Origin of the sequence: Microbacterium sp. NPDC087591 (genome assembly GCF_044743625.1) — a bacterium.
GTDB lineage: Bacteria > Actinomycetota > Actinomycetes > Actinomycetales > Microbacteriaceae > Microbacterium.
This window is the reverse complement of record NZ_JBIUWU010000002.1, coordinates 337873-393782: the sequence shown is the minus strand read 5'-3', so window position 1 is coordinate 393782 and position 55910 is coordinate 337873. Positions and strand designations below refer to the sequence as shown.

Genomic DNA, 55910 nt, shown 5'->3' with positions numbered 1-55910 from the left:
TTGTCCCCGCGTTGCTCGCACTCGGGGGTGTGCTGTCGATCATCGTCTTCCGGGTCGCCCGCCGGGTAGTCACCCCCGCGCGTCGCGCACCGGATGCGGAGATCATCGCGGTCGATACGGGTGCCCAGACCATCGAGCTGCGGCGAACGCTCGACACCGAGCTCCCTGGACGGTACGGCCTGTTCACCTCCGGTACCTACGGATACGTGAAGCTGGGCGCCGTGCTCAGCGCCGACACCAGCAGTGTGCGGCGCAAGCTGCTGACGCAGATCGAGCCGGGCGCACAGGTCGATCGAGACGCGCGGTTCAGCGGCTGGTACTACTCGTCCCCGAGCGAGCTCCACCTGCCGAGCCAGAACGTGCTGATCGGCTCCCCGGCGGGGCCCTGCCCTGCCTGGTTCTTCCCCGGCGAATCCCGCACCTGGGTCATCCAGGTGCACGGACGCGGTGCCATGCGCGCCGAGTGCCTGCGCGCGGTGCCGGTGCTGCATGCCGCGGGGATGCCCACTCTCGTGGTCTCGTACCGCAACGACGGGGAGGCACCCCGCAGCCGTGGCGGTGCGTATGCGCTGGGGGCGTCCGAATGGCGCGACGTGGATGCCGCGATCGCCTATGCGCTGCGGCACGGCGCCGATCGCGTGATCCTCATGGGGTGGTCGATGGGTGGCGCGGTGGCGCTGCAGACCGCGGTGAGTTCGGGGAACCGTGACCGGATCGCCGGTCTCATCCTGGATTCCCCCGTGGTCGATTGGCGCACGGTGCTGCGTTTCCAAGCCCATGCGGCCGGTATGCACGCGCCGCTGCCCGATCTTGCGATGGGTGCGTTGTCGATGCCGATCACCGCGCGGCTGAGCGGTGCCGAGGACGCGATCCCGTTCGACCGACTCGACATGGTGGCCCGCGCGCAGGAGCTCACGGTGCCGATCCTGATCCTGCATAGCGAAGACGACGGCTTCGTGCCGGTGGATGCCTCGCATGCGCTCCGCGATGCGCGTCCTGACCTCGTGACCATGCCGCGATTCACCGTGGCCCGCCACACCAAGCTCTGGAACTACGACCAGACGGGGTGGAACGCGGCGATCACCGAGTGGCTGCAGGCACAGGGCTTCAGCGCTTCTGTCTGACCTGCTTCTTCGCCCGCATCAGCATCCCGGTCATCCCGCCGATGCGCAGTGGTGACACGGCTTTGGTGAGTCCGATCGACTGCGGATAGTCGTCGGGGATCGCCAGCACCTCGTCGGGGGTGAGACCGGTGATGCCCTGGACCAGGATGCTCGCGAAGCCGCGGGTGGTCGGAGCCTCCGGCGGCGCTGTGGCGTGCATGGTGACGATCCCGTCGACGACCTCGACGTAGATGTAGACGGGGGACTGGCACTCCGCCACGCGCTCGCACATCTCCGGGTGGTTCGCCACCTCGTCGGACACCGGGGGGAGATCGTCGGCGAACTCCAGCAGGAGCAGCAGACGATCCGCCTCCGGGGTCTCGAGGAAGTCGTCTCGGATCTCGGCGAGGATGTCAGGGACGTCGGTGGTGCTCATCCCTGAATTCTCACACGCTCAGAGGGAACCGGGCTCGCTGCCGGTGACGATCGGCACGCGCACCGCGCTGCCCCACTCGGTCCACGAACCGTCGTAGTTGCGCACGTTCTCGAATCCGAGCAGGTGCTTGAGCACGAACCAGGTGTGGCTCGAGCGCTCACCGATGCGGCAGTAGGCCACGACCTCGTCGCCGTCCGCCAGACCGGCGCCGTCGCGGTAGATGGCGTCGAGCTCGGCGCGGGACTTGAATCCCCCGTCCTCCGCGACCGCCTTCGCCCACGGCACGCTCTGCGCGGTGGGGATGTGGCCGGCGCGCAGGGTTCCCTCCTCCGGGTAAGCGGGGGCCGTCGTGCGCTCACCGCTGTACTCCTCGGGCGAGCGGACGTCGATGAGGGGCTTGCCGATGTGGGAGAGGACGTCCTCCTTGTAGGCGCGGATGACGGAGTCGTCGCGCTCCACGATCGGGTACTCGGTCGCGGGGCGAACCGTCGCCTCTCGGGTCAGCTCGCGACCCTCCGCGATCCAGCGGTCGCGGCCGCCGTCGAGGAGGCGCACGTCTTCGTGGCCGAACAGGGAGAAGACCCAGAGCGCGTAAGCGGCCCACCAGTTGTTCTTGTCGCCGTAGATCACGACGGTGTCGTCGCGGGCGATGCCCTTGCGGCTCAGCAGTTCGGCGAAGCCTTCGCCGTCGACGTAGTCGCGCACGACCGGGTCGTTGAGCTCGGTGTGCCAGTCGACCTTCACGGCGCCAGGGATGTGCCCGGTCTCATAGAGCAGCACGTCCTCGTCGGACTCCACGACCACCAGCCCGGGAGCGTCGAGACGTGCAGCGAGCCACTCGGTCGTCACCAGTCGCCCGGGCTCGGAGTACTCGGCGAACTTGGGGGAGGAGGAATCGAACTCGATGGCCATAGGGATCTCCAAAGCGGTGAGCGGACGATGTGTCTGTGCAGACGGCGTAATGTTGACCCGTCCCCTACGACGATAGATCCCCGCTGTGCGCCCTGCGCCGGAATCGTAAGACTTCGACACAGGCCAGCACCGACACAGGACCGTGATGACCGATACGACGAGCCGCACCGGCATCGTGCACCTCACCGAGCGCCAGCCCACCGTCAGCGGCCCCGAGATGCTGGCGAGCCTCGTGCCGCCCCCGCAGTTCGACACCGCGACCTTCGAGAGCTACCGTGCGGATGCCGCGTACCCCTCGCAGGAAGAGGCGAAGGAGACGCTGATGCGCTTCGCCGGCCGGGGCGCTCCCCTCAAGCGCGGAGGATTCTTCAGCCGCGCGAAGAAGGAGCCCGAGCTGAAGCCGGGCGTCTATCTCGACGGCGGCTTCGGCGTCGGCAAGACGCACCTGTTGGCGTCGATCTACCACGCCATGTCCGCCCGTCGGAAGTACTTCGGCTCGTTCATCGAGTACACCGCCCTGGTCGGCGCCCTCGGCTACAAGAACACCGTGGATCTGCTCAAGGGCGCTGATCTCCTCTGCATCGACGAGTTCGAACTCGACGATCCGGGCGACACCATGGTGATGACCCGTCTCCTCGGTGAACTGGTTCCGACCGGCACCCGCCTGGCTGCCACGTCCAACACGCCGCCGAACGCTCTGGGCGAGGGGCGCTTCGCGGCTCAGGACTTCCTCCGTGAGATCCATGCGATGTCCGACAGCTTCCAGACGCTGCGCATCGACGGAGTCGACTTCCGCCAGCGTGCACTCGACGGTCACGCTGTGGTGCTCGACGACGCGCAGTACGGTGAGGCGCTCGAGGCCGCCGGTGCCACGAAGCGCGCCTCCGATGACTCGTTCGACGAGCTGATCCGGCATCTCGCGCAGGTGCACCCCTCTCGGTACATACGTCTGCTGACCGGAATCGATCTGGTGGGCCTGCGTGGCGTCCACCAGCTGGTCGATCAGTCCGAGGCGCTGCGGCTGGTCGCCTTCGTCGATCGGGTGTACGACGCCCAGATCCCGGTTATCGCCACCGGGGCCGGTCTGGATGGCGTGTTCTCCGACGAGATGCTGTCGGGTGGATACCGCAAGAAGTATCTCCGCGCCATCTCTCGACTCAACGCGCTCACGCATTCTGCGTAACCACGAAGACCCCTGTAACGCGATGTTCACACCCAGGGGCAGGCTGTAACAGGGAAGAAACAAACTTCACGCATTGACGAAACCGCGTGTGGTCACACTGAAGCTCTCAATTACTTCGGATGTGAGGTTTTCCTATGGATGCTCCCGGCAACATCTCGTGGGCGATCACCGCGACAGCGCTGGTTCTGCTCATGACGCCCGGCGTCGCCTTCTTCTACGGCGGTCTCGTCAAGGCGAAGAGCGTCGTCAGCATGATGATGATGAGCTTCGGCTCGATCGGCCTTGTCGCCGTGCTGTGGATTCTCTTCGGGTACTCGATGAGTGCCGTCGACAGCCCGACCGCCTTCGCCGGCAACCCGTTCGCCGACTTCGGACTGGCGAACCTCGCCGCCGGTGAGGGCTCCAACGTGGCGCTGCTCGGCGTCGCGTACGGTGCGACCTTCGCCATCATCACCGTCGCGCTGATCTCCGGTGCCATCGCCGACCGTGCGAAGTTCGGCAGCTGGCTGATCTTCGCGGGTGTCTTCGCCACGGTCGGCTACTTCCCGGTCGCGGCCTGGGTCTGGGGTGGCGGTTGGATCATGAACCTCGGCACCACGCTCTTCGGTGAGGACAGCGGAATCGGCGTCATCGACTATGCCGGTGGTACCGCGGTGCACATCAACGCGGGTGCAGCAGCTCTCGCCCTGGCACTCGTCCTCGGCAAGCGCATCGGATTCCAGAAGGGCATCCTCAAGCCGCACAACGTGCCGCTGACGCTCCTCGGCGCCGCGCTGCTGTGGTTCGGCTGGTTCGGCTTCAACGCCGGTGCCGAGTGGCTCGCGGAGGACATGGGCGGTGTCGGACTCATCGGCCTGAACACCCTCGGCGCCACGGCTGCCGCGATCCTCGGCTGGATCCTCATCGAGCGCATCAAGGATGGCAAGGCCACGTCGGTCGGCGCCGCTTCCGGTGCGGTCGCCGGTCTGGTCGCCATCACCCCCGCCTGCGCCAACCTGACGCCGGGCTGGTCGCTGCTGCTCGGTGCCGTCGCCGGTGTCGTCTGCGCTCTCGCCGTGGAGCTGAAGTTCCGCCTCGGCTTCGACGACTCGCTCGACGTGGTCGGCATCCACCTCGTCGGTGGTCTGATCGGAACGCTCTACCTCGGCTTCTTCGCCACCGGCACCGGCCTGTTCGTGGGCGGCGACGCCCGCCAGCTCGCCGTCCAGGTGATCGCCGCGCTCGGTGTGCTGATCTACTCCTTCGTCGTCGCCTTCATCATCGGCTTCGCGATCGAGAAGACGATCGGCTTCCGCATCACGAACGAGGACGAGATCGCCGGTGTCGACCAGGTCGTCCACGGTGAAGAGGGATACGCACTCGCAGATGCATGAGGGGCGGTTAGGGTGACCGTGTGAGTTCTTCCAACGGCATCCTCTCCACTCTCGCGGAGATCCTGCGCACAGCACTCGGATCGAATCGGGCGTCTCGGACATCAGCTCCGAGGCGCCCGACTGCGCGTCTGCGCACAGAACCGCATATCAGCGCGGCGTCATCGCAGGACGATGCCGGTCGTGGTGCGGGAACCGCCACGCGACGGATCGACCCCGACCGCATCGGGGCGCTGCAGATCGAGTACTCACCGGATCGCGACGGCGCCCCGGATGCCGGCGAGATCATCTGGACCTGGGTGCCCTACGAGGAGAACGACGGGCGCGGCAAGGACCGGCCGGTGCTCGTGATCGGTCGCGAGTCCGCCGATCGCGTCTACGCGGTGCGGATGACGAGCAAGCCGCATGACGGCGACCGGGACTACCTCTCGATCGGCACCGGGGCGTGGGACTCTCAGGGGCGCGAGTCCTGGGTCGACGTGGAGCAGTTGTACAGCGTGCACGAGCGCGGCATGCGGCGCGAGGCCGCCGTCCTGGCTCGCGTACGCTACGACCGCGTGGCGGCGGCTCTCACGCGGCGTTACGGCTGGCGGGCTGCGGGCTGAGGGCAGGGAACGCCCGCAGCACCATGTCGACGAGGTCGGAGAGCGGCCGCGTCAGTGGATCCGTGGCCGGGAGTCCGGTGCTCAGCTCGATCTCATCGATCGCGTCCGACAGCTGTGCCGCGCTGAGATTCTCGTGGTTGACCGTGACCCCGATGACCTGAGTGTCGGCGAACGCTTCGATCAGCGCGATCTCGCTCGTGACGGTCGGCATGTCGACCATCGGGAAGTCTCCGAGCACCCTGCGTCCGGGTGCGTGCTGCACGATCACAGCGGCCGGCTGACTTCCGCGGAGGATATGTGCCGAGGTGATGTACGCGGGATGGCTGAGCGCGCCCTGGCCCTCGACGATGATCACGTCGGGATCCTCGCCCTCGAAGGCGGCGACGACCTGGTTCTCGACTTCGCCGGAGCAGAACTGCGGCACAAGGGCGTCGAGAGCCACTCCGTACTTGCCACCCTGGATGATCGTGGTCTGCCCCGTGCCCACCATGACGGCATGGATGCCCCGCTCGTTGAGCGCGCGGACGAGCAGAGTCGCTGTGGTGCGTTTGCCGATCGCGCCGTCGGTGCCCAGCACCGTGATGCGCGGGCAGGTGACGTCGAAGATGCGCCCGGAGAACAGGTGCAGATCCTTCTTCTCCTTGGGACGGCGGATGTCGGTGATCGTGACGCCGGCGAGGAGGCTCGCGGCGACGAACTCGACATCATCCGTGAGGAACTCATGGAGGCCGTTGATGATGTGCATCCCTCGCGAGATGCCGTCGAGCAGCACGGTGCGCTGGTCCTCGGAGAGCAGCCCGTCTGCGGGAGCGACGCCGCAGATCAGGTAGTCCGGAACATGTCCCGCGTGCGCGATGGCCGCGGCGAGACTGTCGAGGATCGGGATTCCCTTGGCGGTGCCGTCCAGCAGCATCCCGGCATCCGCGCCGGCGTGCGTGGTGTCGATGACGCTGAGGATCTCGTACTTCTCGGAGTGCCGGACGAGACCGTTGGCGGTCTTGCCGTCCTGTTCGCCGAACTGGCCTTCGCAATACACGATGGCCGAGGTGCCGAAGGGGAGAGCGATCGGCGCGGCCCACTCGCGCGCGGCAGGATCGATCGAACGGGGTAGGGATGACACGGGCAGGACGCTCCTCGCACTCGCACAGAGGAGGCGACGGAGAACGAAATGGCCGAGAGGCCCGTTGGTCGACAAGAAGTCTTCCCTGACGCCGGCAAGATGCCGACGAGCTCACCGTAGCAGTGCCACCTGGGACCGGGCCGCGAGCGTGCGACCACGTTCCCTTCTCCGCGTTCGCGCGAGTTCCGGCAATCCGTTCCGGGGCGGGTGCCGAACCATCGTTGAGCCGCAACCGCGGCGAAGCACAAGGAGGAATCATGCGTTTCATCCCCACCAAGGTCCACGGTGCACTCGACTACATCGTGGGTATCGCGCTCATCGCCGCACCGTGGCTGTTCGGCTTCGCCGGCATGGGCGGTCCCGCTGTCGTCATCCCGATCGTCCTGGGTGTCGGACTCATCGTGTACAGCCTGTTCACGAAGTACGAATGGGGCCCCTTCGGCTTCATCCCGATGCCCGTCCACCTCGTGTTCGACATCGTCGCGAGCCTCTTCCTGGCGCTGTCGCCGTGGATCTTCGGCTTCTCCGGCGAAGCCCTGAACGTCTGGCTGCCCCACGTCGTGGTCGGCGCCGCCGTGATCGTCGTCGTGCTGTTCTCGCAGCCTCAGCCGGCACCGTCGCGCACCAGGGCCGCCACCGCGTGAGCCGTACCCCGGGAGGTCACGCTGTCTCGTGAGACTCCTCAGATCCTGTGATGACATGAGTCGGGCCGCTGTTCTCCTCGGGAGCAGCGGCCCGACTCATGTCGACTGCAGCAGGATCAGGCGAACACGCCGTCGCCGACGTTGCCGACGTATTGCACGTCGAGGCCGGCAGGCGACGAGGTCACCGTGTACGTGCTGCCGGTCGGGAAGTCTCCCGTTATCGAGAAGGCACCCATGTCACCGGTCTCGGTGGGGGTGAGAGCGATGCCGTTCGCGATGGTCACGACGTTGCCGTTCTCGGTGACGAGCCATCCGCCCGGCGCGGAGACGACGAAGTCCACCCCTTCCGGCAACACGAAGGTGATCGTGACGTCGCCGGGCTCGTAGTCTCCCGAGGCGCCGAATCCGTTGTAGTTGGAACCGTTCAGGAAGATGCCCGCGCCACCGAAGGCATTGCCGGTGACGAACAGAGTTCCTCCTCCTGTGCTCGCGGCGGCGAGCGGGACGCCCAGCGCGATGGCGACGACAGGGACCGACCAGACGCCGGCCGTGAGGATGGTGCGTCGTGCGATTCCGGTTTGCTCTTCCACCTGGCCTGGTCCTTTCGATCGGTGGCGGGTCATGAGAGAACCCTACGAGATGCCTCGAGGTGCGGGATAGGCGCGCCGTGAGGCGCAGTCTGTGAGCCGCCGTCTGTGAGGCGCGGTCTCAGGGCCGCAACGCCTCGCAGAGCCACCGCGCGTAGTGGTTCCACGGGAGGTCAGCGCTCTGAAGGGACGTGATGTGCTCCGCGAGCGGGGTCGCGAGCGTGAACCACTCGCCGCCCTCGCGAAGAGAGGCGAACTCCTGGTGGCGCCGGCGCTCCAGGGTCCTGTCCCCGCGTTCGAACGCGAGCAGTTCGTCGTGCCGGATGGCCTTGAGCCGCTGTCGTGGCCTGTGGCTCGTGCCGATCTTGACCCGTCGATCGAACCGGAGGTAATAGACGACATCCACCCGGGGGAGTGGAAGGCCATCATCTGGCACATCTCCGTAGCGCCATCCGCATACGGCGCACACCCATGCCTGGTCCACGCGCGTCCCGGTCAGGCTCGCACAGAGGAGGCACGGGCCGGGGAGGGCGTCGGTCGAGTCCATGGCGCGAATCTACGCGCCGCCACAGACAGGAGAAGAAAGAAGCCCCCGACGTATCGAGAGCTTCTGAATGGTGGGCGATACCGGACTCGAACCGATGACCTCTTCCGTGTGAAGGAAGCGCGCTACCAACTGCGCCAATCGCCCATGAGCTGTGAGGCTCGACAACCGATACTACCCGACCCGACGCGGCCCCGATGACCATCCGGCGAGACACGCGCGAGATTCGCTTCGGGTTTTGACACCGGCCGATCATCGGCTAATGTTTCATGAGTGCCCGGGACAACCGGGAACGAAATGCGGATGTAGCGCAGTTGGTAGCGCACAACCTTGCCAAGGTTGGGGTCGCGAGTTCGAGTCTCGTCATCCGCTCGAGTGTAGAGGGTCTTCTTCGGAAGGCTCTTTACGCGTGGGGTCAATCCACACGGTGGCGTGGCCGAGCGGCTAGGCACCGGCCTGCAAAGCCGTTTACACGGGTTCGAATCCCGTCGCCACCTCGCACACAACTGAACAGCCTTTCATAGGCGCGATTGGCGCAGCGGTAGCGCGCTTCCCTGACACGGAAGAGGTCACTGGTTCGATCCCAGTATCGCGCACAGACAAACCCCCGGTTCTCCGGGGGTTTTTTCGTGTTCGGGGGACATACGCAAGACTGGTCGCATGTCGCTTTCGCCAGCCCGCCGGCTCGGTATCTGGAGCCTCAGGCTCGATGCCGCCTACTGTCTGATCCTCGGGGTGCTCGTCGCTGCGGCGGCACCGCAGATCGCGACCGTCATGCGCGTGCCGCTGCCGCTCCTGTTCGCAGCGGGAATCATCGTCGTTGTCTGGGCATGCGCGGTGCTGTGGATGGTTTCCCGCCTGCGCCTGGCGCCGGCGCTCCGACTCGTGCTGGGAGTGAACATCGTGGCGACGGCCTTGATCGGCGCCGCCTCCGTCGTCGCTGAAACGCCGGTCATCGCCATCGTGGTTCTCGCTGTCGCGCTGGAAGTCGCTCTCTTCGCGGTGAGTCAGGCGATCGCCGTGCGTGGGCTCGCCCGGGGCCGCACCGCTTGAGTCGAGCGGGTCTGTCGACGGTGGTCACGTGCGGCGAGGCGACGGCGTGGGCGTGAGATCGCTCGCAGTCGCGACGTCCGCACCCACCGCGTGGGCCATCAGGTCCAGCGGGTCGAACCCGGTGCCGAGGAGCAACCGCACGCGCCAGAAGGATTCGGCCCCCAGCGCGGGAAGGCCGGTCAGCTGGAAGAGTTCGACGAGCGTGCACAGGGCGAGGGCGGACGCCCCGATGGCGACAGCGCTCGACCTGGGGAGCAGGAACGCGACGACGAGGTAGATCATGACGGCGTTGAGGGCATCACCGAGCAGACCGGGCGCGCGCGTGTGGGGATGCCGTGCAGGGCTGCTACGACATCTGGTCGATCAGGAGCTCTCCGTGGGCGTTGAGGCTCTCCATCATCCGCGCGATCCTCGCCGCGTCGATCTTCGCGACCTTCGGCTCGTCGAACGCCAGGACGAGCGGGATGCTCGGATGCACCCACGCGGTGAGCCGGCCCACAGGGTTCTTGCCGTCGGGCAGCCAGGTCATCATGAAGCTCTCCTGCCGGCGGAGCTTCGTGGCGATGACGATCTTCAGGTGCGCCAGAGTCACGTCGTCGATCTCGATCGGAGGACGTGAGCTGTTGTACTCGAGGGTTCCCATGCGAGCACGGTACGTCGGGCTCGGCGCGGCGGGCAGGGGCTTGACGAAGCGGGCCGGCCTGTCTAGGACGCGGGGTGATCCTCCGGCAGGTCGATGACCTCGTCCACGAGCAGGATTCCGCCTGTCGAATTCGCCGAGTGCATCAGCTCCTCGACCCACTTCACGTTGATCGAGGGCGCCTCGGGGTCGTCGAAGGTGAAACGCAGCGGGATCGAGGGGTGCAGCCAGATGGTGGAACGACCGGGAGCATCATTCTCCGAGTGCATCCAGGAGAGGGTGAAGCTCTCGTTGCGGCGCAGCTTGGTCGCGACCACCATCTTCAGATGCGCCAGAGCGCGATCCTCGATGTGGATGGGCTCTGAGCCGACGCCGTAATTCAATGTGCCCATACTCGTAACAATAGTGTCCTCGTCATGCTCCGAATGACCGCCATCCCGGCCCTAGAGTGGCTACGTGAGCCGGCTCCCTGACACCCGACCGTCCGGTTGTGTCGAGGCACGCATCTCCGACTCCGGCGCACTGCTGCTCATCAGCCTCGGAGCGAGCGCGCTCATGATGTGGCGCTTTCGTCCGTGGCGGTGGCTGACGCTCGCGGTTGGCGCACTCGTCCTGCTCGAGTTCGGCTTCTTCGCGCTCATCGGCGCCCTCGATCTCGTCGCGCTGCTCGTCGGCACCATCGGCCTCCTGCTCGTCGCATCGGTCGTCGTGCTGATCGTCCACAACGCCTGGCGGGTGCTCGACCCCGGGCGCCTCGTGTTCCTCTCACCCGATCGTCGCGCATGCCTCGACATCATCTACCGTGCCGACGGCCGTGTCACGCCGGCCAACCATTGCCGCGCGATCGGTGCCCGGAGCGCGCCGGCGCTCAGAGCGGCGGTGGGGTCATGGCTGCGTCAGACCGCGCCGAGAGACCTCGACATCCGCGCGCAGAACCTGCAGGTGGCCGCGCACTACAGGGGGCAGTTCCCCGAGCTCCAGATCATCGGACGGGACTGGATGGGCCATGTCCGATTGGGCATGGTCGTGAGCGCGGACGCTCCTCGCTCGGGCCGCTGAGCGGGCCGGTCGTTCTCACTCCTGGCCGCGCGGCGTCCTCTTGACGACGTCATAGGCGGCGAGAGCAGCCTTGCGCGTCTCGCCGAGGTCGACGATCGGTTCTTGCGCGAGCGTGTCCCCGGTCCACTGCGTCACGTACAGCCCTTGCGGGTCGAACTTCTTGGCCTGCAGCTCGGGGTTGAAGATGCGGAAATAGGGGGCAGCGTCCGCACCGGAGCCCGCGACCCACTGCCAGTTGAACGGATTGCTCGCCCCATCGGCGTCGACGAGCGTGTCCCAGAACCATTCCTCACCACGGCGCCAGTCGATCATCAGGTTCTTGATAAGGAACGACGCGGTGACCATCCGCACGCGGTTGTGCATGAAGCCGGTACGCCAGAGCTCCCGCATCCCCGCATCCACGAGTCGCACGCCGGTGTCTCCGCGCTGCCACGCCTCCAGGTGGCTCGGCTTCAGGCGCGGCCAGGGGAAGGCGTCGAATTCTCGTCGCAGGTTCTTCGTCGCGAGGTCGGGGAAGTGGAAGAGCGTGTGCCACGCGAACTCCCGCCACCCGATCTCCGACAGGAATCCGCCGGCGCCCTCGGTGTCCACGGACTCGGCCCACACCGTGAAGGGGCTGAGCTCGCCCCAGCGGAGTCGCGGCGAGAGCAGCGAGGTCGCCCCGGCCGCCGGCTCGTCGCGCGCGCGGTCGTATGCCGGGAGATCCTCGTCGAGGAAGGCTCTCAGCCGGCGACGGGCCGCGGGCTCTCCGGGCTCCCACGTCTCCCGCAGTCCGGCTGCCCAGTCCGGTCGTGTCGGCAGCAAGCCCCAGTCGTCGAGGTCGTCGGATGCCGTCGCAGCGCCGAATCCGTCGATCGTCCGCGGCTCCGGCAGCGGCGAGCGCGGGGCCGGCAGCGCGAGGCAGGCCCGCCAGAACGGCGTGAAGACCGAGTAGTGCGTGCCGCTGCCGGTGGTGACGGTCCAGGGCTCGTGCAGCAGCGAGCCCGCGAACGAGGTGACGTCGAGCCCGTCTGCACGCAGCGCGGTCTTCAGCTCCGCATCGATCTTGCGCTCGGGGCCACCGTAGCGACGGTTCCAGACCACCGCGCCGGCTCCGCTCTCCTGTGCGATCTCGTGTACGACCCTGCCGGCGGGGCCGCGGCGCAGCACGAGCGTCGCGCCTCGTTCGCGCATTCGCTCGCTCAGCGATGCGAGGGAGTGATGCAGCCACCAGCGCGCAGCTCCGCCGTGCGGGCGGATCCCTGGCGACTCCTCATCGAGCACGAACAGTGCGATGACGGGTTCCCCTCGATCGATCGCCGCCCTCAGCGCCGGATTGTCGGCGAGGCGGAGGTCGTCGCGGAACCAGACGATCGTAGGGGAGGACATGGCACCATTCTCGCGGAGGCGGACGACATCGTGCCGTTCACCGGCCGCGACGAGTGGAGCGTCGCGCCGGCTCGCCGGTGGCCCAGAGAGCCCAGATGACCAGCACGGGCTGCAGGAACAGGCGTCCGAAGCGTCGGGCGTCGGTGTCGAGCCCGGGCGTCGAGCGCCGCGTGCGCCACTGGTGGATGTTGCCGGGCAGCACGGCGACGAAGAACGCCGCGGTCGCCCATCCGACGCGTCGACGTTCCCGCGGAAGAGCGATGAGTCCTGCGGCGAGCGCGATCTCGGCCGCCCCCGAGGCGATCACGATGTCGTTCTTGTCCAGGCGGGTGATCCGGGTCGCCCAGTCCGGCACGACCACCCGGAACCCGCGTGTGCCGACGAAGTGAAGCACGCCGATCGCGCCGAGAGCGAGGGCGAGGACCCACCGTGCGATTGCTCTGCTCATCCGCTCACGCTACCTCGCCCGACCGTCGACTACTCGTTCGCCGTCGCGCGCGTCTGCTCCCAGGTGCGCAGTCCGTCGGCGATCTCGGGGGAGTGGGTGTGGTGCAGATAGTGCTCGCCATCGATCGGGATGACTGTGCCGTCGTTGACGGTGGCGGCCTGGCGCTCGTGCAGCGACAGCCACTCCGGGGTGACGGCGTTGTGCGCCACGACGAACAGCAACAAGGGCAGATCCGTGGGGAAGCGTGCATCCTTCGCATCCGCGAAGTTCGTGCGGATGCGGTCCATCTCATCGAGGATGGTGGGCGTGAGCGCGTTGCGATTGCTGATCAGCGTGATCTGCTCGCGGGCGTCGTCCGAGTATGCCGGCTCGTCGTAGCCGACCCCGTCGATCGCCTTGACCACTCGGATGAGGCCGAGGTTCTTCGCGGCGGACAGGAGACCGATCGGGAACACGATGTCCATGTTCGGCTGTCCCGGCACGCTGGTGTCGATCCCGACGAACGCGGACACCTCGTCGCGGTAGCGGTTCGTGTACTCGATGCCGTAGATCCCGGCGATGGAGTGCCCCGCCAGGATGTACCGGTCGATATCGAGCTCCTGCAGCGCGGCGTGCACCTCGGTCACGATGTTCTCGGTGGTGCGAGGGCGGTCGGTGCTGTCACTCAGGCCGTAGCCGAACGGTTCGACGACGACCACGCGGTGATCCTGCGCCAGATCGTCGACGAGCGGTGCGAAGTCGAGAACGGGTGACGCGGTGCCGTAGCCCGGGAGGAGCACGATCGTCGACGGACCGCTCCCCGTCACCAGCACGTTCATCTCACGGCCGTCCACCGTCACGGGCTGCCCGTACGGCTCTATCTGATCCGCCTCGGCACCGCTCGCCACGACGTTGACGAGCGTCGTCGTCGCCAGCCCGACCGCCAGGACGCCGGCGATCCCGGACAGGACGAACACTGCTCTCTTCGCGAACTTCTTCACAGGAACCTCTCTTGCAGCGCGCGGTGCGCTCCTGTCCTCCAGCGTTCCCGGTCCGGTGGGCCGCCGCGTCGCTCCAGCGCAGACAGTCATCTACCGCGTTCGCGGTACACGGATTCACCCCAGCGGGGGATCCGCCGAGACGGTCGCCGCGGAATACTGGAGTGATGTTGTCCCCACGCGACCCGGAGATCGCGCGCCGCGTGCGAGATGTGATCGTCATCGCGATGGTCGTGGCGTTCGCGGTCCTGCCGATCCCGGATGATCTCTATCGAGCGCGGGGACTGCTCATGATCCCGGCGCTGGTCCCTGCCGCCGCGATGCTGGTTCGCCGCAGGCGGCCGCTGGTCGTACTCGCGGTGAGCCTGCTGTGCGCGATCCTCGTCGCCACGGCCGGCATCATCGCCCCGAGTGCACTCGTGGCGGCTGCGGTGGCCGCATTCACGGTCGTCGATCAGCGCGGCCGACTCATCGGAGTGATCGCGGTGGTGAGCGCGGCCCTCATCGCCTACCTCTCGAACGGACTCGCGCTGGGCGGCGATCTGTTCGACTCCACGGCGTTCCAGTTCGTGGTGCTCATCCTCCTCGGCGGCGCCCTCGGTGACGCCACGCGGTCTCGACGGGAGGTGCTCGCCGGCATCACCGAGCGCGCGGAACGTGCGGAGCACGGGCGCGACGAGGAAGCACGTCGGCGCGTCGCCGAGGAGCGGGTACGCATCGCCCGCGATCTGCACGATGTCGTCGCGCACCAGATCTCGGTGATCAGTCTGAACGCCGGCGTCGCCTCGTCGGCGCTGGAGACGAGACCCGAGCGCGCGCGCGAGGCCCTGACGACGATCCGCAGCGCGTCCCGCACGGTTCTCACAGACATCGGCGGGCTCATGGCGTTGCTCCGCTCTGATGACACGGACGACGCGCGATCGCTTCATCCGCAGAGCGGTCTCGGCGAACGGGACGCACTCATCGCGCGCTTCACCGCGGTCGGCCTGCACGTCGACGTGGATCGAGATCACATCGCCGCCACCCTCTCCCCGGCAAGCGATCATGTCGCCTACCTCGCCCTCCAGGAGGGGCTGACGAACGCCCACAAGCATGGCGTGGGCGGGGAGGTCACGGTGTCGATCCACACGGATGCCGATGCTCTCGTGCTCACGCTCGTCAACGCCCGGAGCACGTCGTCCACGGCGCGGACCGTGAGCGGCCATGGCCTTCGGGGCCTCCGTGAACGGGTCACCGCGGTACGAGGACAGGTCGACACCGATGACACGGACGGGCGGTTCGTCCTCTCGGTGCGGATCCCCGCAGAGAGCGGCAGCGCATGAGCATCTCCGTCATCGTCGTCGACGACCAGCCCCTCGTGCGCCAAGCCGTGCGCGACATCCTGACCGACGGCGGACTCCGGGTGGTCGGCGAAGCGGCGAACGGACGGCAGGCCGTGGCCCTGGTCGCCGATCACGAGCCCGATGTCGTACTGATGGACATCCGGATGCCCGAGATGGACGGCATCGCCGCGACCGAGTCGATCTGCGCGGAACGACGCGGCAGCCTGGCGCGGGTGCTGATCCTCACCACCTTCGAAGAGGACGAGTACGTGGTGGCGGCGCTGCGCGCGGGCGCGAGCGGCTTCATCGGCAAGGGCGCGGAGCCCGACGAGATCGTGCACGCCGTCCGGACGATCCACGCGGGGGAGTCGCTTCTGTCGTCGGCCGCGACGCGCGCGCTCATCGAGCGATCACTGCGGCGCGCGGCCCCGACGATGTCCCGCGCTCAGGGGGAGATGCTCGCGCGACTCACTGCCCGTGAGCGGGAGGTGCTCCTCCTCGTCGCAGGAGGGCGGACGAATCAGGAGATCGCCGGGGAGCTCACGATCTCGCCGCACACGGCGAAGACGCATGTGCACCGGATCATGGCGAAGCTCGATGCGCGAGATCGGGCACAGCTCGTGATCCTCGCCTACGAATCCGGTCTCGTGATCGCCGGCGCCTGAGGGCTCGCGTTCATCGACGATCGAATCGTGCGCGGGAACCCCGCCACAGCGGTCAGGACGCCCCGGGCATGCGAGTAGCCTAGATCCAGACCCAGATGGAGTGATCAGTGCCTGAAAACGCCCAGCCGACAGACGGCTTCGCCCTGTTCTCTGACCGATCCGTCGTCGCCATGCGCGTCAACGGCATCCTCAAGGACCTCGCGACCACAGTGACCGACGCCGACGAGGTCGAGGCGGTCACGATCGACAGCCCCGACGGGCTGAACATCCTGCGCCACTCGACGGCGCACGTGCTGGCGCAGGCGGTGCAGCGGATCAACCCGCAGGCGAACCTCGGCATCGGCCCGCCCATCACCGACGGCTTCTACTACGACTTCGGCGTCGACTCGCCGTTCACGCCGGAGGACCTCAAGGCGATCACCAAGGAGATGCAGCGGATCGTCCGCGAGGGTCAGCGCTTCGTACGCCGCGTCGTCACGGACGACGAGGCCCGCGCCGAACTCGCCGACGAGCCGTTCAAGCTCGAGCTGATCGGCCTGAAAGGCGGGAAGGAAGCCGCCGAGGGCGCTTCGGTCGAGGTCGGCGAGGGCGAGCTGACGATCTACGACAACACCACGCGCGACGGCGAGGTCGTCTGGAAGGACCTCTGCCGCGGACCGCACCTGCCCAACACGCGCATGATCGGCAACGGCTGGGACCTCACCCGCATCGCCGCCGCCTACTGGCGCGGGAGTGAGAAGAACCCGCAGCTGCAGCGCATCTACGGGACGGCCTGGCCCACCAAGGACGAGCTGCGCGCCTATCAGCACCGGCTCGAAGAGGCGGCCAAGCGCGATCACCGTCGCCTGGGTAAGGAACTCGACCTGTTCTCGTTCCCCGAGGAGATCGGTTCGGGACTGTCGGTATGGCACCCGCGCGGCGGCATGATCCGCGGCGAGATGGAGCAGCACGCACGCAAGCGCCACATCGAGGGCGGCTACACGTACGTGTATACGCCGCACATCTCGAAGGAGGACCTCTTCCTCACCTCGAACCACCTCGTCACCTACAAGGACGGCATGTTCCCGCCGATCGTCATGGACGAGGAGCGCGACGACGAGGGCCACATCACCAAGCAGGGCCAGGACTACTACCTGAAGCCCATGAACTGCCCGATGCACATCCTGATCTACAAGGAGCGTGCACGCAGCTACCGCGACCTGCCGCTGCGCTTCGCCGAGAACGGCACGGTGTACCGGAACGAGCTCTCCGGTGCGCTGCACGGACTGACCCGTGTGCGCGGCTTCACTCAGGACGACTCGCACCTGTTCGTCACGCCCGACCAGCTCGAGGGCGAGGTGGCGAAGGTCCTCGATTTCATCCTCTCGATGCTCCGCGACTTCGGCCTCACCGATTTCGAGCTCGAGTTGTCGATGAAGGACGATGAGAAGTCGAAGTGGATCGGCTCCGACGAGTTCTGGGAGTCGTCGACCGACGCGCTCCGCCGCGTCGCCGTCGCCTCCGGGCTGAAGCTCACCGAGGTGCCGGGCGAGGCCGCGTTCTACGGACCCAAGATCGACCTGAAGACACGCGATGCGATCGGCCGCACGTGGCAGCTGTCGACCGTGCAGGTCGATCCCAACCTGCCAGAGCGCTTCGACCTCGAGTTCATGGACAAGGACGGGCAGAAGAAGCGTCCGATCATGATCCACCGCGCACTGTTCGGCTCGATCGAGCGCTTCTTCGCGATCCTGCTCGAGCACTACGCCGGTGACTTCCCGGTGTGGCTGTCGCCGGTGCAGGTGGTCGGCATCCCCGTCGCCGACGACTTCGCCGACTACCTCGGCGACGTCATCCACACGCTGCGGGACTCCGGCGTCCGCGCCGAGCTCGACACGTCGGATGACCGGATGCAGAAGAAGATCCGCACGCACACGACCGGCAAGGTTCCGCTGCTGCTGATCGCCGGGGAGAAGGATCGCGACGCCGGTACCGTCTCGTTCCGCTACCGCGACGGCACGCAGGAGAACGGTGTGCCGATCGCGGACGCCGTGGCCCGCATCCGCGCGGCGATCGACACGCATGCGCTCGTGCAGACGGCAGGGGATCTGGTGTGACCCTTCGACTCGCTCCGCTCGCTCACGGACCCGCCGGTGTCTGAGATGGTCGAGGACGCCGGCCATCTCGCCGGTGTGCCCGACGAGTTCCAGCGGCTGTGGACCCCGCATCGGATGGCGTACATCCAGGCGGGGCCGGAGCCGCTGCGTGAGGAGTGCCCGTTCTGCGAGGCTCCGAAGCACCCGGACGCCGAGCGTCTGATCGTCGCGCGTGGCGAGACGGCGTACGTGCTGCTGAACCTGTTCCCGTACAACTCGGGCCACCTGCTGGTGTGCCCGTATCGCCACATCGCCACGTACGACCAGGCGTCCGCGGAGGAGGTCGCCGAGATCGGCGCTCTCACCCAGATCGGCATGCGGGTGCTGCGCGAGGTGTCACACTGCGACGGCTTCAACCTGGGCATGAACCAGGGAGCCGTCGCCGGCGCTGGCGTCGACGGGCACCTGCACCAGCACATCGTGCCGCGGTGGACGTCGGATGCGAACTTCTTCCCGATCATCGCCAAGACCAAGGCGCTCCCGCAGCTCCTCGGCGAGGTGCGGGAGGCCGTGGCGAACGCGTGGCCTAGCGGACCTGACGCGCGGTGAACTGCATGCGCGGATTCGCGTAGAACTCCTGCGCCTCGACCAGGAGGAGCTCGCGCTCTCCTGATTCGAGCGTCGCCTTGAGCAGGTCGTACACGCTGGACGCGGTGCGCTCGAGCGCGGTCTTCGCGCTGCCGGTCTCGACGTAGTGCGCGGTGAACAGCGCGGCGGTGACGTCACCTGATCCGTTCGCCTTCATCGGCAGATGCGGGGTCTGCACGATCCAGGCGCCGTGCTCGTCCGCGGCCAGCATCTCGATCGTTCCCTCTTCGCGATCGGGTCGTTCGACGCTGGTCACCAGGACGGTGCGCGGCCCCATCGCGTGGGCGAGGTCGACGGAGGCGAGCGTGGACTCCAGCGTGTCGGGTTCGGTGTTGGTGAGGAACCCCAGCTCGAACTGGTTCGGCGTGATGATGTCGGCCACCGGCACGACCTTCTCGCGCAGCAGGACAGGGATGGCGGGAGCGACGAAGCACCCGGACTTGGCGTTGCCCATGACGGGATCGCAGGCGTAGATCGCGGCGGGGTTCGCCGCCTTCACCCTGGCGACCGCGTCGATGATCACATCGCCGATGCCCTCGCCGCCCTGGTAGCCGCTGAGGATCGCGTCGATCTGTCCGAAGACCCCGCGCTCCTCGATGCCGGTGATGACCTCGCGCACGTCGTCGGGAGCGATCAGCGGACCTCGCCAGGCGCCGTAGCCGGTGTGGTTGGAGAAGTTCACGGTGTAGACCGGGAGCACCTCCACGCCGATGCGCTGCAGCGGGAAGACCGCTGCCGAGTTCCCGACGTGACCGTATGCGACGGCGGACTGGATGGAGAGGATCTTCATCTCCCGATCCTTTCATTCAGGGCGCACTGCTGTGCGCGTCGAGGGATCATCGCACTGCCGCGACGAGGTCGGTGACGAGCGTGGCCGCATCGTCGTCGGAGAGGTCGTGCACGGTGAGGCGCAGGTGGTGGGACGGCTCCGCCCGGTCGCCCAGCGCGAACTCGTCGCCGGTGCGGGCGAGCCACCCGCGGCGCATCAGGCGTTCCACGACGACGCGCGCCGGGCGTGGCAGCTCGATCCAGAGGCTGAGGCCGTCGGTGACAGGAGCGTCGATGCCGTGTTCGCGCAGCCGCGCGGTGAACGCCGCGTTGCGGGCGGCGTAGTGCGCCCCGGCTGCCGTGACGCGGGCGGAGACGTCGTCATCCGTGAGCTGCGCGAGCGTGAGGCGCTGCAGCAGATGGCTCACCCAGGTCGTGCCGGGGCTCAGGCGCATCGCGAGCCGGTCGGCGGTCTCGGAGTCCGTCGCCGCGATCGCGAGGCACATGTCGGGTCCGAGGAACTTCGACACCGAGCGCACCAGGGCGTAACGACGATGCCCCGGTCCGATCAGCGACTCGTAGGGGCGCTGGGACAGCATCGAGAAGTGGTCGTCCTCGATCAGGAGCACGTAGGGGTGATCGACGAGCACCTCGCGCAGCTCTGCGGCGCGCTGAGCAGACAGGCTGGCGCCGGTGGGGTTCTGTGCCCGCGGGGTGCAGATGACGGCGCGGACCCCGGCGGCGAGCGCGGCGCGCAGCCCCTCGACGGTCATCCCCTCGGCGTCGACCGGCACCGGCACCGCGCGATAGCCGCCGAGACGCACGGTGTGGATGCTGGCGAGGAAGCACGGGTCCTCCAGCGCGACCGCGTCGTCGCGGGTCAGCGCCTGGGCGAGCAGGCGCTCGACCGCATCGACCGCGCCACTGGTCACGGTGATCCGGAAGTCGGTGTCGCTGAGGTCAGGGGCGACCCAGTCGCGCGCCCACGCGTCGAGCCCGCGGTCGATCACGGGCTCGCCGTAGAGCACGGGCCGCCCGGCGACGGTGGCCAGCGCCGGGGTGGGATCGGGGATCAATGCGGGATCGGGGTTGCCGGTCGCCACGTCGCGCAGAACCGTGTCGGAGGCGTAGCCCTCCTGCGCGACGGCATCCACGCCGGCGATCACCGTGCCGGCCCGACCACGCGAGACGACGAGCCCCGCCTGGGCGAGCTGGCGGTATGCGGACACGGCGGTGTTCCGATTGACGCCGAGCGTCGCAGCGAGCTCGCGCACCGGAGGGAGCAGGCTTCCCGGCCGTAGCACACCACGTTCACGAAGGGCGCGCACGCTGTCGGCGATGTCGGCTGCGGTGGTCCCTCGGATGTCGTCGCTCATGTGTCCTCAGGACCGATTCTAGGTCGTGCCGGACGATGCTATCTTTTGACATAGATCAAAGTTGTCTTCGGATCACGCCAAGAGCCTCGTCGATCGGCTCACCGAGAGGAACGTCATGTCCAGCACCGAACAGGCCACCACCGGATCCGCGCGCGTGAAGCGCGGCCTCGCGGAGATGCTCAAGGGCGGCGTCATCATGGACGTCGTGACCGCCGATCAGGCGAAGATCGCCGAGGATGCCGGAGCCGTCGCCGTGATGGCGCTCGAGCGGGTGCCCGCCGACATCCGCGCGCAGGGCGGCGTCTCGCGGATGAGCGACCCCGACATGATCGACAGCATCATCGACGCCGTCTCGATCCCGGTCATGGCGAAGGCGCGCATCGGCCACTTCGTCGAAGCCCAGGTGCTGCAAGAGCTCGGCGTCGACTACATCGACGAGTCCGAGGTGCTCTCGCCCGCGGACTACGTCAACCACATCGACAAGTACGGCTTCACCGTGCCGTTCGTGTGCGGTGCGACCAACCTGGGCGAGGCCCTTCGCCGCATCAACGAGGGTGCCGCGATGATCCGCTCCAAGGGCGAGGCCGGGACGGGCGACGTCTCGGAGGCGATGAAGCACATCCGCAAGATCCGCGGGGAGATCGCCGCCCTGACGGCGCTGCCGAAGGACGAGCTGTTCGTCGCCGCGAAGGAGCTGCAGGCGCCCTACGAGCTGGTTGCGGAGATCGCGGAGACCGGCAAGCTCCCGGTCGTCCTGTTCGTGGCCGGCGGCGTCGCGACGCCCGCGGACGCGGCGATGATGATGCAGCTCGGCGCCGACGGCGTGTTCGTCGGCTCCGGCATCTTCAAGTCGGGCAACCCGGTGGAACGCGCCAAGGCCATCGTCAAGGCCACCACCTTCTACGATGACGCGAAGGTCATCGCCGAGGTCTCCCGCGGACTCGGCGAAGCGATGGTCGGCATCAACGTATCCGACCTGCCGGCGCCGCACCGCCTGGCCGAGCGTGGCTGGTAGCACTCGCGTCGGCGTCCTGGCGCTCCAGGGCGATGTGCGCGAGCATGCCGCCCTGCTCGCGGGCCTGGGCGCCGACGTCGTCCTCGTCCGACGCCCGCAGGAGCTCGCCGCGGTCGACGGACTGGTCATCCCCGGTGGCGAATCGAGCGTGATCGACAAGCTCTCGCGCATCTTCGGCATGCGCGAGCCCATCAGAGCCGCGATCACGGCCGGCCTGCCCGTGTACGGGACCTGCGCCGGCCTGATCCTGCTCGCCGACACGGTGCTCGACGGCATCGACGGACAGCAGTCGTTCGGCGGGATGGACATCGCTGTGCGGCGCAACGCCTTCGGACGCCAGACCGAGTCGTTCGAGACCGAGATCGCCGTACCCGTGCTCGGCGACCCCCCGGTGCACGCGACCTTCATCCGTGCGCCGATCGTGGAGCGCGTCGGGGCGGACGTCGACGTGCTGGCGTCCCTCGCGGACGGTACGGTCGTCGCGGTGCAGCAGGGGAACCTGCTCGGGACGAGCTTCCACCCGGAGGTCGACGGCGAGACGCGCTTCCACGCCCGCTTCCTCGAGAGCGTGCGGGAACGCGTCGCCGGGTGATACCGGGGTGCGGAGCGACCCGCCGCGCACCGGGGCGAGACGGGCAGGTCGCCGAGCTCGGACTATTCTCTTGTGAGTGACTGGATCCAGGGCTGAGGCTGCGTATGCACGTGCCGTCACCGCTTTCAGCACTCCGACGCTCGATCTGCTTCACGGCCGTTTCGCCCCGTTCGTCGTGGCGTCTCTCACGCTGCTGTTCAGCGCCGACCGGGCGTCGGTGGCGGTTGCGGATGCGCATGCCGAACTCGCGGAGGTGCTCGAGGAGCTCCGTGCGGCAGGGTATGACGACGAGGATGACAGGCGGTTGCCTTCCGGGAGCGGCCGCGACGTGTGTCGCAACTGGGTGCGTCTGGGCTGGCTGATCCAGCAGATCGACGACGACACCGAGGTCTATCGGTTGTCGGCGCATGCCGTCGCAGCACTCGAGATATCGGGCCGCACCGGCGGAGGTCGTACGCGGGTGTCGAACTCCCGTGTGCGCACGCTGCTCGAGGCCGTGGAGCGGCTTTCGGTCAACGCGGAGGTCGACCCGGTTCGCCGCTTGTCGCGATTGCGCGCGGAGCGTGATGCGATCGACGCCGAGATCGCTCGCATCGAGCAGACCGGAGTCTCGGCTCCCGCGGACGACGAGGAGCTCCTCGAAGAGGCGGAGAACGTCCTGCATCTGGCTCGCGAGCTGCCGGCGGACTTCACTCGTGTGGCCGAGTCGCTCCGATCCATGCAGCGCGACGTCGTCGCGCATCTCCGGCGGGACGAGCGGCCGACGAGCGAGGTCCTGCGCGAGTACCTCCAGCGTGCGCAGGACGTGATGCAGTCCACACCCGAGGGACGCGCCTTCGCCGGAGCACTGCGACTGATCGGCGACCCCGACCGCATCGATGCCCTCACCGAGCAGCTTCGCGGACTTCTGGGCCAGCGCTTCGCGCGCATGCTCGACGGCACGCAGCGGGCCGAGCTCGATGCGATCGGCAGACGGGTCGAACTGGGAGTGGAAGAGGTGCTGTCGGCACAGCGACGTGCCTCACACGTCATCACCGGCCAGGTGAAGACGCACGATCCGCTGCGCGATCGTCAGATCGACGATCTCCTGCGCGACGTGATCGCCGGGCTCCACGGGTGGGCGGGGCCAGGCACGATCGTCGACCCGGTGCGCAGCATGCCGCTGGTCGACCTGGGGCATCTGCGTCAGACGGCCGGCGACGTCCGCCCACCGCGCGCCCCCGCGCCCCTCGCGGAAGCCGACGAGATCGACTTCCTCGATCACGACACACGTGCGTGGGGTGGACCGAGGTACACCGAGCTCGAGGAGTACGTCTCCGGGCTCGACGCGGAGTTCGATCTCGCCGACGCGTTCCGCGCGGTTCCCGACTCGGCTCGACGCCCTGTCGATCTTCTCGGTCTGCTCGAGATCGCGCACCGCAACGGACTCACGGACGGTGCAGGGATCTCGACGGTCGACACGCTGCGACCGGACGGTACGACTCGCCGCTTCGCGTTCGGTGCGGTCACGGCGCGCAGCACGAAGGAGGATGCAGTTGAGTGACGACGATCTCACCCCGGCCGGTGGCGACGAAGGGTTCATCGATCCGACGGCGATGGAGGAGGACCTCGAGGCGCATTTCCCGGGGGACCGTGGCACGCTCGACCCGGAGATCAGGCGCGTGCTCGTGCATCTCCTGCAGCGCCGGTTCATCTCGATGGAGCGCAACCGCCGCGAGTGGACCCTGCTGATCGAGCACCAGCAGGTGATCGAATCCCGACTCAATGACATCTACCTGCGGCTGATCATCGACCACGCTCGAGGATTCGCCTACAAGCAGCAGTTGCGCTCGGACGAGATCGAGATGCCCGTGCTGCTGAAGGACTCGCCGTACTCGCGCACCGAGACGCTGGTGCTCGTGCACCTGCGAACGGTCTATCAGCGCGAGTCCGCATCGGGCGAAGGATCCGTGCGGATCGACATCGAGGACATCGAGCAGACCGTGCTCAGCTACTTCGCCGACGTCGACGGCGGAACCGCGAAACAGCAGCGGGCGATCCGTAGCGCGCTGGATCGGTTGGACCGAGAGGGCATCGTGCAGGAAGAGACCAGCGGGCGGTATCGGATCACGGCGCTCGTCGAGGTTGTGCTCAGCGCCGAGACGCTCAGGGAGTTGCGGGAGTGGCTTCGGGCCCAGGCGGTGGTGGCGCGATGACGATGATGGACACGCTCTTCGGTCTGATCCCCGCGAGCTCCCGCGGACAGCAGTGGATCGCCGAGGAACTGCAGCTCATCAATTGGGGCGGCTACGACGGCGGTCCCCATCGCGTGCGCTTCTCGCCGGATGCGACCCTGCTGTGCGGGGGATCGGGATCGGGGAAGTCCACGCTCATGGACGGCTACATCGCGCTGATGATGCCGCACACGACTCCGTTCAACGGTGCGTCCAACGGCGGTGTCACCGGGCGTCCCCGCGGAGAGGAGCAGCGGAACATCCTCTCCTACGGGCGAGGCAAGATCGACGAGTCCCGCACCGACGAAGGCACGAAGCTGCGCGTTCTGCGCGGCGACGGAGAAGACACCTGGAGCGCGGTCTCGATGACCTGGCTGGACCACGACGGTTCGCGCTTCACGGCCGTCCGCGGCTGGTACATCCCCGCGGACGCCCGGACGTTGGAGGACACCACGAGGCTGCGCGCCACGATCGACGGCGCCTTCGACCTCGCGAGGCTCGAGCAGGCTGCGGTGCAACGGCTCAGCGATGCGTCGGTGCGCGCCACGGGGCTCGAACCGATGCCGACCGACCGCGAGTTCTCGGCCCGCCTGCACGCCGTGCTCGGCATCGGCGCTGCCGGCTCCGGCGCGAAGGCGATCAGCCTGCTGGCCCGCATCCAGGCCGGCCAGCAGATCACCACGGTCGACGACCTCTACAAGAAGCTCGTGCTCGATGAGCCCGAGACGATGGCGACTGCCGATGCGGTGGTCGCGCACTTCGATGAACTGGAGAGTACGCGCACACGCATGCTGGTGGCCAAGCAGCAGGTGGCAGCCCTGGAGCCGATCCGCGGGATCTCGCAGCGCATCGAGGCCGCCGCGGAGCGCATGCGGGTCGTGGACGAGGTCGGGGTCTTCTCCGAGCCGTCTTCGCTCGCGGCGTTGTGGAGCGCCGAGCGTCGACTCGATCTGCTGCGCGAGGTCGAGACGGAGTTGCGCGAACGAACTCGCGCCCTCCAGCTGGCCGTGCGTGAGAAGCGCGCGCTCATCGACGCGGCGGAGTCCGAGCGGGACGGGCTCCTGGACGTCGCGCGGCAGTCGGGCGGCGACCGTCTCGAGACGGCGCAGCGCGAACTGCGCGCCGTCACGCGTCGCTGGGAGGACGTGCAGCGGGAGCGCGAGCGCTTCGACGCCATCGTCGGCGAGCTGGGCGTCGAGGTGAGGACAGCAGAAGAGTTCGACGGCCTTCTCGCCGAGGTCCGCAGCTCCGCACCCGATGGCGGCATACGCGCAGCCAGGGCGACCTTCGCCGAGGCGGAGTCCGCGCGGCGCGCGGCCGAGACGGCGCTGCGTGCGCTGCGCACCGAGCGCGCGGAAGCGGACGGCGTCCGCGGCAGCATCCCCGCGCGCCTGCACGAATCGCGCGCGCTGCTCGCGGAGGCCGCCTCCCTCGATATCGCGGACCTGCCGTTCGTCGGCGAGCTCGTCGAGGTGCGCACGGAGTTCGAGCCGTGGCGAGAGGCGTTCAATCTCGCCCTCGGTGGATTCGCGAGAACCCTCCTGATCGACGTGGCCCACCTCGCTCGTTTCCGCGCCGCGATCGACTCCGTGCGCACTCCGGAGCGGATCACGTACGAAGGCGTACACACCGGCCTGTCCGAAACCCGCAGTGCCGACCCGCGGACTCTTCCCGGGCGCCTGGATCACCGCTCGACCGCCTTCACCGGGTGGCTGCAGCAGCGCCTCGAGGAGCGCTTCGGTTTCGTGTGCGTGGACTCGACCGCGGACCTGTCGGCGCACCCGAAGGCGCTCACGATCACGGGGCAGGTCTCGCGGGGCAGTGGCGGGTCTCACGGCGGGCATGGGAGATCCAATGTGCTGGGGTTCACGAACGAGCGTCGGCTACGGGAGCTGGACGAGCTGATCAGCGACTCCGAGCACGCGCTCGAGGCGGCGCGGACGGCGGCAGCGGACGCGGAGGCCGCACTGGACCGGATCGAGTCGCGATCGAAGGCTCAGGCCAAGATCGAGGATCTGACCTGGGAGCATGTCGACGTGGAGACCGTGGCAGCCGAGCGGGAGAGATGGCTGGCCGTCGAGGCGGAGGTCACCGACGCGAACCCGCACATCGCGGAGCTGCGGCGTCGGGCCGAGGACCTCAGAGTCCGATTGGGGAGCCTTCGTGACGAGAACGCTCGTCTCGACGGTGAGCTCATGGTCGCAGAGGACCGGTGGGTGGAGGTGACCGAGCAGGTCGACGCCTGTCAGCGGATCGTCGATGCCGCGGAGGCCGCGGAGATCGCGGTCGAGGAGCGGCACCGCTCCTTCCTCGATGCGCGCTTCCTCGGCGCCGACACGGCCGTCAGCGTCAGGGCATCGGAGCGACTGGCACACCTCGACTCCGCTCTGCGCAGCGCGGCGACCAGGCTTCTGGAAGACCGCACATCGGCGGCCGCAGCGCACGCCGACCAGCGCGAGCAGATGCGACGTCTGATGACGAGTTTCCTCGAGCGCTGGGACACCCTCACCCTCCTGCCCGACCCCGACGAGTCGGTCGCCGAGTTCGTGGGGATCCTCGACGCACTCGAGACCAGTGGTCTGCACGAGCTGGAGTCCGAATGGCGGGACAGCCTCCTCAAACTGTCCGGCAACGATCTGACGAGTCTGGACTCGACGCTCAGCCGATCCCTGCGGGAGATCAAGAACCGCATCGACCCGATCAACACGATCATGGAAGCGCTCCCGTTCTACGACGACGAGCACCGTCTGCAGATCACGCCGCGTGAGAATCAGTCGGAGGCGCGCAGACGATTCCGCAAGGAGCTGCGCGAGGTGCGCGGTCTCATCGAAGCAGCATCGACCGATGCAGAGCGCGAGAGCGTGTATCGCAGGATGAGCCGACTGATAGCTCGGATGCGCCGGACGGCGCCGGACTTCGCGGAGCTCATCGATGTGCGCAACCACGTCAGGGTGAGCGCCGAGCGGATCCACGCGACGACGCGCGAGCATGTCGCGCTGTACGACCACATCGGCGAGAAGTCGGGGGGAGAGTCGCAGGAGCTCGTGGCCTTCATCGTGGGCGCAGCGCTGCGGTACCAGCTGGGCGATGCGGGCGCGGCGCGTCCGCGGTATGCGCCGGTGTTCATGGATGAAGCCCTGATCAAGGCGGACGCGCACTTCACGAAGCGCGCGATCGGCGCGTGGCGGGGTCTGGGGTTCCAGCTCGTGATCGGTGCACCGAACGACAAGTACAGCGCGATCGAACCGCACGTGGACGTCGAGTACGACATCCTGAAGGACACCCGCGGTCGTTCGTGGGCCCGTCCGAAGGTGGGTCTGCCCGCCGAGGGAGGTGTCTGATCGGACGTCTCCTCACGCCGGGGAGGCGATCCAGGTACCCGGGCGACTGGCACGGCGCGGCGGCGCGGGCGCAGTTCTGATCTCCCTCAGTGTGACGCGAGACACCTGTCCGACGCCCCGGCTGATCCAGTACGCGTGTCCGGCCACGGCAGTTCGTTAGAATGGACGATGCCCTGGGTGCGAGCTCCGGGGCGGATACGACGAGCGGAGACTTATGTCCGGGCATTCCAAGTGGGCGACCACGAAGCACAAGAAGGCCATCATCGACTCCAGGCGCGCCAAGTCCTGGGCCAAGCTCATCAAGAACATCGAGGTCGCGGCGAAGCTCGGCGGACCTGATCTGCAGGGCAACCCGACGCTGTTCGACGCGGTGCAGAAGGCGAAGAAGACCTCTGTCCCCAAGGACAACATCGACCGCGCGGTGAAGCGCGGCGCGGGTATCGGCGGCGAAGCCGTCGAGTACCTCTCGATCATGTACGAAGGCTACGGTCCCAACGGCGTCGCCCTCATGATCGAGTGTCTGACGGACAACAAGAACCGTGCAGCGGCCGAGGTCCGCACGGCTCTCAGCCGCAACGGCGGCACGCTCGCCGACCCGGGGAGCGTGGCGTACAACTTCAGCCGCAAGGGCGTCATCGTCGTCGGCTCCGAAGGCACGACCGAGGACGACGTCATGATGGCGGCGCTCGAGGCGGGCGCCGAGGAGATCGAGCCCCACGCCGAGGGCTTCGAGATCGTCACCGAGGCGACTGACCTGGTCACGGTGCGCAGCGCGCTGCAGGAAGCCGGCATCGACTACGAATCCGCCGACGTCGAGTTCGTCCCGAACCTCAAGGTCGAGATCGACGCCGACACGGCACGCAAGATCTTCCGACTGATCGACGCACTCGAAGACAGCGAAGACGTGCAGAACGTGTTCACCAACTTCGACCTCACCCCTGAGGTGCAGGCGGAGCTGGAGAACGACGAGGCCTAGGCGCGCCGAACGGCTCGTGTGCTCCCTCCGGCCTAGCCTGGGGGAGTGAGCTCCTCTCTCCGCGTCCTCGGCATCGACCCCGGCCTCACCCGCTGCGGTGTCGGAATCGTCGATGTCGATCGCACGCGTCGCGGGACCCTGGTGCACGTTGGGGTCATCCGGTCGTCCCCGGATGCGGAGATCGGCGACCGTCTCGCGATCGTCGCCGCCGGCATCCGCGAGGCGATCGCCGAGCATCGACCAGACGCCGTCGCGGTCGAGCGCGTCTTCGCGCAGCAGAACACGCACACGGTGATGGGGACGGCCCAGGCGAGCGGAGTCGCGCTCCTGGTCGCCGCCGAGGCCGGACTTCCCGCAGCGACCCACACGCCGAGCGAGGTCAAGGCCGCCGTCACGGGGTACGGCGCCGCGGACAAGCGTCAGGTGCAGGCGATGATCGCTCGCATCCTGCGTCTGGACGCCCCACCGCAGCCAGCGGACGCCGCGGACGCCCTCGCGATCGCACTGTGCCACGCCTGGCGGCGCGGGAGCACCGGAGCTCCCGGTCAGGCGACGCTGACGCCCGCGCAGCGCGCGTGGGCGGATGCGGAGCGTGTCGCTCGAACATACCTACGATCGGGGTCGTAGGCTGAGGGGATGATCTCCTCCCTGCACGGCGTCGTCCTGCACACGACGGCCGACCAGGTCGTCATCGACGTGGGCGGCGTCGGGTTCTCGGTCGCGGTGCCCTCCGATATCCCGCACACCGCGACCGTCGGCGAGCGGCTGCTCCTGCACACGAGTCTGATCGTGAGAGAGGATGCGCTCTCGCTCTACGGCTTTGCGGACCGGAGCGAGCTGGAGATCTTCGGCCTGCTGATCAGTGTCACCGGTGTGGGGCCGAAGTCCGCGCTCGGCGTGCTCTCGCACATGACGGTGGACCAGATCGCCGAGGCGGTCACCGCGGAGGACGATGCGCCGTTCCGTCGCGTCTCGGGTATCGGCCCGAAGACCGCGAAGCTCATCGTGCTGCAGCTGGCCGGCAAGGTGCAGCCGGTGGCCCCCGGCTCGAAGCAGACCAGCGCAGGATCGACCGACGTCGTCACCCAGGTCGCCGCCGCACTGGTCGGGCTCGGCTGGTCCGACAAGGTCGCGACGGAAGCCGCAGCGCAGACCGCGTCCGAGGCGACCGATGCCGAGCGGGATTCGGTGGCTGCACTGCTGCGCCGCACGCTCGCTCTGCTCGGCCCCGCGCAGGGAGGCCAGACACGTGGCTGACGCTCTGGACGCCACTGAGCCGGTCGACGAGACCGAGCTCGCGATCGAGGGCGCCCTGCGTCCGTCGAGTCTCGGCGAGTTCGTGGGTCAGCAGAAGGTGCGAGGACAGCTGCAGCTGCTGCTCGAGGCGGCCCGTATCCAGAGCCGCCCCGCCGATCACATCCTGCTCGCCGGCCCCCCTGGACTCGGGAAGACGACGCTCGCGATGATCGTCGCCCACGAGAGCGAGCGGCCACTGCGTCTGTCGAGCGGTCCCGCCATCCAGCACGCCGGCGACCTCGCCGCGCTGCTGTCGAGCCTGGTACCCGGCGAGGTCCTGTTCATCGACGAGATCCACCGGATGGCCCGCTCGGCCGAGGAGATGCTGTACCTCGCGATGGAGGACTATCGCATCGACATCATGGTGGGCAAGGGGGCGGGCGCCACGAGCATCCCCCTCGAGCTGGCGCCGTTCACGCTCGTCGGCGCGACCACCCGCTCCGGCCTGCTCCCGAACCCGCTGCGCGACCGCTTCGGCTTCACCGGCCATCTCGAGTTCTACGAGGAGTTCGAGCTCGAACAGGTCATCGCACGATCGGCGGCCGTGCTCGGTGTGGATGTGCCGACGGACGCGCTGTCGGAGATCGCACGTCGATCCCGCGGCACTCCGCGTATCGCGAACCGACTGCTGAGACGGGTGCGCGACTATGCGCTGGTGCACAGCGGGGGAGCCGCCACCATCTCCGATGTGCGTGCGGCTCTCGAGCTCTACGACGTCGACCCGATCGGGCTCGACAGGCTCGACCGCGCAGTGCTGGAAGCGCTCGTGCGCCGGTTCCGCGGCGGCCCGGTGGGGCTCAGCACGCTCGCGGTCGCGGTCGGCGAGGAGGGCGAGACGGTCGAGAGCGTCGTCGAGCCCTATCTCGTGCGGATCGGATTCCTCGGGCGTACACCGCGGGGTCGGGTGGCGATGCCGGAGGCCTATGCGCACCTCGGCGTGCCGCACCCCGACGGGACGCTTCGCCTTGATGACCTATAATCGCTGAAGACTTCCCGGATACCTCTGCGCGCCCAATGGCTGGAGTGCGCACCTGAGAAAGGCGCTGCACCCATGCCCATGGAATTCCTCCTCTTCGGTCTTCTCGCCGTCCTCCTCGTCTTCATGATCTTCAACACGCGCAAGCGCACGAAGGCGATGAAGGCGGAGCAGGAGGAGAAGGCGACCAAGACCGTCCCCGGCGTGAAGGTGCTCCTCCAGGGCGGCATCTACGGCACGATCGTGGCCTACGACCCTGAGGACCTCGATTCCCCGGCGCTCGTCGAGATCGCTCCGGGAACCATCATCGAGGTGCACAGCCAGGCGATCCTGCGCATCGTCGAGCCCAAGGATGTCGTCGTCGACGAGGTCGTGTCCGATGACGCCGCCGTCGAGTCCGCTCCGGCCGTCGAGCTGGAGACGCCGGAAGAGACGCGTGCGCGTCTCGATCGCGACGCAGACGACAAGTAATCCTCCGCCTCTGCGCGGTACTTCGTAACTCCGGCATCTCAGAAAGCTGAACACACGTGGCTTCATCCTCTCCGGTCCGTCACGCCTGGCGGGTCCTCCTCGGCCTGCTCCTCGTGACGGGCGTGCTGTTCGGCATCAACTCGCTCGGCGTCTACGTCTTCACGGACAGCAACGGCGATCCGGCGAGCTCCTGGACTCCTGAGCTCGCGCTCGACCTCCAGGGCGGCACGCAGATCGTGCTGAGCGCCGAGACCGAAGACGGCGCAGACCCCTCGGCGGAACAGCTCAACCAGGCTGCAGCCATCATCCGCCAGCGCGTCGACGCCTCGGGTGTCGCCGAGGCGGACATCACCACCGAGGGTGGACGCAACATCGTCGTCCAGATCCCCGGGCCTGCTGATGAGCAGACCCGCGAGCGGATCCAGTCGAGCGCTCAGCTCGAGTTCCGCGCGGTGCTGGCCACGACCGGTGCTGCCACGGAGTTCACGGGTGAGGACGGCGTCGCGACTCCGTTCCCGAGCCCGGATCCCTCTCTCGAGTCGACGCCGTCACCCGAACCGACCGACGGCAGCGACCTGTCCTGGATCACGCCGAAGCTGCAGGCGGAGTTCCTCGCCTATGACTGCAGCGACCCCGCCAACGACGCCTCGAACGCGCCGAAGGAGCAGCCGCTGATCGCGTGCGATCCCAGCGGGCAGACCAAGTATCTCCTCGGCCCGACCGAGCTGACCGGCACGGCGATCGAGGACGCGACCAGCGGTCGCGACCCGAAGTCGGGTGCGTGGCTGGTGCAGCTCACCATGAACGGTGACGGCGCCGACGCCTTCGGCAAGGTCAGCACGCGTCTGAACCAGAACCGCATCGACGGCCTCGCTCCGCGCGACCAGTTCGCGTTCGTGCTCGACGGCAGCGTCATCTCGGCGCCACGCATGAACGGCGTGATCCTCGACGGCCGCCCCAGCATCTCCGGATCGTTCACGCAGGAGTCCGCGACGACCCTCGCCGACCAGCTGAAGTTCGGTGCGCTGCCCCTCAGCTTCACGGTGCAGAGCTCCGACACGATCTCGGCGACCCTGGGTACCCAGCAGCTGCAGATCGGTCTGATCGCGGGTCTCATCGGTCTCGCGCTGGTGGCCATCTACTCGCTGATCGTCTATCGCGCGCTCGGGTCGGTGATCATCGCCTCGATCGCGGTGATGGCGGTCCTGACGTACATCATCATCTGCATCCTCGCGTGGCGGCTCGGCTTCCGCCTCTCGCTCGCGGGTGTGGCCGGTCTGATCGTGTCGATCGGATTCACGGCGGACTCGTTCATCGTGTACTTCGAGAGAATCCGAGACGAGTTGCGCGACGGCAAGTCGATCACGGCGGCTGTCGAGGACGGGTGGGGTCGCGCGAAGCGCACCATCTACATCTCCAAGTCGATCAACATCCTCGCCGCGGTCGTGCTGTACATCCTGGCCGATGCCACGGTGAAGGGCTTCGCGTTCACGTTGGGGCTCACGACTCTGATCGACGTGTTCATCTTCGTGATCTTCACGCACCCGGTCATGCAGCTGCTCGCCCGTACACGATTCTTCGGCGGCGGGCACAAGCTCTCCGGTCTCGACCCGGAGGCCCTGGGGGCCGTCTACCGCAGCCGTTCCGCGTACCGTGAGGTGGCGACCGCCTCGGTCGGCCGCGGAGCGAAGAACGCCCGGTCGCGCGGTGAGGCGGACCGCCGGCAGACCATCGCCGAACGCAAGCGCGCAGAGGCACTCTCGAACGACAGATCGACCACAGCCGGAAGTGAGGGAGACAACTGATGCCTTCCATGAATGAGTTCGGCAACAACCTCTACAGCGGGAAGACCTCCTTCCCGTTCGTGGGCAAGCGCCGTCTGTGGTTCATCATCGCGATCATCCTCGTGGTGGGTTCCGCCCTCGTGCCGCTGATCCGTCCGATCCAGTTCTCGATCGAGTTCACCGGTGGGTCGCAGTTCACGGTGCAGGCGCCCGACAGCCGCGACCAGGACATCGCCTCCGAGGCCGTGCGCTCGGTCGTGCCGGGTGCGGCGACCAAGGTCGTCATCGTCAGCGACAAGGACGTGCGCGTCCAGACCGACCAGATGAGCGCCGCCGAGACCCAGCAGGTCGCGAACGCTCTCGCCAAGGCCTACAACGTCGAGCCCGACGCCGTCACCTCGTCGTTCATCGGCCCGGCCTGGGGTGAGAACGTCACTCGTCAGTCCCTCTGGGGCCTCGCGATCTTCCTCGCTCTGACCTTCCTCATCCTGGCGATCTACTTCCGCACCTGGAAGATGTCGGCGGCCGCGATCATCGGTCTGCTCGACGTGCTCGTGATCACGGTCGGCGTCTACGCCCTGGCCGGATTCGAGATCTCCCCGGCTGCAGTCATCGGCTTCCTGACGATCCTGGCGTACTCGCTGTACGACACCACCGTGGTGTTCGACAAGATCAGGGAGAACACCTCGGAGGACGGGGAGAAATCCGCGCGACTCTTCGGCGAATCGGTCAACCTCGCGGTGAACCAGACGCTCGTCCGATCGATCAACACGTCTGTCGTCGCCGCGCTGCCGGTCGGCGCGGTTCTCTTCATCGGCGCCTTCTGGCTCGGTGCGGAGTCGCTCACCGACATCTCGCTGTCGATCTTCGTCGGCATCCTGGTGGCGACCTACTCCACTCTGTTCGTCGCCGCACCGCTGTACTCGCTCTTCCGTGAGAACGAGCCGCAGCTCAAGGAGCGCGACGCGCGCATCCGTGCGGCACGGAGCAAGGCGTCCGTCGAGGCCTGAGCCTTCCTCCGGCGGGGCCGATGCCCCGCAGGCACGCGTAAGATGATGTAGTTCGGAGGTGAGTGGATGGCGGATACGCAGTCGTCTTCGCAGGGGTCCAGCCTGCGACGTCTGGTTCCCCGCATCTTCTCGCGCGCGTCCAGGGTCAACGACCTCGACAATCTGATCCGCACCGTCCGCGCCAACCACCCTCGTGGCGACTTCTCCGTCATCGAGCGCGCGTACGCCGTGGCCAAGGAGAAGCACGCCGGGCAGCAGCGCCAGAGCGGCGAGCCGTACATCACGCACCCGCTCGCTGTCGCGCAGATCCTCGCCGAGATGGGTCTCGGCCCGCGTGCGATCGCTGCGGCGCTGCTCCACGACACCGTCGAGGACACCGGATACGCCCTCACCGACCTGACCGCCGAGTTCGGCGACGAGGTCGCGATGCTCGTCGACGGCGTCACGAAGCTCGACAAGGTCAAGTACGGAGAGAGCGCCCAGGCCGAGACCGTCCGCAAGATGATCGTCGCGATGTCCAAGGACATCCGCGTGCTGCTGATCAAGCTGGCCGACCGCCTGCACAACGCGCGCACCTGGGGCTTCGTGCCGCCGGAGAAGGCGGCGAAGAAGGCCAAGGAGACCCTCGAGATCTACGCGCCGCTGGCGAATCGACTCGGCATCCAGGCCATCAAGTCCGAGCTGGAGGACCTCTCCTTCGCGGTGCTGCACCCGAAGATCTACAACGAGATCCACAGCCTCATCGCTCAGCGCACGCCGCAGCGCGAGAAGTACCTCAACCAGGTCGTCGCGGAGATCGACGAGGACCTCCGCGATCTCCGCATCCGCGGCAAGGTCGTCGGGCGCCCGAAGCAGTTGTACTCGGTGTACCAGAAGATGGTCATCCGCGGTCGTGAGTTCGATGACATCTACGACCTCATCGGCATCCGCGTGCTGGTCGCCTCCGTTCGCGACTGCTACGCGGTGCTGGGTGCGATCCACGCCCGGTGGACCCCGTTGCCCGGTCGATTCAAGGACTACATCGCCACCCCGAAGTTCAACCTCTACCAGTCGCTGCACACCACGGTCATCGGACCGGCGGGGCGCACGGTCGAGATCCAGATCCGCACGCACGAGATGCACCAGCAGGCGGAATACGGTGTCGCCGCCCACTGGATGTACAAGGAGCGGATGAACGGCGGCGGCAAGACCGAGCTGCGTGCATCCGACAACGACATGGCGTGGCTGGCGCACATCTCCGACTGGCAGGCCGAGACCGCGGATCCGGGCGAGTTCCTGGATTCTCTGCGCTTCGAGATCGGTGCGAAGGAGGTCTACGTCTTCACGCCGAAGGGCCGTGTGATCGGTCTTCCCGCCGGTGCGACTCCGGTCGACTTCGCGTATGCGGTCCACACCGAGATCGGCCATCGGACGATGGGCGCCAAGGTCAACGGCCGTCTGGTTCCGCTGGAGTCAGAGCTCAAGAGCGGTGATGTGGTCGAGGTCTTCACCTCGAAGAACCCGGATGCCGGTCCGAGTCAGGACTGGCTCGGATTCGTCGCGAGCACGCGTGCCCGCAACAAGATCCGCGGGTGGTTCACCAAGGAGCGCCGCGAGGAGGCGATCGAGCAGGGCAAGGAAGCCATCGCCCGTGCGATGCGCCGCCAGAACCTGCCGCTGCAGAAGCTGATGAGCCAGGACTCGTTCGCCGAGGTCGCCCAGCAGCTCCGCTACGAAGACGTCTCAGCGCTCTACGCCGCCGTCGGCGAAGGGCACGTGTCCACGCAGTCCGTGCTCGAGAAGGTCACGGCGCTCGTCGCGGCCAACGACCCGACCACCGGCGCGATCGATCTGCCCGGCAGCATCCCCACCAGGGAGCCGCGCGCAGGCGACTCGGGCGTGCTCGTCCGCGGCGCATCCGACATCCTCGTGAAGCTCGCGAAGTGCTGCACTCCGGTCCCCGGCGATGCGATCGTCGGTTTCGTGACCAGGGGGAGCGGCGTCTCGGTGCATCGCTCCGACTGCGTCAACGTCAAGGCCCTCAGCGCCGAGCAGGACCGGTTCGTCGAGGTGTCGTGGGCTCCGACCACGAAGAGCGTGTTCCGGGTGCAGATCCAGGTCGAAGCGCTCGACCGCTCCGGCCTGCTCTCCGATGTGACCCGCGTGCTCAGCGAGCATCACGTGAACATCCTCTCGGCGACGGTCAACACGAATGACGAGCGTCTGGCACTCAGCCGATTCGTCTTCGAGATGGGTGACGCCGTGCACCTGGATCGCGTGCTCAACGCGGTGCGGCGTATCGACGCGGTCTACGACGTGTACCGCGTCACGACGTCCTGAGGGCGACACGTTCGAGCACTGACCGGCCGATACGACTTCCCGGCACCCGGTTCCAGTCGGCCATCGCGTAGATGCTCTCGGCGACGAGGGACGGCTGCACGCGGGCGAGGTGGTCGATCCACTCTCGCAACCGCGGGTCCCGGTGCACACCCGTGGCGAGGTCGAGCATCGTGCGCAGCGGCGTCGACACGTCGATATCGCCGAGACGGATGACTTCTTCCTCGCCCAGCGGTCCGTCATGGAAGATCACCCGGCCGCTGAGCTGAGGCCGCACCCGGCGCGGCACCGAGCGGCGGATGTGGTGCACGGCCGGTGGTGTGTCGCCGGCACCGTGGATCCAGGCAGCGCTGGGGCCGGCGGCGGCTGTGCCCGGTCGCACGAGCGAGGCGATCGAGCTGGCGCGCACGTCGGCGCTCTCGGTGAGATCCGCGGGGATGTACGCGTCGCCCAGTTCCACGACGTGCCCGTCGAGGCGTGCCGCGCTCAGCTCGGAGAGACTGAGTCGTCGACCGGGGACATACAGGAGCGCGGGGTGCATCACGCCAGTGTGGCGTAGTGCACCCCGCGCTCGGGATCTGTCGTGAGACCTGTGGAGAGAGCGTCAGCCGCCGAGCGCGTTGAGCCAGGTGCGGCGCGCCTCGAGGGCATCGGCGGCGGCCTTCGCGGCCTTCTTGTCGCCCGACTTCTCCGCAGCGGCGAGCTCGGCCTCGAGCTTCTCGATCGCCTCGAGAAGCTGCGAGCTCATGTCGTTGGCTCGCGCCTTGGTCTCGGGGTTGTTCTTCTTCCAGTCGACCTCTTCGCGCGCCTTCAGAGCGTTCTCGATGACGCGGAGACGGTCGTCGAGGGCGCGCTCCTTCTCGCGCGGGAAGATCCGGCCCTGCTCGTCCCACTGCCGCTGGATGTTCGTGAGCAGCGCGCGCGCACGCTTGATGTTGGGCTCATCGGCGACGGCCTTGGCCTCTTCGAGGAGAGCCTGGCGTGCCTCGATCTTGGGAGCCGACTCGGCTTCCTCTGCGGCGGACTGCTCGGCGCGTGCCGCGTAGAGGGCGTCACCGGCTGCCTTGAATCGTGCCCAGAGTGCATCATCGGCCTTGCGACCGGCGCGCCCTGCGGCCTTCCATTCGTCGAGGAGGGTGCGGTAGGCGGGGATTCCGTCGGTGCCACGCGGGGCGAGGGCTTCGGCGCGCTCCACGAGACGCGTCTTGGCGTCGCGCGCGGCCTTGTGGGTGTCGTCGAGCTCGGAGTAGAACGCGCGGCGGTGCTTGTCCACGACGGCGCGGGCATCGCGGAATCGCTTCCAGAGCTGCTGGGAGACTCCCTTGGACAGACGGGGGCCGTTCTGCTGCTGGGCCTGCCAGGCATCGAACAGCTCGCCCAGCTCAGCCGTGACCTGCTTCCACTGCACCTTGCTGAGGTCGCGCGCGGCGATCGCCTCTGCGCGCTCGACGAGAGCCGTACGCTCGGCGATGGCCTGGTCGATCAGCTCCTTCGCCTGCTGTGCCTCCTGTGCCGTGGCCTCGGAGAGCGATGAGGTCAGCGCGTTCAAGCGCTCGCGGAGTCCGGCGAGGTCGCCGACCGCCGCCGCATCCGTCGCCTCGTCGAGGACGTGTCCTGCCTGCTTCACGAGGTCGCTCGCTGCGGCGCCGCCGGCCTGATGGCGCTGCTCGAGGGCATGCACCTTGAAGGCGATGTCGTCGAACTTGCGCACGAAGTAGGCGAGAGCCTCGTCGGGGGTGCCGTCGGGGTACTGGCCGACGACGCGCCAGGCGTCGCCTTCGCGGACCTCGACCGTGCCGTCTTCGGCGACGCGGCCCCATTCGGCGGCGTCGGACTTCGTCGGTGCCGCTGCGACGACGGGTGCGACGGCGGCAGGGTTGGGAACCTTGCGCGGCAGCGGCACAGCCGGGGGAGCGGGAACGGGCGGAGTCGGCTTCGAGGGATCGGTGGCAGACACAGTGATTCTCCTTGCGCGGAGGGGCCGCGGGAGGCGGAAGGGACGAGGTTCAGCCTAGTACGACAGCACCCGTCCGGTGGGGACGACCGAGTTCACAACGTCGTTATCGATCTGTGAGGAGAAAGTTCGACGGCGGAAACAAACCGCGTGACGTTCGGGTAACACGCCGCTCCTATCGTCGCCAGCACGCTACATCTGCTGTTGACGGGAGTCTCTATGAACCACGCTGTGCCCCACGAGATCCTGGTCGTCGGTGCGGGGATGGTGGCCCATCGCTTCGTGGAGAGTCTGCTGAGCCGCGGCGGTGTGCCCGTGCGTGTCACGGTCGTGGGCGACGAGGATCGGGCTCCCTACGATCGGGTGGGGCTGACGAGCTTCTTCTCCGGGGCGACGCCCGAAGACCTCACGCTGGATCGCTCCGTGTTCGACGACGATCGCGTGCAGCTGCTTCCGAACGATCGAGTGCTGCGCATCGATCGCAGCGCACGAACCGTCACGACGCGGTCGCGGCGAACGTTGGACTACGACACCCTCGTGCTCGCCACGGGGTCCTACGCGGCGCGGGTCGCCGTGGACGGGGCCGATCTTCCCGGCTGCTTCGTCTATCGCACCCTGGATGATGTGGAGTCGCTGCGCGCGTTCGTGGAGCGACGGTCGCACATGCTCGGCCGTCCGCTCCGCGGCGCGGTGATCGGCGGGGGGCTGCTCGGGCTCGAGGCGGCGGGGGCTCTTCAGGACATGGACGTGGACACGGTCGTCGTGCAGTACTCGGATCGATTGATGTCGGCGCAGCTCGACCCTGCGGGCGGGGGGATGCTGAAGCGGTTGCTGGAGGCGCGAGGCATCGCGGTGCGCACCGACGCCCGCACGACTCGACTCGACCCCGACGAATCGGGCGCGGTCACCGCCTTGGAGTTCCAGGACGGCTCCTTCCAGCGCGCCGACGTCGTCGTGTTCACCGTCGGGGTGCGGCCGCGTGACGAACTCGCCCGCAACGCGGGACTCGACGTGCACCCGCGCGGTGGTGTCATCATCGATCAGCGCTGCTCCACGTCCGACCCGAGCATCCTCGCGATCGGCGAGGTCGCGAACTACGACGGCCGGTGCGTCGGTCTGGTGGCCCCCGGTTTCGCGATGGCGGAGGTCGTCGCCACCCGGTTGCTCGGCGGTGACGCCAGCTTCCCCGGGTATGACGAGTCGGCCAAGCTCAAGCTCTCCGGCGTCGACGTGGCGAGCTTCGGAGATGCGATGGCGCTCACCCCGAACGCGCTCGACGTCGTCTACGCCGACCCCGTGGCCGGCGTCTACAAGAAGCTCGTGCTCTCCGACGATGCACAGATCCTGCTCGGCGGCATCCTGGTCGGCGACGCCTCGGCATACGGTGCGCTGCGACCACTGGTCGGCACCCGTCTGGGCGCCGATCCCGCTGCGTATCTGCTGCCCGAAGGCGGTGTCGAGGCGCCCGGCGGAGAGCTCCCTGACGACGCCGTGGTGTGCTCGTGCTCGAACGTCACCGCCGGACGCATCCGCAGCGCCGTGCATGACGACGGGTGCACGGATGCCGCGGCGGTCAAGGCATGCACCAAGGCGGGAGCGACCTGCGGATCCTGCGTGCTCATGGTGAAGAAGGTCGTCGGACAGGAGCTGACGAAGCTCGGACAGAAGGTCTCGCACGCGCTGTGCGAGCACTTCGAGATGTCGCGGCGTCAGCTGTTCGATGCGGTGCGCGTCGCGGAGATGACGACCTTCAGCGCGATCATCGACCGCTTCGGCCGGGGGCGCGGCTGCGACATCTGCAAGCCGGCGATCGCCAGCATCCTGTCTGTCCTGGTCGGCTCCCACGTGCTGGACGGGGAGAACGCCACGCTGCAGGACACCAATGACCACGTCATGGCGAACATGCAGAAGGACGGGACGTACTCGGTCGTGCCGCGCATGCCGGGGGGCGAGGTGACGCCGGACGGTCTCCTCGCGATCGGGCAGGTCGCGAAGGACTTCGCGCTGTACACGAAGATCACGGGCGGTCAGCGGATCGACATGTTCGGTGCCCGACTGGAGCAGCTTCCGCTGATCTGGGCGCGTCTGGTCGACGCGGGCTTCGAGTCGGGGCACGCGTACGGGAAGTCGTTGCGGACGGTCAAGTCCTGCGTCGGTTCGACCTGGTGCCGGTTCGGAGTCCTCGACGCGGTCGGGATGGCGGTCAAGTTGGAACTGCGCTATCGCGGACTGCGCGCCCCTCACAAGCTGAAGCTCGGGGTCTCGGGGTGTGCGCGCGAGTGCGCGGAGGCCAGGTCGAAGGACGTCGGCGTGATCGCCACCGAGAACGGATGGAACATGTACGTCGGTGGGAACGGCGGGTTCTCCCCGCGGCACGCGGAGCTCTTCGCTTCCGGTCTGGACGACGCCGGTCTGATCCGGGCGATCGACCGCTTCTTCATGTACTACATCCGCACGGCCGATCGGCTGCAGCGCACGGCACCGTGGTGCGAGGAGTTCGAAGGGGGACTCGACGGCCTCCGCGCGGTCATCCTGGACGACAGCCTCGGCATCTGCGCGGACCTCGACGCCGCCATGCGCACGCATGTCGAGCGGTACGAGGACGAGTGGGCGGCCACGCTCCGCGACCCCGAAAAGCTCAGGCGATTCGAATCGTTCGTGAACGCGGCGGACACACCGGACCCGTCGCTGGCGTACGTCGCCGAACGCGGGCAGATCCGTCCGGCGACGGAGGAGGAGCGCGGCGATCGCTCCGTGCTCATCGCCGGCACCGCGCTGCAGGTGCGTCGATGAGCGGCACCGGCGCGGTGACGACGAGGGTGCGCGCATGCGCGGTGTCGGACCTCGAGGTGGAGCGCGGGCGCGCCGCGCTGTTCGGAACGGTGCAGATCGCCCTCTTCCTGCTCGCAGACGGTCGCATCCATGCGGTGTCCAACCTCGACCCCTACAGCGGTGCCCATGTGATCTCACGCGGGATCGTGGGCACGCGCGGTGACACCCCGACCATCGCCTCTCCTCTCCACAAACAGGTGTTCGACCTGCGCACCGGCGAATGCCTCGACACCCAGGGCAAGCCGGATGCGGCGCTCCAGGTGTGGCCGGTCACCGTCGATGACGGCTCCGTGTACCTCGACCTGGTCCCGGAGGGACAGCCATGATCAGTGCGCGCGGACTCCTCGGGCACTGGTGGAGCGCGCCGGCGGACGCGGGGCCGCCCCTGCCGGCGCTGGTCGGTCGCGTCGATCTGATCGGCGGCGGCCCCGGTCCCGCCGACCTCATGACGGTGCGCGCGCATCGGCTGCTCCTGGAGGCGGACGTCGTCATCGTCGATCGTCTGGGTCCAGGAGACGAGCTGCGCGCCGAACTCGGCGCGCACGTCCAGGTCATCGACGTCGGGAAGAGTCCAGGACATCACCCGGTACCACAGGAGGAGATCAACGAGCTGCTGATCGCGCACGCGAGAGCGGGCAAGCGTGTCGTCCGGGTGAAGGGTGGGGACCCGTTCGTGTTCGGACGCGGCGGGGAAGAGGTGATCGCCTGCGAGGCCGCAGGTATTCCCGTCACTGTGACTCCGGGCGTCAGCAGCGCGATCGCCGTGCCGCAGGCCGCGGGAATACCGGTCACCCACCGGGGGACGGCAGCCGCGCTGCACGTCGTGAACGGACACAGCCCGCTGTCGGCGAGCGCTCTGGCCGCGCTCACGGATCCGGCGGTGACGACCGTCGTCCTGATGGGAGTCACCGCACTCCCGCGCATCGTCGCCACGGCTCTGGCGCACGGCGTGTCGGACGAACTGCCGGTCGCCGTCGTCGAGAACGGGCATACTCCGCAGCAACGGACGCTTCACAGCGCTCTCGCTCGTGTCGTCGTCGATGCCCGCGATGCGCAGGTGCGGAATCCCGCCGTGCTCGTGTTCGGCGAGGTCGCGCGTGCGGGGCTGTTGCTGCCGTCGCAGACGGCGTCGCGATTCGCCGAGAGTCTCGCGTGAGCGGGCCTGGCGCACTCGATGCGGCCCTTGCCGGATGCGCGATCATCGTCGCCGCCGATCGCCGATCGGTGGACCTCGCCACCGCTCTGGAACGACGGGGAGCATCCGTCCATCGGGCACCTGCGCTCAGCATCGTCGCGAACGCCGACGACACGGAGCTCCTCGCGCGCACCGCTCGGCTCATCGCGGCGCCTCCCGACATCGTGGTCGTGACCACGGGAGTCGGCTTTCGAGGGTGGATGGATGCTGCGCACGAGCACGGTCTCGCCGAGGAGCTCGGCACCGCCCTGTGCGATGCGCATTTCGTGGCTCGTGGTCCCAAGGCACACGGCGCGATCCAGCAGGCCGGCTTCACGGCGGACTGGGTGGCGCAATCGGAGACCTCGGCGGAGGTCGGAGAGTATCTCCTGGCATCCGGTGTAACCGGAAAGCGGATCGTGGTCCAGCACCACGGCGCCGGATCCGATGGGCTCGACGAGATGCTGTCGTCTGCCGGCGCCGACGTGCTGAGTGTCACGGTGTACCGCTGGGGACCTCCGCCGGACCCGGAGGTCGTGCGGCGATCGACGCTGCAGGCCGGTGGTGGAGAAGCCGACGCCGTTCTGTTCACGTCGGCGCCCGGCGCCGCATCCTGGCTCGCTGTCGCCGCCTCGGCGGGGGCGCTCGAGGGGATCCGTCGTCGCGCGGCATCCGGTCGTCTGCTCCTCGCCGCAGTCGGCCCGATCACGGCAGCGCCCCTGCTCGCGCAGGATCTGCAGACCGTCGTCGCCGATCGAGGGCGTCTGGGGTCCCTGGCGCGCTGTGTGATCGCGCACTTCGGCGGTGGCCGCGCGCCGGCAGTGCGTACCGACCTCGGCCGGCTCGAAGTGCGCAGCGGCGGAGCCGTGCTCGACGGCCGCTTCGTCCCGCTCTCGCGCACCTCTGCCGGCCTCCTGGAAGCTCTCAGCAGTGCGCAAGGACGGGTCCTGTCGCGGACCGACATCGCGCGGGTCCTTCCCGGTGCCGAGCGCAACGGCCATGCCGTGGAGGTCGCCGTCGCACGGCTGCGCGAATCGCTCGCGGGAGCGGAGCTGGTGCAGACCGTCGTGAAGCGGGGCTATCGTCTGGCCGTGTCGGAGGACTGATTCGTTCGCACCACACGGAATCCGGCCCGGCGAGAATGCTCACCGGGCCGGATTCCGTCAGGCTCAGCCGACGTTCGCGGGTTCCGCCGCGCGGTCGATGGAAGCGGGAGTGACGGCGCCCTCCGCCGCAGGAGGCGTCGTCAGCGCAACGGCATCGTGCGCCCTCGCCGTCGTGCCCCGACGCTCCCGCACCCTGCGCGTCGCGGGGCGGCCATAGGTGACGTACAGCGGCAGTCCGACGAAGAGCAGTCCGCCGACCAGGTTCCCGACGACCGTCGGGATCTCGTTCCAGATCAGGTAATCCACGATCGTGAAGTCCGCGCCGAGGAGCAGCCCCGAGGGGAACAGGAACATGTTCACGATCGAGTGCTCGAAGCCCATGTAGAAGAAGAGCATGATGGGCAGCCACATCGCGACGATCTTGCCGAGGACGTTCTCGGAGATCATCGCCAGCACGACACCGGTCGACACCATCCAGTTGCACAGCACGCCACGGATGAAGAGGGTCAGCATTCCGCCGGCGCCGTGGTCCGCGTATCCGACCGTGCGGCCGTGGCCGATCTCGCCGATCGCCTGGCCGACCGCGCTGGGTTCGGTCGTGAAGCCGTAGGTGAAGTAGATCGCCATCAGGACCGCGACCAGGAAGGCCCCGCCGAAGTTGCCGAGGAACACGAGGCCCCAGTTGCGGAGGACTCCGCCAAACGTCGCGCCGGGCCGCTTGTCGAGCACGGCGAGAGGAGCGAGCGTGAAGACCCCGGTGAGCAGGTCGTAACCGAGCAGGTAGAGCATCACGAACCCGACCGGGAACAGGATCGCCCCCAGGAGCGGCTGCCCGGTGTTGGTGGAGACGGTGACCGCGAAGGCCGCGGCGATCGTCAGGAACGCCGCCCCCATGAAGGAGCGGATCAGGGTGTCGCGGGTGGACATCTGGATCTTGTAGGCGCCGGCATCCACCATTCGGGTGACGAGCTCGGCGGGCTTGACGTAGGACACAGGCGACCTCCACGGGGACGGGGGAGAGCGTGGTGCTCTCTGTGCCCAGAGTCCTCGACCCGCGTTTCGGTCAGTGGCGTGATGGGTTACAGCCGTGGTGCGAAGCTCTCACATCGTCGCCGCGGGCATGTGAGGGCGGCGGCTCACTCGGCGGGGGTCTCCGTCGGCGTCGGCTCCGCGGTCGGGCCGTCGCTCGGCGTCGGTGTGCTCGACGGCTCGACCGTGGGGGTGGGGGTCGGTTCGGGAGCGGTCACCTGGGCGTGCACGACCTGGCTGGCGATCGCGCCGACGACCAGCAGGCCCCCCACGACGCCCGCGACGGTGTTGTCGCGGATGCGGCGGCGGATCTGGCCCTGATGCCAGTCGCTCCTGGCTGCGTGCAGTCGCGCGCGCTCCGCCTGTGCGCGCTGCTGTGCATTCTTGGACCCGCGTGCCGCCATCTGCCCTGGTACCCCTCACCACGTCGCCGTTCGACGTCGTCTCAGAGCCTATCGTCGTCGCGCGGTCGGACCGATGCGACGGCTCCGAGCTCGCTCCCGCCAGGTCGGGGGACCGGTCGCCAGACAGAGCGGCACCGGCTACTTTTGTGGCTATCGACCGCCCCCGTCGGAAGTCAGGAGCATTCCCATGCAGTGGACCAGGAAAGCCGTCGCCGCCCTCGCGATCAGCAGCGTCGCCGTGCTCGGCGTCGTCGTGCCGGCGCAGGCGGCCGAGATCCCACCCCCGAACGGCGACATCGCCCGCATCCTGGCGGACACGAACTCCGCGCGGGCTGCGAACGGCTTGGCGCCGCTGGTGTTGGACGGCGCCGTGACGACGGTCGCGCAGAACTGGTCGGCCACTCAGTCGCGCGAGCGGCGGATGTTCCACAACCCGCAGTATTCGAGCCAGATCCCCGGTGGGTGGAGCAGAGCAGCAGAGAACGTGGCCTCCGGCTACGCGCCTGCGGAGGTCGTCCGCGCGTGGATGAACTCGTCAGGACACCGGGCCAACATCCTCGGCGACTACACCACGATCGGCATCGGCTATGTCGATGGCTATGCGACGCAGGTGTTCGCGAAGTACCCGGTCGCGTCACCGGCGCCGACCGTGCTCCCGCAGCACGCCTCGGTGCGCAGCCATGTCGCCCAGCGGGGATGGATCTCCGGCGGCGGCACCACGGGACGGGGACTGCGCCTCGAAGCCCTCGCCGTGCGGCAGCTGGACGCGAAGGTCATCTGCCTGCAGGCGCACGTGCAGAGCATCGGATGGATGACGCCGGTGTGCACGAAGGGGCCGGGGACCGAAGTCACCGTGGGCACGACCGGGCGCTCACTCCGCATGGAGGCACTGCGGGTCTGGAGTCCGGACAACAGGGTGTCCGGGCGAGGACACGTCTCAGGTCTCGGCTGGCAGACGCGCATGATCTCATCGACGTCGGGCGGACAGATCTCGATCGGCACTACGGGGCAGTCCCGGCAGCTCGAGTTCGCCGACCTCTTCCGGTGACGGCGATGTCGTCGGCCCCGAGTAGCCTTGGCTGGTGACCCCTTCCGCGCCGCTGCTCTCCGGGCAGACGCCCCTCGCCGTGCGCATGCGACCGGTGTCGCTCGAGGAGGTGGCCGGGCAACGGCACCTGCTGCGTGCGGGATCGCCGATCGTCGCGCTCGCCGATCCCGACGCCACATCGCCCGGGGCGGTCTCGATCATCCTGTGGGGTCCTCCCGGCACAGGCAAGACCACGCTCGCGCAGGCGATCGCCCGCTCGTCTGGACGCCGCTTCGTCGAACTCTCCGCGATCACGGCCGGAGTGAAGGACGTGCGCGAGGTCATGCAGGAGGCCGTGACACAGCGCGATCTGTACGGACAGACGACGATCCTGTTCCTCGATGAGATCCACCGCTTCACGAAGGCCCAGCAGGACGCCCTGCTCCCCGGCGTCGAGAACGGCTGGGTGATCCTGATCGCCGCGACGACCGAGAATCCCTCGTTCTCGGTCATCTCCCCGCTGCTGTCGCGGTCGCTGCTGCTCACGCTGCAGGCCTTGACCGACGACGACATCGGGCTCCTCGTCGATCGAGCAGTGAGCGACGCGCGCGGTCTGAACGGCGTCGTGACGTTGAGCGATGAGGCCCGGTCCTCGCTCATCCGGCTCGCCTCGGGTGATGCGCGGCGTGCGCTGACCGGTCTGGAGGCCGGCGCAGCGGTGGCGCTCTCTCATGCATTGGAGGGCGCGGACGACGGTGCGCAGGGCGCGAAGGGAGGCGAGAAGGGCGCGGCGACGAAGTCCACCGGTGTTCCCGTCGTCTCCGCAGACGACATCGCTCAGGCGGTCGACCGTGCGCTGCTCCGCTACGACCGCCAGGGCGACGAGCACTACGACGTCATCAGCGCGTTCATCAAGTCGATCCGCGGTTCCGACCCCGATGCGGCGCTGCACTACCTCGCCCGGATGATCGAGGCGGGGGAGGACCCGCGCTTCATCGCGCGCCGCCTCGTGATCTCGGCATCGGAGGACGTCGGCCTCGCCGATCCGCAGGCACTGACGATCGCGGTGGCCGCCGCCGACGCGGTGGCGTTCATCGGCATGCCGGAGGGGCGCATACCGCTCGCCGAGGCGACGGTCTATCTGGCCACGACGGCGAAGTCGAACGCCGCGTACGTGGGCATCGACGCGGCGATCGCCGATATCCGCAAGGGCGGCTTCGGTCGTGTACCCGTGCACCTGCGCGATGCCCACTATCCGGGCGCCAAGCGATTGGGGCATGGCCGCGGTTATGTGTATCCGCACGACGCGGAGTACGGAATCGTGCCCCAGCAGTACCTGCCGGATGAGCTCGACGGGCGCCGCTACTACGAGCCGAAGGCGCTCGGCTCCGAGCGTGACATCTCGGCGCGACTGGAGCGGATCCGCCGCATCCTCGGCGATCGCTGAGCGGCGTACGGCTATCTGTTAGACTTGAGCGGCTCGAAACCGAGTTTTCGGGCATCTCCTCGTTCACACCCCACCTTTGTCTGCGCCCCGGCGTGCGCTACTCAGGCAGAACGCGGACGATACGTCCGTGAGTCGCGAAAGACGCGACCACGTCATCGGAAGGACAGCTTCGTGACCACGAAGTCCCAGGACCGCCGCAAGGTGCGTCTGAGCCGTGCCCTCGGCATCCCGCTCACCCCGAAGGCCGCCCGCTACCTCGAGAAGCGTCCCTACGCTCCGGGTGAGCACGGCCGCACCAAGCGCAAGGCTGACAGCGACTACGCGGTTCGTCTGCGTGAGAAGCAGCGTCTGCGCGAGCAGTACGGCATCCGCGAGAAGCAGATGCGCAACACGTTCAACGAGGCTCGCCGCCAGGAGGGTCTGACCGGTGAGAACCTGGTCGAGCTCCTCGAGATGCGTCTCGACGCTCTCGTCGTGCGTTCGGGCTTCGCTCGCACCACGGCGCAGGCTCGCCAGCTCGTCGTGCACCGTCACATCCTCGTCGACGGCCAGCTCGTCGACCGCCCGTCGTTCCGCGTGAAGCCGGGTCAGCTCATCCACGTCAAGGCCAAGAGCGAGGGCACCGAGCCCTTCCAGGTCGCAGCAGCCGGCGGTCACGCCGAGGTCCTGCCTCCCGTTCCCGGCTACCTCGAGGTCGAGCTCGACAAGCTCCAGGCTCGCCTGGTTCGTCGCCCGAAGCGCGCCGAGGTCCCCGTGACCTGCGAAGTGCAGCTCGTCGTCGAGTACTACGCGGCTCGCTGATCCAGCGATCGAGCAATCGGCAGGAGGCGTCGGGGGTTCCCGACGCCTCCTGTCGTTTCCGCCTACGATAGGTACACCGCGCCTTCGCGGGTAAAGGGCAAGGATGGCGTCATGAAGAGCATGCAGTGGTTCCTGATCGGTGTGATCGGTGGCTTCGTCGCCGCGCACTTCATGAACAAGGACCCCCGTGGCCACGACATCCTGGCCGAGGTCGATGCCCGCATCAACGGGTTCACCGCGATCATCGGCGACGCCTACCGCGAGCAGGAGGCACGGCTCACGGAGCCGGGCAAGAACTGAACCATCGCCGCGCCTCGGCGCGCCATCTTCACGCAAGGACACCCGGCACCTCATGAAAACTGCGGAGATCGCGCAGCGTTACCTCGACTTCTTCGAGAAGAACGACCACCTCATCGTCCCCTCGGCCTCCCTGGTCAGCGACGACCCCTCCCTGTTGTTCACGGTCGCCGGAATGGTGCCGATGATCCCGTACCTCACGGGTGTCGTCCCCGCCCCGCACCCGCGCATCGCGGACCTGCAGAAGTGCATCCGCACCAACGACATCGAAGAGGTGGGGCGCACCGCCCGCCACGGCACGTTCTTCCAGATGCTGGGCAACTGGTCGTTCGGCGACTACTTCAAAGAGGGCGCGATCCGCTACGCCTGGGAGCTGCTGACGTCGTCCGAGTCCGACGGCGGGCTCGGCTTCGACGAGAAGGACCTCTGGGTCACCGTCTACGAGACCGACGACGAGGCCGAGGCCATCTGGCGCGACATCATCGGACTGAAGCCGGAGCGCATCCAGCGTCTCGGCCGTGCGGACAACTACTGGAACACCGGACAGCCCGGCCCCGGCGGCCCCGACTCCGAGATCTTCTTCGACCGCGGGCCGTCGTACGGCAAGGACGGCGGACCGGCCGTCGATGACACGCGCTTCACGGAGATCTGGAACCTCGTGTTCATGCAGGACTTCATCGAGAACATCCGCGGCAAGACGGAGTTCGACATCGTCGGCGAGCTGCCGATGAAGAACATCGACACCGGCATGGGCCTGGAGCGCGTTGCGTTCCTCAAGCAGGGCGTCGAGAACATGTACGAGTCCGACCAGGTGCGCCCGGTCCTGGATCGTGCGATCGAGCTCTCCGGTCGTCGCTACGGCGCCGTGCACGAAGACGATGTGCGCTTCCGCGTCGTCGCCGACCACGTGCGCTCCTCGCTCATGCTCCTCTCCGACGGCGTGCGTCCGTCGAACGAGGGACGCGGGTACATCCTGCGCCGCCTGATGCGTCGGACGGTGCGTTCGATGCGTCTGCTCGGCGTCGACGAGCCGGTGTTCCCCGAGCTCTTCGCGACGTCGCGCGATGCCATGAAGGCCGTCTACCCGGTGCTGGAGACGGAGTGGTCGACGCTGTCCGCCTCCGCCTTCGCCGAGGAAGAGACCTTCCGACGGACGCTGGCATCGGGCTCCACGATCCTCGACCTGGCGCTCGACGAGACCAAGAAGGGCGGCGGAGCGACCCTCAGCGGTCCGGAGGCGTTCCTGCTGCACGACACCTATGGCTTCCCGATCGACCTCACCCTCGAGGTGGCAGAGGAGGCCGGGCTCAGCGTCGACCGCGCGGCTTTCGACACGCTCATGCAGGAGCAGCGTCAGCGCGCCAAGGACGACGCCCGCAACCGCAAGCGCCAGCTCGCCGACGTCTCGGTGTACCGCGACCTCCGCGCGCTGGGCGAGACCGGCTTCGACGGCTATACCGCCCTCGAGGTCGAATCGCGCATCCTGGGCCTGCTGGTCGACGGTCAGCCCGTCCGCAGCGCCGCAGAGGGGCAGATCGCCGAGGTCGTCCTCGCCGAGACCACGCTGTACGCGGAATCCGGCGGCCAGGTCGCTGACAAGGGCACGATCGTCGGACCCGGCTTCGAGCTGGAGGTGCTCGATGTGCAGCGTCCGGTGCCAGGGCTCATCAGCCACACGGTCGAGGTCGTGCGCGGATCCGTCGCGGTCGACGACGCCGCCACCACTGTCGTCGATGCGGCGAACCGTCGTGCGGCCCGTCAGGCGCACTCGGCGACGCACCTCGTGCACGCCGCGCTGCGCGACACGCTGGGCCCGACCGCGACACAGGCCGGCTCGCTGAACCGCGCCGGCTACATGCGCTTCGACTTCGCCTGGTCCCAGGCGTTGTCCGGCGAGACGCGCTCGGAGATCGAGGAGATCACCAACCGCGCCGTGCAGGATGCGCTGGAGGTCACCACGCGCGTCCTCTCGCTCGACGAGGCCAAGGAAGCCGGAGCGATGGCTCTGTTCGGCGAGAAGTACGGCGATGTCGTGCGGATGGTCGACATCGGCGGCCCCTGGTCGCGTGAGCTGTGCGCAGGAACGCACGTGAGCTCGAGCGCTGAGATCGGGCTCGTCAGCGTCGTCGGCGAGTCGTCTGTGGGCGCGTCGAACCGACGCATCGAGGCGCTCGTGGGCGTCGATGCCTTCCGCGAGCTCGCGGCCGAGCGTGCGATCGTGTCGCAGCTCACCAGCTCGCTCAAGACGCCCAAGGAGCAGCTGCCTGAACGCATCGCCGACCTCGCCGCCAACCTCAAGGCCGCGGAGAAGCGCATCGCCCAGTTCGAAGCCAAGGAGCGTGCCGGGCAGGTGCCGGCGATCGCCGATGCCGCCGTACGCGTCGGAGACTTCCTCGTGGCAGCCCAGTCGCTCGGAGACGTCGCTTCGGCGGACGATGTCCGCGACCTCGTGATCGGAGTGCGCGAGCGTCTCGGATCCGCTGCGGCGGTCGTCGCTCTCGGCGCCATCGTCAACGGGCGCCCGGTGGTCGTCGTCTCGACCAACGACGCGGCACGCCAGGCCGGCGCCAAGGCAGGGGTGCTCGCGAAGCGCGCTGCCGGGGTGCTCGGCGGTGGTGGCGGCGGACGCGACGACGTCGCGCAGGGCGGTGGGACGGATGCTGCGGCTCTGCCCGCGGCGCTGGAGGCCATCTCGCAGGAGCTGCACGCAGCGTGAGCGGGTTCCGCCGCGGCGTGCGGCTCGGAATCGATGTCGGGCGTGCCCGGATCGGGGTCGCCCGCTGCGATCCCGACGGCATGCTCGCGGTTCCTGTCGAGACGGTCGCGCGCTCGGAGGCGTCGCTCGACCGACTCGCCGAGCTGGGCGCCGAGTACGAGCCGCTCGAGTTCGTGGTGGGTCTCCCCGTCAACATGCAGGGAACCGACACGGCCTCCACGGTCGACGCGCGGGATTTCGCCGCGGCGCTCCAGGCCCGCACCGGCACGCCCGTGCGTCTCGTCGATGAACGGCTGAGCACGGTCACAGCACACGCGGCCCTGCGTTCTTCCGGGAGATCTCAGAAGAACTCTCGTAGCATTGTGGATCAGATCGCCGCCGTCGTCCTTCTGCAGCAGGCGATCGATATGGAGAAGAGCACCGGAAACCCGGCCGGTGCCACGATTCCGCTTGACGAGGAGCCCGTCTGAACATGTCCGAACGCGAGAGTGCTTCCCCCCAGCACGATCCGGACGCCCGGCTGGGCGACCTGTTCGAGAACCTTCCCGATCCGACGCAGCAGCAGGTCCCCACGGTAGACGACCGTCCTCCGGCCCCCGGCTCGCGCCGCGCCGCGCGGGAAGCGGCGTCCGCTGCCGGACAGGGGGTGACGCCTGCGGCCGCTCCCGACGCGCCGTCGGAGCCCGCCGCCGCCCCGGTGCGGGCATCCGCGGACGACGCGGGAGCAGCCGCGCCGTCGAGTACCCCGGTCCGCGATTCCGCCGATGCCTCCGACCTCGGCGACACGCCCACGCGTGCGATGCCCCAGGTCGTCCCGAACCCCGCCGTTCAGCAGCCCACGTTGGGCGGAGGGCTCGACGACCTGTTCGCTCCGCACGAGGACGAGCGCGCCGACTCGCGTCAGCCCAAGAAGAAGCGCCGGACCGGATGCCTCGTCGCGCTGATCATCGTGCTCGTGATCGTCGGCGGCATCGCGGCGACCGGTGCCTGGGTGATGAACACCTACGGCGACAAGATCAACGAGGTCATGGGGTGGGGCGAGCCCAAGGATTGGGAAGCAGGCCTCGCCACCGGTGAGGCGCTCGTGACGATCAGCGAGGGCGACACCGGTGCCCCGGTGTCCGCCAAGCTGTTCGAGGCGGGTGTCACCAGGACCGAGGACGTCTTCTACGACTACCTGGTCGCTGAAGCACCGGACCTCACCTTCTACCCTGGCGTCTACAAGCTGCAGAAGAAGATGACGGCAGCCGCGGCGGCCGAAGCCCTGCAGAACCCGGACAACAAGATGGAGAACACGGTCTCCATGTCCGAGGGCGGGACGATCGTCTCGTCGCTGCCGTCGATGGCGGAGTCCCTCGGACTACCGCTCGCCGACTTCGAGGCTGCGGTCAAGGATCCCTCTGCGTACGGTGTCGACGCCCAGAACCTGGAGGGGTGGCTGTTCCCCGCGGTCTACACCTTCGACCCGGAGGTCACCGCCGTCCAGGTCATCCAGCGGATGGTCGATCGTACGCGCCAGGCGCTGACGGAGGCCGGCGTGCCCGATGCGGACGCCGAGCGGGTCCTCACGATCGCGTCGATCATCCAGCGCGAGGGGCGCACCGACGACTTCGCCAAGGTGTCGCGGGTGATCCAGAACCGCCTCGACATCGACATGAAGCTGCAGATGGACTCGACCGCGCAGTACGGCTACGGCTCACTGCACGAAGGCGTGGTGTCCAGTTCCGCCGAGGCCCTCGCAGACCAGAACGACTGGAACACGTACGTCATCACGGGTCTTCCGGTCACGCCGATCGCGAGCCCGAGCTTCGCCGCGATCGATGCCGCGATGCATCCGGCTGACGGCCCGTGGCTCTACTTCGTGACCATCAACCTGGCGACGGGGGAGACGCAGTTCTCCGAGACGTACGAGGAGCATCAGGCGGGTATCGAGAAGTGGCAGGCGTGGTGCCGGGACAATCCCGATGCCGGATGCTGACGGCATGACGGTGTCGCATCTCGCGGTCTGGGGCGACCCGATCGCGCACTCGAAGTCGCCCGCTCTTCATTCCGCCGCCTACGCGGTGCTCGGGCTGGACTGGGAGTACGGGCGTCGGCAGGTCTCCGCGCCCGAGTTCTCGTCCGCGATCGATGAGCTCGACGCGTCGTGGCGTGGTCTGTCGCTCACGATGCCGTTGAAGGAGGAGGCGTTTCGCGCTGCGGCGACACGCGATCGCCATGCCGAGCTCAGCGGCGCCGTGAACACCCTGTTGCTCGGTGCCGAGCCGGCCGGATTCAACACGGATGTGGGCGGCATCGTCGATGCTCTCGCCGAGAACGGCGTCACGGCCGTGGAGACCGTGCGCATCCTCGGTGCGGGAGCGACAGCGGCATCCGCCCTGCTCGCAGCGGCCGAACTCGGCGCGACCAGCGCTGATGTGCGGGCACGCCGGCCGGAGCGCGCCGTCGGGCTCGTGGCGCTGGGGGAGTCGCTCGGTGTGCGCGTCACGACCGGCCTCCTCGATGCTCCCGCCCAACGTGTGGACCTCACCCTCGCGACGCTGCCCAGCGGGACCGATCTCGAGGCGTCGGTCGCGGCGCGACTGGCCGACGACGGGGGAGCGCTCTTCGACGCCGCGTACGCACCCTGGCCATCTGCCCTGGCCGCGGAGTGGGGCGAGCGGCCCGTCATCTCCGGCCTCGGGATGCTGCTGCATCAGGCCGTGCGCCAGATCCGCATCTTCCATCACGGTGACTCGCGCGAGCCGCTGCCTGACGAGGGACGAGTGCTCGCCGCGATGCGCGCGGCGCTCTGACTCCGTACCCGGTTCGCTCCGCGTACACCTCCGCTCGGTGACACGCGGCGCGTGAGGGGCGCAACCCGTGGGAGACTGGAGCAATGCTCCGCGTGCTCACTGCCGGCGAATCGCACGGCCCAGAACTCATCGCTGTGATGGAAGGACTGCCCTCAGGCGTCCCGGTGTCCTCCGAGGCCATCCAGGCCGATCTCGCCCGCCGCAAGCTCGGCTATGGACGAGGTTCCCGGATGAAGTTCGAGCAGGACGAGCTCAGCATCTCCGGTGGCGTGCGCCACGGCAAGACGCTCGGCAGCCCCATCGCCCTGCGCATCGGCAACACCGAGTGGCCGAAGTGGATCGAGGTCATGAACCCCGAGCCCGTCGAGCTCACCGACAAGTCGCGCGGTCGCGGTGCGCCGTTGACCCGCCCCCGTCCCGGGCACGCCGATCTGGTCGGCATGCAGAAGTACGACTTCGACGAGGCCCGTCCGATCCTCGAGCGCGCGAGCGCCCGCGAGACCGCCGCCCGCGTCGCCCTCGGCGCGATCGCGCGGTCGTTCCTCGGTGAGCTGGGCATCCGCCTCGTGAGCCACACGCTGTCGATCGGGCCGGTGCGCGTGCCCGACGGATCCATGCTGCCGACGCCGGATGACGTCGATCTGCTCGACGCCGATCCGCTGCGCTGCTTCGACCCCGCCACCTCGGCGCTCATGGTGGCCGAGGTCGACGACGCCAAGAAGGACGGCGACACGCTCGGCGGCATCGTCGAGGTGCTCGCCTATGGCCTGCCCCCGGGGCTCGGTTCGCACGTGCACTGGGATCGCCGCCTGGACGCGCGCCTGGCACAGGCCCTCATGAGCATCCAGGCCATCAAGGGCGTCGAGGTGGGCGATGGATTCGAGACCACTCGTCGCCGCGGTTCGGCGGCCCACGACGAGCTCTTCGCCACCGCCGACGGCATCACCCGCGGCTCCGACCGTGCCGGTGGCACCGAGGGCGGCATGTCGACCGGCACCGTGCTGCGCGTGCGTGCCGGCATGAAGCCGATCGCCACGGTGCCGCACGCGCTGCGCACGATCGACATCGCGACGGGCGACGATGCCACGGCGCACCACCAGCGTTCCGACGTCTGCGCTGTCCCCGCGGCCGGTGTCGTGGCCGAGGCCATGGTCGCGGTCGAGCTGGCGCGCGCGGTGCTCGAGAAGTTCGGCGGTGACAGCATCCGCGAGACGCGACGCAACCTCGAGGGCTACCTCGCGGGCATTCCGGAGGAGCTGCGTACGACCCCGGCGTCCGAGGCGGCGCTCATCGCGCATGACGAGCGAGGCTGAGCCCCTCACGCTGGTCCTCGTCGGCCCGATGGCCGCGGGCAAGACCAGCGTGGGTCGGCGCGTGGCCCGACGGCTGCGCGTGGCCTTCATCGATACCGACAAGCGTGTCGTGGCCGAGCATG

55 protein-coding genes and 4 tRNA genes (2 of these 59 only partly in view) are annotated in these 55910 nt (G+C 68.2%); 41 read left to right on the top strand and 18 right to left on the bottom strand.

Translation table 11 applies throughout. The features are described 5' to 3' along the window. Positions 1–1124: the 3' portion of an alpha/beta hydrolase family protein gene (locus tag ACIOVG_RS12490; protein WP_400873730.1), read on the top strand. Its footprint begins 31 nt before the window's first position; 1124 of the gene's 1155 nt are visible here — the last part of the coding sequence; the start codon falls outside the window, past its left edge; its stop codon occupies positions 1122–1124. On the opposite strand, the gene ACIOVG_RS12485 is transcribed toward ACIOVG_RS12490, so the two are convergent. Both ACIOVG_RS12485 and ACIOVG_RS12480 read right to left on the bottom strand, forming a co-directional pair. Next, entirely contained in the window at positions 1108–1539 is a 432-nt protein-coding gene (locus ACIOVG_RS12485) for a SufE family protein (protein ID WP_400873727.1), read from the bottom strand. The genes ACIOVG_RS12490 and ACIOVG_RS12485 overlap by 17 nt on opposite strands. A gap of 18 nt (positions 1540–1557) precedes the next feature. Next, the gene (locus tag ACIOVG_RS12480) at positions 1558–2451 is read right to left on the bottom strand and encodes a sulfurtransferase (RefSeq protein ID WP_400873724.1); all 894 of its coding nucleotides are present in this window, start codon (positions 2449–2451) and stop codon (positions 1558–1560) included. Between the two features lie 145 nt (positions 2452–2596). On the opposite strand from ACIOVG_RS12480, the gene zapE reads away from it, so the two are divergent. The 3 genes from zapE (at position 2597) to ACIOVG_RS12465 (ending at position 5609) form a co-directional block, all read left to right on the top strand. Beyond that, positions 2597–3634 carry a cell division protein ZapE gene (zapE, locus tag ACIOVG_RS12475; protein ID WP_400873721.1) on the top strand — a complete coding sequence of 346 codons (1038 nt, stop codon included), beginning with the start codon at positions 2597–2599 and terminating at the stop codon, positions 3632–3634. A gap of 134 nt (positions 3635–3768) precedes the next feature. After that, positions 3769–5007, top strand: a complete 1239-nt coding sequence (locus ACIOVG_RS12470) for an ammonium transporter (protein ID WP_400873718.1) — start codon at positions 3769–3771, stop codon at positions 5005–5007. A 20-nt stretch (positions 5008–5027) separates the two neighbouring features. Beyond that, entirely contained in the window at positions 5028–5609 is a 582-nt protein-coding gene (locus tag ACIOVG_RS12465) for a type II toxin-antitoxin system PemK/MazF family toxin (RefSeq protein ID WP_400873715.1), read from the top strand. Here ACIOVG_RS12465 and ACIOVG_RS12460 read toward each other — a convergent pair. After that, positions 5575–6729, bottom strand: a complete 1155-nt coding sequence (locus tag ACIOVG_RS12460) for a DUF1611 domain-containing protein (RefSeq protein WP_400873713.1) — start codon at positions 6727–6729, stop codon at positions 5575–5577. The genes ACIOVG_RS12465 and ACIOVG_RS12460 overlap by 35 nt on opposite strands. 257 nt (positions 6730–6986) lie before the next feature. On the opposite strand from ACIOVG_RS12460, the gene ACIOVG_RS12455 reads away from it, so the two are divergent. Beyond that, positions 6987–7373, top strand: coding sequence for an SPW repeat protein (locus ACIOVG_RS12455; RefSeq protein ID WP_400873710.1), 387 nt, complete (start codon positions 6987–6989; stop codon positions 7371–7373). 116 nt (positions 7374–7489) lie between these two features. Here the strand turns inward: ACIOVG_RS12455 and ACIOVG_RS12450 are convergent, their stop codons facing one another. From ACIOVG_RS12450 to ACIOVG_RS12440, 3 genes are all read right to left on the bottom strand, one after another. Continuing rightward, positions 7490–7963 (bottom strand): hypothetical protein, encoded by a 474-nt coding sequence (locus ACIOVG_RS12450; RefSeq protein ID WP_400873707.1) that lies wholly within the window; start codon positions 7961–7963, stop codon positions 7490–7492. 118 nt (positions 7964–8081) lie between these two features. Beyond that, positions 8082–8507 (bottom strand): GIY-YIG nuclease family protein, encoded by a 426-nt coding sequence (locus ACIOVG_RS12445; RefSeq protein ID WP_400873705.1) that lies wholly within the window; start codon positions 8505–8507, stop codon positions 8082–8084. A 68-nt stretch (positions 8508–8575) separates the two neighbouring features. Then, positions 8576–8651 (bottom strand) — tRNA-Val (locus ACIOVG_RS12440). A 152-nt stretch (positions 8652–8803) separates the two neighbouring features. On the opposite strand from ACIOVG_RS12440, the gene ACIOVG_RS12435 reads away from it, so the two are divergent. The 4 genes from ACIOVG_RS12435 (at position 8804) to ACIOVG_RS12420 (ending at position 9557) form a co-directional block, all read left to right on the top strand. Continuing rightward, positions 8804–8876 (top strand) — tRNA-Gly (locus ACIOVG_RS12435). Positions 8877–8930: 54 nt separating this feature from the next. Next, positions 8931–9001 (top strand) — tRNA-Cys (locus ACIOVG_RS12430). A 27-nt stretch (positions 9002–9028) separates the two neighbouring features. Continuing rightward, positions 9029–9100 (top strand) — tRNA-Val (locus ACIOVG_RS12425). Between the two features lie 64 nt (positions 9101–9164). Beyond that, positions 9165–9557 (top strand): hypothetical protein, encoded by a 393-nt coding sequence (locus tag ACIOVG_RS12420; RefSeq protein WP_400873702.1) that lies wholly within the window; start codon positions 9165–9167, stop codon positions 9555–9557. Between the two features lie 24 nt (positions 9558–9581). Here the strand turns inward: ACIOVG_RS12420 and ACIOVG_RS12415 are convergent, their stop codons facing one another. The 3 genes from ACIOVG_RS12415 to ACIOVG_RS12405 all read right to left on the bottom strand — a co-directional run bounded on the left by ACIOVG_RS12415 (position 9582) and on the right by ACIOVG_RS12405 (position 10589). Then, entirely contained in the window at positions 9582–9866 is a 285-nt protein-coding gene (locus ACIOVG_RS12415) for a DUF2809 domain-containing protein (protein ID WP_400874777.1), read from the bottom strand. A gap of 37 nt (positions 9867–9903) precedes the next feature. After that, positions 9904–10200, bottom strand: a complete 297-nt coding sequence (locus ACIOVG_RS12410; protein ID WP_400873699.1) for a hypothetical protein — start codon at positions 10198–10200, stop codon at positions 9904–9906. Between the two features lie 62 nt (positions 10201–10262). Further along, complete coding sequence (locus tag ACIOVG_RS12405; protein ID WP_400873696.1) at positions 10263–10589, bottom strand: hypothetical protein; 327 nt, start codon at positions 10587–10589, stop codon at positions 10263–10265. A gap of 64 nt (positions 10590–10653) precedes the next feature. Between ACIOVG_RS12405 and ACIOVG_RS12400 the strand changes: the two genes are divergently transcribed. After that, entirely contained in the window at positions 10654–11256 is a 603-nt protein-coding gene (locus tag ACIOVG_RS12400; RefSeq protein WP_400873693.1) for a hypothetical protein, read from the top strand. 15 nt (positions 11257–11271) lie between these two features. Here ACIOVG_RS12400 and ACIOVG_RS12395 read toward each other — a convergent pair whose 3' ends face one another. The 3 genes from ACIOVG_RS12395 to ACIOVG_RS12385 are packed head-to-tail and all read right to left on the bottom strand — an operon-like array spanning position 11272 to position 14052. Beyond that, entirely contained in the window at positions 11272–12624 is a 1353-nt protein-coding gene (locus tag ACIOVG_RS12395) for a cryptochrome/photolyase family protein (protein WP_400873690.1), read from the bottom strand. A gap of 37 nt (positions 12625–12661) precedes the next feature. After that, on the bottom strand, positions 12662–13072 hold the full coding sequence (locus tag ACIOVG_RS12390) for a hypothetical protein (RefSeq protein ID WP_400873687.1): 411 nt from the start codon (positions 13070–13072) through the stop codon (positions 12662–12664). A 29-nt stretch (positions 13073–13101) separates the two neighbouring features. Continuing rightward, a complete protein-coding gene (locus ACIOVG_RS12385; RefSeq protein ID WP_400873686.1) occupies positions 13102–14052 on the bottom strand; it encodes an alpha/beta fold hydrolase in 951 nt (316 codons plus the stop codon). Between the two features lie 164 nt (positions 14053–14216). On the opposite strand from ACIOVG_RS12385, the gene ACIOVG_RS12380 reads away from it, so the two are divergent. From ACIOVG_RS12380 to ACIOVG_RS12365, 4 genes are all read left to right on the top strand, one after another. Further along, positions 14217–15371, top strand: coding sequence for a sensor histidine kinase (locus ACIOVG_RS12380; RefSeq protein ID WP_400873683.1), 1155 nt, complete (start codon positions 14217–14219; stop codon positions 15369–15371). Continuing rightward, positions 15368–16036, top strand: a complete 669-nt coding sequence (locus tag ACIOVG_RS12375) for a response regulator (RefSeq protein ID WP_400873680.1) — start codon at positions 15368–15370, stop codon at positions 16034–16036. The genes ACIOVG_RS12380 and ACIOVG_RS12375 overlap by 4 nt, the downstream gene beginning before the upstream one ends. Positions 16037–16206: 170 nt before the next feature. Then, entirely contained in the window at positions 16207–18132 is a 1926-nt protein-coding gene (gene thrS, locus ACIOVG_RS12370; RefSeq protein ID WP_400874775.1) for a threonine--tRNA ligase, read from the top strand. Between the two features lie 45 nt (positions 18133–18177). Then, the gene (locus ACIOVG_RS12365; protein ID WP_400874773.1) at positions 18178–18720 is read left to right on the top strand and encodes an HIT family protein; all 543 of its coding nucleotides are present in this window, start codon (positions 18178–18180) and stop codon (positions 18718–18720) included. Here the strand turns inward: ACIOVG_RS12365 and pdxY are convergent. Beyond that, positions 18698–19549 (bottom strand): pyridoxal kinase PdxY, encoded by an 852-nt coding sequence (gene pdxY / locus ACIOVG_RS12360; protein ID WP_400873677.1) that lies wholly within the window; start codon positions 19547–19549, stop codon positions 18698–18700. The genes ACIOVG_RS12365 and pdxY overlap by 23 nt on opposite strands. 46 nt (positions 19550–19595) lie before the next feature. Then, on the bottom strand, positions 19596–20903 hold the full coding sequence (locus ACIOVG_RS12355) for an aminotransferase class I/II-fold pyridoxal phosphate-dependent enzyme (RefSeq protein WP_400873674.1): 1308 nt from the start codon (positions 20901–20903) through the stop codon (positions 19596–19598). A gap of 115 nt (positions 20904–21018) precedes the next feature. Between ACIOVG_RS12355 and pdxS the strand changes: the two genes are divergently transcribed. The 13 genes from pdxS to ACIOVG_RS12290 all read left to right on the top strand — a co-directional run bounded on the left by pdxS (position 21019) and on the right by ACIOVG_RS12290 (position 36896). Further along, entirely contained in the window at positions 21019–21918 is a 900-nt protein-coding gene (gene pdxS / locus ACIOVG_RS12350; protein WP_400873672.1) for a pyridoxal 5'-phosphate synthase lyase subunit PdxS, read from the top strand. Then, positions 21908–22510 (top strand): pyridoxal 5'-phosphate synthase glutaminase subunit PdxT, encoded by a 603-nt coding sequence (pdxT, locus tag ACIOVG_RS12345; protein ID WP_400873670.1) that lies wholly within the window; start codon positions 21908–21910, stop codon positions 22508–22510. The genes pdxS and pdxT overlap by 11 nt, the downstream gene beginning before the upstream one ends. A gap of 76 nt (positions 22511–22586) precedes the next feature. Next, positions 22587–24053 (top strand): DUF3375 domain-containing protein, encoded by a 1467-nt coding sequence (locus tag ACIOVG_RS12340; RefSeq protein ID WP_400873667.1) that lies wholly within the window; start codon positions 22587–22589, stop codon positions 24051–24053. Then, entirely contained in the window at positions 24040–24705 is a 666-nt protein-coding gene (locus tag ACIOVG_RS12335) for a DUF4194 domain-containing protein (protein ID WP_400873664.1), read from the top strand. Before ACIOVG_RS12340 ends, ACIOVG_RS12335 begins: the two co-directional genes overlap by 14 nt. Continuing rightward, complete coding sequence (locus tag ACIOVG_RS12330) at positions 24702–28064, top strand: ATP-binding protein (protein WP_400873661.1); 3363 nt, start codon at positions 24702–24704, stop codon at positions 28062–28064. The genes ACIOVG_RS12335 and ACIOVG_RS12330 overlap by 4 nt, the downstream gene beginning before the upstream one ends. A gap of 214 nt (positions 28065–28278) precedes the next feature. Further along, on the top strand, positions 28279–29040 hold the full coding sequence (locus ACIOVG_RS12325; RefSeq protein WP_400873658.1) for a YebC/PmpR family DNA-binding transcriptional regulator: 762 nt from the start codon (positions 28279–28281) through the stop codon (positions 29038–29040). A gap of 45 nt (positions 29041–29085) precedes the next feature. Continuing rightward, on the top strand, positions 29086–29667 hold the full coding sequence (ruvC, locus tag ACIOVG_RS12320) for a crossover junction endodeoxyribonuclease RuvC (protein ID WP_400873656.1): 582 nt from the start codon (positions 29086–29088) through the stop codon (positions 29665–29667). Positions 29668–29676: 9 nt separating this feature from the next. After that, entirely contained in the window at positions 29677–30297 is a 621-nt protein-coding gene (ruvA, locus tag ACIOVG_RS12315; protein ID WP_400873653.1) for a Holliday junction branch migration protein RuvA, read from the top strand. Then, a complete protein-coding gene (gene ruvB, locus ACIOVG_RS12310) occupies positions 30290–31315 on the top strand; it encodes a Holliday junction branch migration DNA helicase RuvB (protein ID WP_400873650.1) in 1026 nt (341 codons plus the stop codon). Before ruvA ends, ruvB begins: the two co-directional genes overlap by 8 nt. 72 nt (positions 31316–31387) lie before the next feature. Beyond that, positions 31388–31783 (top strand): preprotein translocase subunit YajC, encoded by a 396-nt coding sequence (gene yajC / locus ACIOVG_RS12305; RefSeq protein ID WP_400873647.1) that lies wholly within the window; start codon positions 31388–31390, stop codon positions 31781–31783. A 56-nt stretch (positions 31784–31839) separates the two neighbouring features. Next, positions 31840–33588 carry a protein translocase subunit SecD gene (secD, locus tag ACIOVG_RS12300; RefSeq protein ID WP_400873644.1) on the top strand — a complete coding sequence of 583 codons (1749 nt, stop codon included), beginning with the start codon at positions 31840–31842 and terminating at the stop codon, positions 33586–33588. Further along, entirely contained in the window at positions 33588–34577 is a 990-nt protein-coding gene (gene secF, locus ACIOVG_RS12295) for a protein translocase subunit SecF (RefSeq protein WP_400873641.1), read from the top strand. Before secD ends, secF begins: the two co-directional genes overlap by 1 nt. Before the next feature lie 66 nt (positions 34578–34643). Beyond that, positions 34644–36896, top strand: a complete 2253-nt coding sequence (locus ACIOVG_RS12290; protein ID WP_400873638.1) for a RelA/SpoT family protein — start codon at positions 34644–34646, stop codon at positions 36894–36896. On the opposite strand, the gene ACIOVG_RS12285 is transcribed toward ACIOVG_RS12290, so the two are convergent. Together ACIOVG_RS12285 and ACIOVG_RS12280 are read right to left on the bottom strand one after the other, a co-directional pair. Continuing rightward, on the bottom strand, positions 36883–37434 hold the full coding sequence (locus tag ACIOVG_RS12285; protein WP_400873635.1) for a hypothetical protein: 552 nt from the start codon (positions 37432–37434) through the stop codon (positions 36883–36885). The genes ACIOVG_RS12290 and ACIOVG_RS12285 overlap by 14 nt on opposite strands. 63 nt (positions 37435–37497) lie before the next feature. After that, positions 37498–38850: a DUF349 domain-containing protein gene (locus ACIOVG_RS12280; RefSeq protein ID WP_400873632.1), complete on the bottom strand. Its 1353-nt coding sequence runs from the start codon at positions 38848–38850 to the stop codon at positions 37498–37500. A 216-nt stretch (positions 38851–39066) separates the two neighbouring features. Between ACIOVG_RS12280 and nirB the strand changes: the two genes are divergently transcribed. The 4 genes from nirB to ACIOVG_RS12260 are packed head-to-tail and all read left to right on the top strand — an operon-like array spanning position 39067 to position 43959. Then, positions 39067–41640, top strand: coding sequence for a nitrite reductase large subunit NirB (gene nirB, locus ACIOVG_RS12275; protein WP_400873630.1), 2574 nt, complete (start codon positions 39067–39069; stop codon positions 41638–41640). Beyond that, on the top strand, positions 41637–42005 hold the full coding sequence (nirD, locus tag ACIOVG_RS12270; protein ID WP_400873629.1) for a nitrite reductase small subunit NirD: 369 nt from the start codon (positions 41637–41639) through the stop codon (positions 42003–42005). Before nirB ends, nirD begins: the two co-directional genes overlap by 4 nt. Then, positions 42002–42835 (top strand): uroporphyrinogen-III C-methyltransferase, encoded by an 834-nt coding sequence (gene cobA / locus ACIOVG_RS12265; protein WP_400873626.1) that lies wholly within the window; start codon positions 42002–42004, stop codon positions 42833–42835. The genes nirD and cobA overlap by 4 nt, the downstream gene beginning before the upstream one ends. Then, positions 42832–43959 carry a uroporphyrinogen-III synthase gene (locus tag ACIOVG_RS12260; protein ID WP_400873623.1) on the top strand — a complete coding sequence of 376 codons (1128 nt, stop codon included), beginning with the start codon at positions 42832–42834 and terminating at the stop codon, positions 43957–43959. The genes cobA and ACIOVG_RS12260 overlap by 4 nt, the downstream gene beginning before the upstream one ends. Before the next feature lie 63 nt (positions 43960–44022). Here ACIOVG_RS12260 and ACIOVG_RS12255 read toward each other — a convergent pair whose 3' ends face one another. Further along, a complete protein-coding gene (locus tag ACIOVG_RS12255) occupies positions 44023–44952 on the bottom strand; it encodes a formate/nitrite transporter family protein (protein ID WP_400873621.1) in 930 nt (309 codons plus the stop codon). Positions 44953–45095: 143 nt separating this feature from the next. Continuing rightward, a complete protein-coding gene (locus ACIOVG_RS12250) occupies positions 45096–45392 on the bottom strand; it encodes a hypothetical protein (RefSeq protein ID WP_400873618.1) in 297 nt (98 codons plus the stop codon). Positions 45393–45579: 187 nt separating this feature from the next. Between ACIOVG_RS12250 and ACIOVG_RS12245 the strand changes: the two genes are divergently transcribed. The 10 genes from ACIOVG_RS12245 to ACIOVG_RS12200 form a co-directional block, all read left to right on the top strand. Further along, positions 45580–46440 carry a CAP domain-containing protein gene (locus ACIOVG_RS12245; protein ID WP_400873615.1) on the top strand — a complete coding sequence of 287 codons (861 nt, stop codon included), beginning with the start codon at positions 45580–45582 and terminating at the stop codon, positions 46438–46440. A gap of 85 nt (positions 46441–46525) precedes the next feature. Then, positions 46526–47866 carry a replication-associated recombination protein A gene (locus tag ACIOVG_RS12240; RefSeq protein ID WP_400874771.1) on the top strand — a complete coding sequence of 447 codons (1341 nt, stop codon included), beginning with the start codon at positions 46526–46528 and terminating at the stop codon, positions 47864–47866. A gap of 171 nt (positions 47867–48037) precedes the next feature. After that, complete coding sequence (rpsD, locus tag ACIOVG_RS12235; RefSeq protein WP_052492801.1) at positions 48038–48667, top strand: 30S ribosomal protein S4; 630 nt, start codon at positions 48038–48040, stop codon at positions 48665–48667. A 111-nt stretch (positions 48668–48778) separates the two neighbouring features. Then, on the top strand, positions 48779–48967 hold the full coding sequence (locus ACIOVG_RS12230; RefSeq protein ID WP_017830547.1) for a hypothetical protein: 189 nt from the start codon (positions 48779–48781) through the stop codon (positions 48965–48967). A gap of 52 nt (positions 48968–49019) precedes the next feature. After that, complete coding sequence (gene alaS / locus ACIOVG_RS12225) at positions 49020–51680, top strand: alanine--tRNA ligase (protein WP_400873611.1); 2661 nt, start codon at positions 49020–49022, stop codon at positions 51678–51680. Continuing rightward, a complete protein-coding gene (gene ruvX / locus ACIOVG_RS12220) occupies positions 51677–52150 on the top strand; it encodes a Holliday junction resolvase RuvX (protein WP_400873608.1) in 474 nt (157 codons plus the stop codon). Before alaS ends, ruvX begins: the two co-directional genes overlap by 4 nt. Positions 52151–52152: 2 nt before the next feature. Further along, a complete protein-coding gene (gene mltG / locus ACIOVG_RS12215; RefSeq protein WP_400873606.1) occupies positions 52153–53658 on the top strand; it encodes an endolytic transglycosylase MltG in 1506 nt (501 codons plus the stop codon). Between the two features lie 4 nt (positions 53659–53662). Next, positions 53663–54475, top strand: coding sequence for a shikimate dehydrogenase (locus ACIOVG_RS12210; protein ID WP_400873604.1), 813 nt, complete (start codon positions 53663–53665; stop codon positions 54473–54475). An 83-nt stretch (positions 54476–54558) separates the two neighbouring features. Further along, positions 54559–55788 (top strand): chorismate synthase, encoded by a 1230-nt coding sequence (aroC, locus tag ACIOVG_RS12205; RefSeq protein ID WP_400873601.1) that lies wholly within the window; start codon positions 54559–54561, stop codon positions 55786–55788. Further along, a protein-coding gene (locus ACIOVG_RS12200; RefSeq protein WP_400873598.1) for a shikimate kinase crosses the window boundary here: on the top strand, positions 55772–55910 show its 5' end (the start). Its footprint extends 380 nt past the window's final position; 139 of the gene's 519 nt are visible here — the first part of the coding sequence; its start codon is at positions 55772–55774; the stop codon falls past the right edge of the window. The genes aroC and ACIOVG_RS12200 overlap by 17 nt, the downstream gene beginning before the upstream one ends.

What these genes read in the sequence shown, in the direction of transcription:
- ACIOVG_RS12325 (WP_400873658.1), top strand. Translation starts at nt 28,279, where the DNA reads ATGTCCGGGCATTCCAAGTGGGCGACCACGAAGCACAAGAAGGCCATC.
- ACIOVG_RS12455 (WP_400873710.1), top strand. Translation starts at nt 6,987, where the DNA reads ATGCGTTTCATCCCCACCAAGGTCCACGGTGCACTCGACTACATCGTG.
- ACIOVG_RS12335 (WP_400873664.1), top strand. Translation starts at nt 24,040, where the DNA reads ATGCAGTTGAGTGACGACGATCTCACCCCGGCCGGTGGCGACGAAGGG.
- ACIOVG_RS12470 (WP_400873718.1), top strand. Translation starts at nt 3,769, where the DNA reads ATGGATGCTCCCGGCAACATCTCGTGGGCGATCACCGCGACAGCGCTG.
- ACIOVG_RS12420 (WP_400873702.1), top strand. Translation starts at nt 9,165, where the DNA reads ATGTCGCTTTCGCCAGCCCGCCGGCTCGGTATCTGGAGCCTCAGGCTC.
- ACIOVG_RS12210 (WP_400873604.1), top strand. Translation starts at nt 53,663, where the DNA reads ATGACGGTGTCGCATCTCGCGGTCTGGGGCGACCCGATCGCGCACTCG.
- ACIOVG_RS12480 (WP_400873724.1), bottom strand. Translation starts at nt 2,451, where the DNA reads ATGGCCATCGAGTTCGATTCCTCCTCCCCCAAGTTCGCCGAGTACTCC.
- aroC (WP_400873601.1), top strand. Translation starts at nt 54,559, where the DNA reads ATGCTCCGCGTGCTCACTGCCGGCGAATCGCACGGCCCAGAACTCATC.
- thrS (WP_400874775.1), top strand. Translation starts at nt 16,207, where the DNA reads ATGCGCGTCAACGGCATCCTCAAGGACCTCGCGACCACAGTGACCGAC.
- ACIOVG_RS12285 (WP_400873635.1), bottom strand. Translation starts at nt 37,434, where the DNA reads ATGCACCCCGCGCTCCTGTATGTCCCCGGTCGACGACTCAGTCTCTCC.
- ACIOVG_RS12485 (WP_400873727.1), bottom strand. Translation starts at nt 1,539, where the DNA reads ATGAGCACCACCGACGTCCCTGACATCCTCGCCGAGATCCGAGACGAC.
- ACIOVG_RS12355 (WP_400873674.1), bottom strand. Translation starts at nt 20,903, where the DNA reads ATGAGCGACGACATCCGAGGGACCACCGCAGCCGACATCGCCGACAGC.
- ACIOVG_RS12380 (WP_400873683.1), top strand. Translation starts at nt 14,217, where the DNA reads ATGTTGTCCCCACGCGACCCGGAGATCGCGCGCCGCGTGCGAGATGTG.
- zapE (WP_400873721.1), top strand. Translation starts at nt 2,597, where the DNA reads ATGACCGATACGACGAGCCGCACCGGCATCGTGCACCTCACCGAGCGC.
- alaS (WP_400873611.1), top strand. Translation starts at nt 49,020, where the DNA reads ATGAAAACTGCGGAGATCGCGCAGCGTTACCTCGACTTCTTCGAGAAG.
- pdxY (WP_400873677.1), bottom strand. Translation starts at nt 19,549, where the DNA reads ATGAAGATCCTCTCCATCCAGTCCGCCGTCGCATACGGTCACGTCGGG.
- secF (WP_400873641.1), top strand. Translation starts at nt 33,588, where the DNA reads ATGCCTTCCATGAATGAGTTCGGCAACAACCTCTACAGCGGGAAGACC.
- ACIOVG_RS12250 (WP_400873618.1), bottom strand. Translation starts at nt 45,392, where the DNA reads ATGGCGGCACGCGGGTCCAAGAATGCACAGCAGCGCGCACAGGCGGAG.
- mltG (WP_400873606.1), top strand. Translation starts at nt 52,153, where the DNA reads ATGTCCGAACGCGAGAGTGCTTCCCCCCAGCACGATCCGGACGCCCGG.
- ACIOVG_RS12375 (WP_400873680.1), top strand. Translation starts at nt 15,368, where the DNA reads ATGAGCATCTCCGTCATCGTCGTCGACGACCAGCCCCTCGTGCGCCAA.
- ACIOVG_RS12240 (WP_400874771.1), top strand. Translation starts at nt 46,526, where the DNA reads ATGCGACCGGTGTCGCTCGAGGAGGTGGCCGGGCAACGGCACCTGCTG.
- ACIOVG_RS12230 (WP_017830547.1), top strand. Translation starts at nt 48,779, where the DNA reads ATGAAGAGCATGCAGTGGTTCCTGATCGGTGTGATCGGTGGCTTCGTC.
- ACIOVG_RS12395 (WP_400873690.1), bottom strand. Translation starts at nt 12,624, where the DNA reads ATGTCCTCCCCTACGATCGTCTGGTTCCGCGACGACCTCCGCCTCGCC.
- ACIOVG_RS12390 (WP_400873687.1), bottom strand. Translation starts at nt 13,072, where the DNA reads ATGAGCAGAGCAATCGCACGGTGGGTCCTCGCCCTCGCTCTCGGCGCG.
- ACIOVG_RS12290 (WP_400873638.1), top strand. Translation starts at nt 34,644, where the DNA reads ATGGCGGATACGCAGTCGTCTTCGCAGGGGTCCAGCCTGCGACGTCTG.
- nirB (WP_400873630.1), top strand. Translation starts at nt 39,067, where the DNA reads ATGAACCACGCTGTGCCCCACGAGATCCTGGTCGTCGGTGCGGGGATG.
- ACIOVG_RS12245 (WP_400873615.1), top strand. Translation starts at nt 45,580, where the DNA reads ATGCAGTGGACCAGGAAAGCCGTCGCCGCCCTCGCGATCAGCAGCGTC.
- ACIOVG_RS12445 (WP_400873705.1), bottom strand. Translation starts at nt 8,507, where the DNA reads ATGGACTCGACCGACGCCCTCCCCGGCCCGTGCCTCCTCTGTGCGAGC.
- ACIOVG_RS12410 (WP_400873699.1), bottom strand. Translation starts at nt 10,200, where the DNA reads ATGGGAACCCTCGAGTACAACAGCTCACGTCCTCCGATCGAGATCGAC.
- ACIOVG_RS12405 (WP_400873696.1), bottom strand. Translation starts at nt 10,589, where the DNA reads ATGGGCACATTGAATTACGGCGTCGGCTCAGAGCCCATCCACATCGAG.
- ruvA (WP_400873653.1), top strand. Translation starts at nt 29,677, where the DNA reads ATGATCTCCTCCCTGCACGGCGTCGTCCTGCACACGACGGCCGACCAG.
- ACIOVG_RS12365 (WP_400874773.1), top strand. Translation starts at nt 18,178, where the DNA reads ATGGTCGAGGACGCCGGCCATCTCGCCGGTGTGCCCGACGAGTTCCAG.
- cobA (WP_400873626.1), top strand. Translation starts at nt 42,002, where the DNA reads ATGATCAGTGCGCGCGGACTCCTCGGGCACTGGTGGAGCGCGCCGGCG.
- pdxS (WP_400873672.1), top strand. Translation starts at nt 21,019, where the DNA reads ATGTCCAGCACCGAACAGGCCACCACCGGATCCGCGCGCGTGAAGCGC.
- nirD (WP_400873629.1), top strand. Translation starts at nt 41,637, where the DNA reads ATGAGCGGCACCGGCGCGGTGACGACGAGGGTGCGCGCATGCGCGGTG.
- ACIOVG_RS12330 (WP_400873661.1), top strand. Translation starts at nt 24,702, where the DNA reads ATGACGATGATGGACACGCTCTTCGGTCTGATCCCCGCGAGCTCCCGC.
- yajC (WP_400873647.1), top strand. Translation starts at nt 31,388, where the DNA reads ATGCCCATGGAATTCCTCCTCTTCGGTCTTCTCGCCGTCCTCCTCGTC.